The 57671-nt window shown below is 61.2% G+C and carries 50 protein-coding genes, 2 tRNA genes and 3 pseudogenes (2 of these 55 running past the window's edge); 18 read left to right on the forward strand and 37 right to left on the reverse strand.

All coding sequences use genetic code 11. The features are described 5' to 3' along the window. Together sucC and LK440_RS08700 are read right to left on the reverse strand one after the other, a co-directional pair. Window positions 1–29: the beginning of an ADP-forming succinate--CoA ligase subunit beta gene (sucC, locus tag LK440_RS08695; RefSeq protein ID WP_005013570.1), read on the reverse strand. The gene continues 1132 nt to the left of window position 1, outside the view; only the first 29 of its 1161 coding nucleotides appear in the window; the start codon lies at window positions 27–29; its stop codon lies beyond the left edge, outside the window. Window positions 30–39: 10 nt separating this feature from the next. Next, window positions 40–645 carry a DUF2889 domain-containing protein gene (locus tag LK440_RS08700; protein WP_005013569.1) on the reverse strand — a complete coding sequence of 202 codons (606 nt, stop codon included), beginning with the start codon at window positions 643–645 and terminating at the stop codon, window positions 40–42. Window positions 646–903: 258 nt separating this feature from the next. Between LK440_RS08700 and LK440_RS08705 the strand changes: the two genes are divergently transcribed. Beyond that, window positions 904–2124, forward strand: coding sequence for an ISL3 family transposase (locus LK440_RS08705; protein ID WP_005011985.1), 1221 nt, complete (start codon window positions 904–906; stop codon window positions 2122–2124). Window positions 2125–2179: 55 nt separating this feature from the next. On the opposite strand, the gene metE is transcribed toward LK440_RS08705, so the two are convergent. Beyond that, window positions 2180–4477 (reverse strand): 5-methyltetrahydropteroyltriglutamate--homocysteine S-methyltransferase, encoded by a 2298-nt coding sequence (gene metE / locus LK440_RS08710; RefSeq protein WP_005013568.1) that lies wholly within the window; start codon window positions 4475–4477, stop codon window positions 2180–2182. A 139-nt stretch (window positions 4478–4616) separates the two neighbouring features. Between metE and LK440_RS08715 the strand changes: the two genes are divergently transcribed. Then, window positions 4617–5537, forward strand: a complete 921-nt coding sequence (locus LK440_RS08715) for a LysR family transcriptional regulator (protein WP_005013567.1) — start codon at window positions 4617–4619, stop codon at window positions 5535–5537. Window positions 5538–5543: 6 nt separating this feature from the next. On the opposite strand, the gene recX is transcribed toward LK440_RS08715, so the two are convergent. Continuing rightward, window positions 5544–6095: a recombination regulator RecX gene (gene recX / locus LK440_RS08720; protein WP_005013566.1), complete on the reverse strand. Its 552-nt coding sequence runs from the start codon at window positions 6093–6095 to the stop codon at window positions 5544–5546. 45 nt (window positions 6096–6140) lie between these two features. After that, on the reverse strand, window positions 6141–7202 hold the full coding sequence (recA, locus tag LK440_RS08725) for a recombinase RecA (RefSeq protein ID WP_005013565.1): 1062 nt from the start codon (window positions 7200–7202) through the stop codon (window positions 6141–6143). Between the two features lie 340 nt (window positions 7203–7542). Here recA and LK440_RS08730 point away from each other — a divergent pair, with 340 nt between their 5' ends. The 3 genes from LK440_RS08730 (at window position 7543) to LK440_RS08740 (ending at window position 11594) form a co-directional block, all read left to right on the forward strand. Beyond that, complete coding sequence (locus LK440_RS08730; protein ID WP_005013564.1) at window positions 7543–8238, forward strand: response regulator transcription factor; 696 nt, start codon at window positions 7543–7545, stop codon at window positions 8236–8238. Window positions 8239–8353: 115 nt separating this feature from the next. Next, on the forward strand, window positions 8354–9733 hold the full coding sequence (locus tag LK440_RS08735; protein ID WP_100225812.1) for a sensor histidine kinase: 1380 nt from the start codon (window positions 8354–8356) through the stop codon (window positions 9731–9733). Window positions 9734–9917: 184 nt separating this feature from the next. Continuing rightward, window positions 9918–11594: an MFS transporter gene (locus tag LK440_RS08740; protein ID WP_032965851.1), complete on the forward strand. Its 1677-nt coding sequence runs from the start codon at window positions 9918–9920 to the stop codon at window positions 11592–11594. Window positions 11595–12067: 473 nt separating this feature from the next. Here LK440_RS08740 and LK440_RS08745 read toward each other — a convergent pair whose 3' ends face one another. Then, complete coding sequence (locus tag LK440_RS08745) at window positions 12068–12286, reverse strand: hypothetical protein (protein ID WP_005013561.1); 219 nt, start codon at window positions 12284–12286, stop codon at window positions 12068–12070. 151 nt (window positions 12287–12437) lie between these two features. Here LK440_RS08745 and LK440_RS08750 point away from each other — a divergent pair, with 151 nt between their 5' ends. Further along, a complete protein-coding gene (locus LK440_RS08750; RefSeq protein WP_005013559.1) occupies window positions 12438–13337 on the forward strand; it encodes a recombination-associated protein RdgC in 900 nt (299 codons plus the stop codon). Between the two features lie 116 nt (window positions 13338–13453). On the opposite strand, the gene LK440_RS08755 is transcribed toward LK440_RS08750, so the two are convergent. The 6 genes from LK440_RS08755 to LK440_RS08780 all read right to left on the reverse strand — a co-directional run bounded on the left by LK440_RS08755 (window position 13454) and on the right by LK440_RS08780 (window position 16664). After that, window positions 13454–14746, reverse strand: coding sequence for an aspartate carbamoyltransferase (locus LK440_RS08755; protein WP_005013558.1), 1293 nt, complete (start codon window positions 14744–14746; stop codon window positions 13454–13456). Window positions 14747–14836: 90 nt separating this feature from the next. After that, on the reverse strand, window positions 14837–15211 hold the full coding sequence (locus LK440_RS08760) for a hypothetical protein (RefSeq protein WP_005013556.1): 375 nt from the start codon (window positions 15209–15211) through the stop codon (window positions 14837–14839). 9 nt (window positions 15212–15220) lie between these two features. Beyond that, window positions 15221–15649: a BPTD_2524 family lipoprotein gene (locus LK440_RS08765; RefSeq protein WP_025341425.1), complete on the reverse strand. Its 429-nt coding sequence runs from the start codon at window positions 15647–15649 to the stop codon at window positions 15221–15223. A 98-nt stretch (window positions 15650–15747) separates the two neighbouring features. After that, window positions 15748–15879, reverse strand: a complete 132-nt coding sequence (locus LK440_RS08770; RefSeq protein ID WP_005013553.1) for an entericidin A/B family lipoprotein — start codon at window positions 15877–15879, stop codon at window positions 15748–15750. A 258-nt stretch (window positions 15880–16137) separates the two neighbouring features. Continuing rightward, window positions 16138–16473 carry a hypothetical protein gene (locus tag LK440_RS08775; RefSeq protein ID WP_005013552.1) on the reverse strand — a complete coding sequence of 112 codons (336 nt, stop codon included), beginning with the start codon at window positions 16471–16473 and terminating at the stop codon, window positions 16138–16140. A gap of 114 nt (window positions 16474–16587) precedes the next feature. After that, window positions 16588–16664: transfer RNA gene (locus tag LK440_RS08780), tRNA-Met, on the reverse strand. 493 nt (window positions 16665–17157) lie between these two features. Here LK440_RS08780 and LK440_RS08785 point away from each other — a divergent pair. Then, the gene (locus tag LK440_RS08785) at window positions 17158–18594 is read left to right on the forward strand and encodes an aminotransferase-like domain-containing protein (RefSeq protein WP_025341423.1); all 1437 of its coding nucleotides are present in this window, start codon (window positions 17158–17160) and stop codon (window positions 18592–18594) included. Window positions 18595–18700: 106 nt separating this feature from the next. Here the strand turns inward: LK440_RS08785 and LK440_RS08790 are convergent, their stop codons facing one another. Then, window positions 18701–18946: a hypothetical protein gene (locus LK440_RS08790; RefSeq protein WP_005013550.1), complete on the reverse strand. Its 246-nt coding sequence runs from the start codon at window positions 18944–18946 to the stop codon at window positions 18701–18703. A 60-nt stretch (window positions 18947–19006) separates the two neighbouring features. Here LK440_RS08790 and LK440_RS08795 point away from each other — a divergent pair, with 60 nt between their 5' ends. Then, complete coding sequence (locus tag LK440_RS08795) at window positions 19007–19378, forward strand: hypothetical protein (RefSeq protein WP_005013549.1); 372 nt, start codon at window positions 19007–19009, stop codon at window positions 19376–19378. Between the two features lie 4 nt (window positions 19379–19382). On the opposite strand, the gene bla is transcribed toward LK440_RS08795, so the two are convergent. From bla to LK440_RS08810, 3 genes are all read right to left on the reverse strand, one after another. Then, complete coding sequence (gene bla, locus LK440_RS08800; protein WP_230580928.1) at window positions 19383–20051, reverse strand: class A beta-lactamase; 669 nt, start codon at window positions 20049–20051, stop codon at window positions 19383–19385. A 75-nt stretch (window positions 20052–20126) separates the two neighbouring features. After that, window positions 20127–21247, reverse strand: a protein-coding gene (locus tag LK440_RS08805; protein ID WP_370510763.1) for an IS3 family transposase whose coding sequence is annotated in 2 segments (ribosomal slippage) — window positions 20127–20995 and window positions 20995–21247 — 1122 coding nt in all. Because the reading frame shifts where the segments join, the coding sequence is not laid out codon by codon here. 167 nt (window positions 21248–21414) lie between these two features. Further along, window positions 21415–22496 (reverse strand): IS3 family transposase gene (locus tag LK440_RS08810; protein WP_101557920.1). Its coding sequence is split into 2 segments (ribosomal slippage): window positions 21415–22250 and window positions 22250–22496, totalling 1083 coding nucleotides; the frame shifts between segments, so codons are not numbered across the junction. Window positions 22497–22554: 58 nt separating this feature from the next. On the opposite strand from LK440_RS08810, the gene istA reads away from it, so the two are divergent. Together istA and istB are read left to right on the forward strand one after the other, a co-directional pair. Further along, window positions 22555–23565: an IS21 family transposase gene (gene istA / locus LK440_RS08815; protein ID WP_025341421.1), complete on the forward strand. Its 1011-nt coding sequence runs from the start codon at window positions 22555–22557 to the stop codon at window positions 23563–23565. Beyond that, window positions 23562–24332, forward strand: coding sequence for an IS21-like element helper ATPase IstB (gene istB, locus LK440_RS08820; protein ID WP_005013542.1), 771 nt, complete (start codon window positions 23562–23564; stop codon window positions 24330–24332). Before istA ends, istB begins: the two co-directional genes overlap by 4 nt. A gap of 182 nt (window positions 24333–24514) precedes the next feature. Here istB and LK440_RS08825 read toward each other — a convergent pair. The 8 genes and pseudogenes from LK440_RS08825 to ppk1 form a co-directional block, all read right to left on the reverse strand. After that, window positions 24515–25341: pseudogene (locus LK440_RS08825) on the reverse strand (IS3 family transposase); the annotation flags it as partial. Between the two features lie 68 nt (window positions 25342–25409). Further along, on the reverse strand, window positions 25410–25919 hold the full coding sequence (locus LK440_RS08830; RefSeq protein WP_005013539.1) for a DUF1993 domain-containing protein: 510 nt from the start codon (window positions 25917–25919) through the stop codon (window positions 25410–25412). A gap of 634 nt (window positions 25920–26553) precedes the next feature. Next, window positions 26554–26630: transfer RNA gene (locus LK440_RS08835), tRNA-Pro, on the reverse strand. A gap of 116 nt (window positions 26631–26746) precedes the next feature. Continuing rightward, window positions 26747–27523, reverse strand: a complete 777-nt coding sequence (gene pstB, locus LK440_RS08840; RefSeq protein WP_005013538.1) for a phosphate ABC transporter ATP-binding protein PstB — start codon at window positions 27521–27523, stop codon at window positions 26747–26749. Window positions 27524–27550: 27 nt separating this feature from the next. Continuing rightward, a complete protein-coding gene (gene pstA, locus LK440_RS08845; protein WP_005013537.1) occupies window positions 27551–28408 on the reverse strand; it encodes a phosphate ABC transporter permease PstA in 858 nt (285 codons plus the stop codon). A 60-nt stretch (window positions 28409–28468) separates the two neighbouring features. Beyond that, window positions 28469–29473, reverse strand: a pseudogene (gene pstC, locus LK440_RS08850) (phosphate ABC transporter permease subunit PstC); the annotation flags it as partial. A 121-nt stretch (window positions 29474–29594) separates the two neighbouring features. After that, complete coding sequence (gene pstS, locus LK440_RS08855) at window positions 29595–30632, reverse strand: phosphate ABC transporter substrate-binding protein PstS (RefSeq protein WP_005013536.1); 1038 nt, start codon at window positions 30630–30632, stop codon at window positions 29595–29597. A 219-nt stretch (window positions 30633–30851) separates the two neighbouring features. Further along, window positions 30852–32924: a polyphosphate kinase 1 gene (gene ppk1 / locus LK440_RS08860; RefSeq protein ID WP_005013535.1), complete on the reverse strand. Its 2073-nt coding sequence runs from the start codon at window positions 32922–32924 to the stop codon at window positions 30852–30854. 198 nt (window positions 32925–33122) lie between these two features. On the opposite strand from ppk1, the gene ppx reads away from it, so the two are divergent. Continuing rightward, window positions 33123–34604, forward strand: a complete 1482-nt coding sequence (ppx, locus tag LK440_RS08865; protein ID WP_005013534.1) for an exopolyphosphatase — start codon at window positions 33123–33125, stop codon at window positions 34602–34604. 65 nt (window positions 34605–34669) lie between these two features. Here ppx and LK440_RS08870 read toward each other — a convergent pair whose 3' ends face one another. The 5 genes from LK440_RS08870 to LK440_RS08890 all read right to left on the reverse strand — a co-directional run bounded on the left by LK440_RS08870 (window position 34670) and on the right by LK440_RS08890 (window position 40611). After that, a complete protein-coding gene (locus LK440_RS08870; protein WP_005013533.1) occupies window positions 34670–35485 on the reverse strand; it encodes a GNAT family N-acetyltransferase in 816 nt (271 codons plus the stop codon). A gap of 184 nt (window positions 35486–35669) precedes the next feature. Continuing rightward, window positions 35670–37013 (reverse strand): phosphoglucosamine mutase, encoded by a 1344-nt coding sequence (gene glmM / locus LK440_RS08875; RefSeq protein WP_005013532.1) that lies wholly within the window; start codon window positions 37011–37013, stop codon window positions 35670–35672. Continuing rightward, on the reverse strand, window positions 37010–37852 hold the full coding sequence (folP, locus tag LK440_RS08880) for a dihydropteroate synthase (RefSeq protein ID WP_005013531.1): 843 nt from the start codon (window positions 37850–37852) through the stop codon (window positions 37010–37012). The genes glmM and folP overlap by 4 nt, the downstream gene beginning before the upstream one ends. 27 nt (window positions 37853–37879) lie before the next feature. Next, the gene (ftsH, locus tag LK440_RS08885) at window positions 37880–39766 is read right to left on the reverse strand and encodes an ATP-dependent zinc metalloprotease FtsH (protein ID WP_005019299.1); all 1887 of its coding nucleotides are present in this window, start codon (window positions 39764–39766) and stop codon (window positions 37880–37882) included. Between the two features lie 173 nt (window positions 39767–39939). Further along, window positions 39940–40611, reverse strand: coding sequence for an RlmE family RNA methyltransferase (locus tag LK440_RS08890; protein WP_005013529.1), 672 nt, complete (start codon window positions 40609–40611; stop codon window positions 39940–39942). 18 nt (window positions 40612–40629) lie between these two features. On the opposite strand from LK440_RS08890, the gene LK440_RS08895 reads away from it, so the two are divergent. After that, window positions 40630–41238 (forward strand): YhbY family RNA-binding protein, encoded by a 609-nt coding sequence (locus tag LK440_RS08895; protein ID WP_005013528.1) that lies wholly within the window; start codon window positions 40630–40632, stop codon window positions 41236–41238. A 258-nt stretch (window positions 41239–41496) separates the two neighbouring features. On the opposite strand, the gene greA is transcribed toward LK440_RS08895, so the two are convergent. From greA to LK440_RS08915, 4 genes are all read right to left on the reverse strand, one after another. Continuing rightward, a complete protein-coding gene (gene greA, locus LK440_RS08900; protein ID WP_005013527.1) occupies window positions 41497–41973 on the reverse strand; it encodes a transcription elongation factor GreA in 477 nt (158 codons plus the stop codon). A gap of 354 nt (window positions 41974–42327) precedes the next feature. Then, window positions 42328–43548: an ISL3 family transposase gene (locus LK440_RS08905; protein WP_005011985.1), complete on the reverse strand. Its 1221-nt coding sequence runs from the start codon at window positions 43546–43548 to the stop codon at window positions 42328–42330. Between the two features lie 65 nt (window positions 43549–43613). Beyond that, window positions 43614–44042 (reverse strand): helix-turn-helix domain-containing protein, encoded by a 429-nt coding sequence (locus tag LK440_RS08910; protein WP_005013526.1) that lies wholly within the window; start codon window positions 44040–44042, stop codon window positions 43614–43616. Between the two features lie 200 nt (window positions 44043–44242). Continuing rightward, the gene (locus LK440_RS08915) at window positions 44243–45559 is read right to left on the reverse strand and encodes a solute carrier family 23 protein (RefSeq protein WP_005013523.1); all 1317 of its coding nucleotides are present in this window, start codon (window positions 45557–45559) and stop codon (window positions 44243–44245) included. Between the two features lie 135 nt (window positions 45560–45694). On the opposite strand from LK440_RS08915, the gene LK440_RS08920 reads away from it, so the two are divergent. From LK440_RS08920 to LK440_RS08945, 6 genes and pseudogenes are all read left to right on the forward strand, one after another. Further along, window positions 45695–45970 (forward strand): FlxA-like family protein, encoded by a 276-nt coding sequence (locus tag LK440_RS08920; protein ID WP_005013521.1) that lies wholly within the window; start codon window positions 45695–45697, stop codon window positions 45968–45970. Between the two features lie 97 nt (window positions 45971–46067). Continuing rightward, complete coding sequence (locus LK440_RS08925) at window positions 46068–47390, forward strand: ABC transporter substrate-binding protein (RefSeq protein ID WP_005013519.1); 1323 nt, start codon at window positions 46068–46070, stop codon at window positions 47388–47390. 67 nt (window positions 47391–47457) lie between these two features. Then, complete coding sequence (locus LK440_RS08930; RefSeq protein ID WP_005013518.1) at window positions 47458–49149, forward strand: ABC transporter permease; 1692 nt, start codon at window positions 47458–47460, stop codon at window positions 49147–49149. Window positions 49150–49152: 3 nt separating this feature from the next. Beyond that, window positions 49153–50243: pseudogene (locus LK440_RS08935) on the forward strand (ABC transporter ATP-binding protein). A gap of 11 nt (window positions 50244–50254) precedes the next feature. Beyond that, complete coding sequence (locus tag LK440_RS08940) at window positions 50255–51163, forward strand: LysR family transcriptional regulator (protein ID WP_005013517.1); 909 nt, start codon at window positions 50255–50257, stop codon at window positions 51161–51163. Next, window positions 51156–51794, forward strand: a complete 639-nt coding sequence (locus LK440_RS08945; RefSeq protein ID WP_005013516.1) for a histidine phosphatase family protein — start codon at window positions 51156–51158, stop codon at window positions 51792–51794. The genes LK440_RS08940 and LK440_RS08945 overlap by 8 nt, the downstream gene beginning before the upstream one ends. 5 nt (window positions 51795–51799) lie before the next feature. Here LK440_RS08945 and LK440_RS08950 read toward each other — a convergent pair whose 3' ends face one another. The 4 genes from LK440_RS08950 to carA form a co-directional block, all read right to left on the reverse strand. Continuing rightward, a complete protein-coding gene (locus LK440_RS08950) occupies window positions 51800–52561 on the reverse strand; it encodes an SDR family oxidoreductase (protein WP_005013515.1) in 762 nt (253 codons plus the stop codon). Between the two features lie 67 nt (window positions 52562–52628). Then, on the reverse strand, window positions 52629–53525 hold the full coding sequence (gene lpxO, locus LK440_RS08955; RefSeq protein ID WP_005013514.1) for a lipid A hydroxylase LpxO: 897 nt from the start codon (window positions 53523–53525) through the stop codon (window positions 52629–52631). A gap of 64 nt (window positions 53526–53589) precedes the next feature. Then, entirely contained in the window at window positions 53590–56829 is a 3240-nt protein-coding gene (carB, locus tag LK440_RS08960; RefSeq protein ID WP_005013513.1) for a carbamoyl-phosphate synthase large subunit, read from the reverse strand. 10 nt (window positions 56830–56839) lie between these two features. Next, window positions 56840–57671, reverse strand: partial view of a glutamine-hydrolyzing carbamoyl-phosphate synthase small subunit gene (gene carA, locus LK440_RS08965; protein ID WP_005013512.1) — the 3' portion only. Its footprint extends 323 nt past the window's final position; the window shows 832 of its 1155 coding nt (coding positions 324–1155); the start codon falls outside the window, past its right edge; its stop codon occupies window positions 56840–56842.

The following is a 57671-nucleotide window of genomic DNA, read 5'->3' on the forward strand; positions in this document are numbered from 1 at the left end:
TCCTTGCCTTGATACTCGTGGATTTTCATGTGTTACCTGTCAGGACGAATGAGAAAAAGAAGGTGACTCGGATGTCGCGTCGGCCGTGTCTGGCGCACTATCCCCCGTATACCACCGGGGATAGTACTCAAGCACAACGGGTCCGTCTGTGCGCAGTGCATGACAGCCATCCAGTTGGAAGGGACGCTGACCCTCCTCGTTGGCGGTTTCGCGCCGGCGGTTGGCCATCATCTGCACTGCGGCCGTGGGCAGGACCTGAGACAGCTCGGTCATGTGCGTACAGCCAGACACACGTCCAAACCGCTCTTTGACCCGATGCCGGAATGCTTTGAGCAGATTCAGTCCAACCAGACCGCCATATGCCTCGTCGATCGCCATACAGGAGGCCTCGTAGGGAGCCGCATCGTAGACAGCCTGAGCCGCCACGACGTTGAACTCTTCATCGATGGTGAGACGCAGATGCATGCGATGAATGGGGTCGCCAGCTTTGAAGATTTCGCCATTTCGCTTGGGGAAATCGTAGCCCTTTACATCAATGAGCTCGGCTTCGAGATCGAACAGACCGTCCTGACGGCCATAGCATTGCACGCGTATGGAACGCGTATGCAGAGGCTGGCGGGAAACATCGGGCGGTGGCAAGGGCATAGGTAGGCCTGCGGGCGACTTTTTGGCGCAAGGCAGCAAAACCATCAAAGTATAACGCAGGCGCCCTGAATGACTGCGCGGGCGATTGCGCCACCAACACTGACCCCGGAACGCCCCTCTACCTGCGGACTGAAAGAAAACCGGCCGCCAATGAGTGAGGCGACCGCAAAGAAAAAGGTTCATCGCGGAATAGCGTGGAGCCGTGCTTGATTGCCGTTACGCTTGATCCTTGATTTTTCAAGGATCAAGGCCGGGATCATGCTGGACCGCAAGACGATCGAGAGGTTGGGTGGGTGGGAAGGTTATCGGGTGGAGCGGGTCGTGTGGCCTGAAGGTGAGAGCCGGACGGTCACGATTTACCTGAAGCCTTCAGCGCGAACGATGCACTGCGAGCACTGCGGCAACCGATGTCGGCAGGTGCATGAGACGACCACGCGCCGGGTGCGGGATCTGCCGCTAATGGCGCTGCGAGTGACGCTGGTAGTGCCGCGTCGGCGGGTCTGGTGCGAGCAGTGCGGTGGACCGCATCTGGAGAGGCTGAGCTGGCTGGGCCGTTACCAGCGAGTGACCGACCGGCTGGCCGAGGCGGTCAGCCAGTTGCTTGAGTCCAGCAACATTCTGGCCGTGGCGCGCTTCTTCCAACTGGGTTGGCACACGGTCAAGGCGCTGGACAAGGCCCTGCTGCGACGGGCGATCCAAGAGCCGGACTGGAGCCAGATCCACTACCTAGCGATGGACGAGTTCGCTCTACACAAGGGCCATCGTTATGCCACGGTCGTTGTCGATCCGATCCGCCGTCAGGTGCTATGGATCGGTGATGGCCGCTCGCGCGAGACGGCCAGAGCCTTCTTCGAACAACTGCCAACTGGGGTTGCCCAGCAGATCCGGGCCGTAGCGATCGACATGACGACGGCCTATGAGCTGGAGATCCAGGCCAACTGCCCCAACGCCGAGATCGTCTACGACCTGTTCCACGTCGTGGCCAAGTACGGCCGTGAAGTGATAGACCGGGTGCGTGTAGACCAAGCGAACCAGTTGCGGCACGACAAGCCGGCCCGCCGGGTGATCAAGTCCAGTCGCTGGCTACTGCTGCGCAATCGCAAAAACCTCGATCCGTGCCAATCGGTAAAGTTGGACGAGTTGCTCCAGGCCAACCAGCCTTTGCTCACCGCTTATCTGATGCGCGATGAGCTCAAACAGCTGTGGTTCTACCAACACCCCGGCTACGCCCGCCAGGCATGGGATCACTGGCTGCAACAGGCTCAGGGCAGCGGCATCGCCGCCTTGGCTCACTTCGCGCTCAAGCTAAAAGCCTATCTGCACGGGATTCTGTCTCGCTGTCGCCACCGGCTCAACACCAGCATCGTCGAGGGCATCAACAACACCATCAAAGTCATCAAGCGCCGCGCCTACGGCTACCGCGATCAGGAGTACTTCTTCCTCAAGATCCGGTCTGCATTCCCCGGTATTCCTCGATGAACCAAGAAAAAACCCGCACCGCCAACCGGTGCGGGTTTAGCGGGCCCGCCTCCGATCAGGCGACCTGACGCAGGTTGCGGGCGGCCTGAACCATTCCGACCAGGGCCGCTTCGGTTTCGGGCCAGGCCCGCGTCTTCAGACCGCAATCGGGGTTGACCCAGAGACGTTCTTTAGGAAGGCTTTTTGCGGCTTTCTCCATCAGGCCGACCATCCAATCCACGTCGGGGACGTTAGGCGAATGGATATCGTAGACGCCCGGGCCGATATCGTTGGGATAGCGGAAATCCTCGAAGGCCTTGAGCAACTCCATATTGGAACGCGAGGTCTCGATGGTGATGACGTCGGCATCCATTGCCGCAATGGCTTCGATGATGTCGTTGAACTCCGAATAGCACATGTGCGTGTGGATCTGCGTGTCATCCGCTACGCCCGCCGTACTCAGGCGGAAACAATCCACAGCCCAGCCCAGATAGTTCTGCCAGTCGGCCCGCCGCAGCGGCAAACCCTCCCGGATGGCCGGTTCGTCAATCTGGATTACCTTGACGCCGGCCTTCTCCAGATCGACGACCTCGTCGCGCAGCGCCAGCGCCAGTTGGCGGCAGGTTGCCTCGCGGGGCTGGTCGTCGCGGACGAACGACCATTGCAGAATGGTTACCGGACCGGTCAGCATGCCCTTGACCGGCTTGTCAGTCAGGGACTGCGCGTAAGAAGACCAGCCCACCGTCATGGGAGCAGGACGCGCGACATCGCCAAAAATAATGGGCGGTTTGACGCAACGCGAGCCATAACTCTGCACCCAGCCATTCTTGGTAAAGGCGAAACCGGCCAGCAACTCACCGAAATACTCGACCATGTCGTTGCGTTCGGGCTCGCCATGCACCAACACATCCAGGCCGACCTTCTCCTGAAAGCGGATGACCTCCTCGATTTCCTTGCGGATGGAGCTTTCGTAGGCAGAGTCGCTCAGGGCGCCGGCTTTCCAGTCCCGGCGCAACGCACGGATTTCGGCAGTCTGTGGGAAGGAGCCAATGGTGGTGGTCGGAAAAGCGGGAAGCTTGAGCCTGGCCTGCTGCTGGGCGATACGCTGAGTAAAAGGCGCACGATCGCGAGAGACCTGGGCCTCGCCCGCCATGCGTCGGCCGACGGCCGGATTGTGGATGCGCGGTGACGCCCGGCGAGCAGCCAGCGCGGCGCGTTGTGCGGCCAGCCCGGCCTGGACGTGCTGGGAAGCGTCGCCACTGAGGGCACGCCCCAGAAGATCGAGTTCTTCCAACTTTTGCGCGGCAAAGGACAACCAGCTCTTGAGTTCGGCGTCCAGTTCTGTCTCTGCGGCCAGGTCCACCGGCACGTGCAGCAGCGAGCAAGACGGCGCCAACCAGAGGCGGTCGCCCAACTGCCGAGCCACAGGAAGCAGGACCTCAAGTGTTTCGTCCAGATCGGTGCGCCAAATATTACGGCCATTGATAACGCCTGCCGAAAGGACCTGATCCGTCCGTAAAGCCCTGACGACGTCGTCCAGTTGCTCCGGCGCACGCACCAGATCCACATGCAGGCCAGCCACGGGCAACGCGGCAGCCGTCGCCAGATTGTCTTTCAAACCATCAAAATAGGTCGCCAGCAGCAGTTTGACCGGGCTGTCGGCAAGCGTGGCGTAAGTCCGCCGGAAAGCATCCAGCCACGCGGGGGGCAAGTCCAGCACCAGAATAGGTTCGTCCACCTGAACCCACTCCACGCCGAGATCCGCCAGACGTTTCAAGACCTCTTGATAGGCAGGCAACAGATTGGTCAGCAGCGTGAGTTTGCCATCATCGGCTGCGCCCGCCTCGAACGCGTCGCCCTTGCCCAAGTAGAGCCAGGTCAGCGGACCGGGGATGACCGGCTTGACAGCATGACCCAGCGCCTGTGCCTCCTTGACCTGTTCGAACAGGTACTCCCGCGCAATGCGATAGGTCTGGCCAGGAACCAATTCTGGGACGATGTAGTGGTAATTGGTATCGAACCATTTGGTCATTTCGCAGGCAGCCGCCGGCTTGCCACTGGGCGCACGTCCGCGCCCCATGCGAAACAGCGTATCCAGACTGACAGGCTCGGACTCAAGCTGAGCAAAGCGCGCCGGCACCGCGCCGAGCAACGTGGTCCACTCAAGAATGTGGTCGTACCACGCAAAATCACCCACTGGCACCATGCTCACCCCGTTGGCGGCCTGACGCTGCCAATGCGCGGCGCGCAGTTCGCGGCCGGTGGCCAGCAGTTGCTCGGGCGTTTGCTTGCCGGCCCAATAGGCTTCGACGGCGCGCTTGAGTTCGCGCTGGGCACCAATCCGCGGAAAGCCCAGGTTATGAGTAATAGTCATATGAATATCCAGCCAAGACAAATTAAATTCAAGTCAGGCCGCTATTCTCCCGACAAACCAAGCTGAGTCAAAATCAATCTCCACATGCATTACTTGAGAAATTTTCATACAATAGGGTTTTGCCTATCTTCCTGTCTTCATGCTTGAGATCCGCCACCTCGAAACCCTGTCCGCCATAAGAGACGGTGGCAGCCTGCAGGAGGCTGCAGAGCGGCTGCATCTGACGCAATCGGCGCTGTCGCACCAGCTGCGCGACCTGGAAACCCGGCTCGGTACGCCGTTATTGAATCGCCGCACCCGCCCCGCGCGACTGACAACGGCGGGGCTGCGTGTACTGGCGCTGGCCGATGAGGTCCTGCCCCGGCTGCGTGCGACGGAGCGCGACCTGATGCGGCTGGCAGCGGGGCGGACCGGACGACTGCATCTGGCCATTGACTGCCACTCGTGCTTTCAGTGGCTGATGCCAACGCTGGATGTATTTCGTGCTCAATGGCCGGACGTGACATTGGATTTGTCTGCGGCATTTTCATTTGCACCCTTGCCCGCCCTCGTGCGGGGCGACCTGGATCTGGTCATCACGTCAGATCCGCAGGAGCTGGAAGCCGTGCAGTACCTGCCGCTGTTTCGCTACGAGCTGGTGCTGGCCGTTTCCGCAAACAGCCCTCTGGCCGATTTGCGGCATGTCGCGCCCGAACACCTGGCAGACCAGACATTGATCACCTATCCGGTAGACCGCCAGCGGTTGGACATTTTTACGGCGTTTCTTGATCCCGCCGACGTCGAACCTGCCGCCCTGCGGCGCGCCGAGCTCACGCCCATGATTGTGCAGTTGGTCAACAGCCAACGAGGTGTGGCGGCATTGCCCAACTGGGCAGTCAGCGAATATGTCGCACACTCCCCCCTGAAGCTGCTGCATTTGGGCCCGCAGGGTGTCTGGCGCACGTTATATGCGGCGGTGCGCGACGAAGATCGCGACGCCTCTTACATTGATGAGTTCTTGACGATCGCGCGCGACATCAGCTTTAAGACGCTAAGCGGGATCAAGGGCACCAAGCAGTAACGGTGCTCAGGCCGACTCGTCATCGCCCTCGCCGAGCAGACGGCGAATGACGTCGTGGGCAAAGCCGCGCGAGGCCATAAAACGGGCCTGTTTAGTATATGCACTGCGATCCTGCGGTTTGACACCATAGCGGCGTCGCCATACTTCGAGGGCACGGTCGTATTCGGTTGCGCGCAAACCGTCACGTAACTCCGCGACATCGGCGTCCTCGACCCCGCTTTGCCTTAACTCTTGCAAAATGCGCGCCGTGCCTTGTCGTGGAGCCCGTCGATGGACCAGGCTTTGTGCGAAACGCGCATTGGACTGCCACCCCTCTTTTTGCAGGGCGTCGAGCACGGTTTCGATTTCTTCGGCACTTTCGGCATAGGCACGCAGCTTACGCGCCAGTTCGACACGAGAGTGCTCGCGGCGAGAAAGGTACGCCACCGCGCGCGCTTTCAGGCTTGGGCCATCGGGGCGCGCCCGGGGGGCTGACGTATCATCAGACGGAGCCAGCGTCTCGAATTCATTCTCGCGCTGTTGACGCTGACGCTGGCTATCGAAAGAACGCGTGATCATGAAACACCGCAAAGCGTGAGCCAGAGGGAACTCCCCCTGGCGTGCTCAATCTTCGGAGCGTTCTTCGGCGCTGGGGGCAAACTCTGCCGCCCGGCTGACGATGCCTTGATTTTCGCGAACCTTGTTTTCGATCTCGATCGCCATGGCCTTGTGCTCTTTGAGATACTCGCGCACGTTGTCCTTGCCCTGGCCGATGCGATTGCCGCTATAGCTGTACCAAGCACCAGATTTTTCAACCACGTTGGCAGCTACGCCCAGGTCGATGATCTCGCCTTCGCGCGAAATGCCGGCACCATACATGATGTCGAACTCGGCCTGCTTGAACGGTGGCGCCACCTTATTTTTGACGACTTTGACGCGAGTTTCGTTGCCGACGACTTCGTCGCCTTTTTTGATGGAGCCAATGCGACGGATATCCAGGCGCACAGAAGCATAGAACTTCAGTGCATTGCCCCCGGTGGTGGTTTCGGGGTTACCGAACATCACGCCGATCTTCATGCGGATCTGGTTGATGAAGATCACCATACAATTGGTGCGCTTGATAGTGGCGGTCAGTTTGCGCAGAGCCTGGCTCATCAGGCGCGCCTGCAGACCCGGCAAGGAGTCGCCCATCTCGCCCTCGATTTCGGCCTTGGGCACCAGAGCCGCGACCGAATCGATAACGATAAGATCCACCGAACCGGAGCGCACCAGTGCATCGGTGATCTCGAGCGCTTGCTCGCCGGTGTCCGGTTGGGAGATGAGCAGATCCGCCAGGTTGACACCCAGCTTGGAGGCGTATTGGACATCCAGCGCGTGCTCAGCATCGACGAAGGCACAAGTGCCGCCGATCTTCTGCATTTCGGCGATGACCTGCAGTGTCAGCGTGGTCTTGCCCGAGGATTCGGGGCCGTAGATTTCTACGACACGGCCCCGCGGCAGACCACCCACGCCCAATGCGATGTCGAGACCCAGCGAACCGGTGGAAACGACCTGGATGTCGTGCTCGACCTCATTGTCGCCGTAGCGCATGATCGAGCCCTTGCCAAACTGCTTTTCGATCTGGGAGAGCGCTGCGGCCAGGGCCTTGGCTTTTTCCGATGCGGCCTTGCTGGTTTTGTCGTCCATGGAGAGTCCTATATGTGTGGCCGGGCAGGAGCCGGCCAGACGGGTCGAGCGGGTCTATCGTGCCAATCGTTGCGGGCCGGCCCCCGAAGGGCCACCCCGCTGGATCAATTGGGTGCGAACGCGGATTATGGCATCGGAGTATACTGTATAAACAAACAGTATGCGTAAGTTTTCCACGTAATCCCTGAGTGGCAAGGGCTGCGGCCTGTGACAGAATGGCTCGCAACACGGAAGGCACACTACCCGCAAAGCGCTGGCAAGCCCGGCGTCGCAGGGGCCACCGCCCCCCCCCCTTCGAAACAGCCTGCCGGCGCACGCCGGCCAACTACCGCCGTACCGCATGCGCATCCTGATTGCCGAAGACGACAGCATCCTGGCCGATGGCCTGTCGCGTTCCCTGCGCCACAATGGCTACGCAGTGGATGCCGTGCGTGACGGGCTCGCCGCCGACTCGGCGCTGGCGGCCCAACCCTTCGATCTGCTCATCCTCGATCTCGGTCTGCCTCAGCTGACTGGCCTTGAAGTGCTGCGCCGCCTGCGGGCGCGCAATTCGGTGCTACCGGTGTTGATCCTGACGGCGGCCGACAGCGTCGAACAACGCGTCAAAGGCCTGGACCTGGGTGCGGATGACTACATGGCAAAGCCTTTCGCACTCTCGGAACTCGAAGCGCGCGTGCGCGCCCTCACCCGCCGCGGCGCGGGCGGCGGCGCCACCGTCATCCGTCATGGACGACTTGTCTTTGATCAGACCGGTCGGGTGGCGACGGTGGACGAGCACACTCTCGATCTTTCGGCTCGCGAGGTCAGCCTGCTGGAAATTCTGCTGGCCCGCAGCGGCCGTATGGTGAGCAAGACGCAGCTCGTCGACCACCTTTGCGAATGGGGCGAGGAAGTCAGCACCAACGCCATTGAAGTCTACGTCCATCGCCTGCGCAAAAAACTTGAGCCCAGCGGCGTCAAGATCATCACTGTGCGAGGCCTGGGTTATTGCCTGGAACGTGATCAGGGTGCCGCGGCCTACCCGCTCGCCAGCTGAGCCGCCCGCCCACGCGGAGATCAATCAGGAGGCCCTGGAGGCGCTGCGCGGCGGCGCCAAAGGGCCGAGCTTCGCGCCTCCGCAACGATCATTGCTGGGCGAAATCCTCGACTGGATGCTGGCGCCACTGTTTCTGCTTTGGCCCATGAGCGTGGCCATCACCTATGTCGTGGCGCAAAACATCGCCAACGCCCCTTACGACCGTACGCTGGCCAACAATCTGCACGTCCTCACCCGGCAGATTCAGGCCGAAGATGGCCGGGCTGTCCTGCACATGAGTGATGCGGCACGCGAGGTACTACGTGCCGACGAGACGGACAGTGTGTTCTGGCTGGCATTGGGCAGCCGCGGCGAGTATCTGGGGGGAGACCGCGCCCTGCCCCTGCCTCCGCTGGCGGGCCAGCCGCGCCCTGGCCAGGTCTTGTATGCCGACGACAGTTTGCGCGGCTTCGATATCCGCCTGGCCTACACCTGGGTGGATCTGGACCTTCCCGGGACGCAGCCACCGCTGCTTATCGTGGCCGAGACCGGGGAGAAACGGGCTCAACTGGCCAACGACATCATCAAGGGCGTGATCATCCCGCAATTCGTCGTCCTGCCCGTAGCGGTGCTGCTGGTCTGGTTCGGGCTCTCGCGCGGGGTCGCCCCACTCAATGCGCTGCAGCAACGCTTGCGCGCGCGCAGGCCGGATGACCTGTCTCCCATCGACGAGCATGCCGCGCCTTCGGAGATCGCACCGCTGGTGGCGGCCATGAATGACCTGCTCGACCGACTCTCGTCCAATGTCGAGGCTCAGCGCCGCTTCGTTGCCGACGCCGCCCATCAGTTGAAAACACCCCTTGCCGGACTGCGCACCCAGGCCGAACTGGCGCTGCGCGATGCCAGTCCCGACGAGATGCAGTCCAGCCTCAGGCAGTTGGTGACTGGATCAGATCGCGCAACGCGCCTGGTCAATCAATTGTTGCTCATGGCGCGCGCCGAAACACCGGATGCGACCGGAATGTCGCGGGTGGACCTCAACGCCATTGCCTCGGAGCAGACCATGCATTGGGTGCCCCAGGCGCTGTCCATTCAAACTGATCTGGGCTTCGAGGGTTGCGACCAGCCAGTGGAAATCCTGGGAAACCCGATTTTGCTGGGCGAACTCATCAACAATCTGGTGGACAATGCCTTGCGCTACACCCCTCGTGGCGGCCACATCACCTTGCGGGTAAAAAACGAAGGCCGCCAGGCCGTCCTCGAGGTCGAGGACTCCGGACCCGGCATTCCGCCCGAAGAGCGCGAACGGGTCTTCGACCGCTTCTATCGCGTGCTTGGCACGGTCGCCGACGGCAGCGGCCTGGGATTGGCCATCGTTCGCGAGATCGCGCAAAAACACCACGCCAGCGTGCTCGTCGATAGTCATCCCAGCGAACACTCCGAATTGCCGGGCACGCGCATCGCTGTGACGTTCGAGGAGTACGCCACACTTACCTCGCCGGATCCTCTCTCTTGACCTAGGGAATGCCCGCAAGCCCCCCGGAGAGCGTCTTATTTAGTAACACACGAAAGATTGGGGTAAGGGTTACGTCAGAACCTCGTCAGTCTCGCTCCTTACCTTGTCGAGCATGCTCAATGCCGGCAAGGCATCGGGACAAGGAGCACGGTGGACTACCACCGGCCGAAAACGAGGAGACTTCATGAGCACAACGACGTTGCCGGGCCGCGGCCCTCAACCGGATCCACGCCCAATGACCAGGGACGAGCGCAAGGTGATTTTTGCCTCGTCACTCGGTACGGTGTTCGAGTGGTATGACTTCTATCTGTACGGCTCGCTTGCCGCCATCATTGCGCAGCATTTTTTCTCGGGTGTGAACCCGACTGCCGGCTTCATCTTCGCGCTGCTGGCCTTTGCCGCCGGCTTTGCCGTACGCCCCTTCGGCGCACTCGTGTTCGGCCGCCTGGGCGACCTGGTCGGACGCAAATACACCTTCCTGGTCACCATCGTCATCATGGGCCTGTCGACGTTTCTGGTCGGCGTGCTGCCCAGTTACTCTTCCATCGGCATCGCAGCTCCGGCCATCCTGATCATCCTGCGTCTGCTGCAAGGCCTGGCGCTGGGTGGTGAATATGGGGGCGCGGCAACGTACGTGGCCGAACATGCTCCCCATGGCCGGCGCGGCTTTTACACGAGCTGGATTCAGACCACGGCGACCCTTGGCCTGTTTCTGTCGCTGCTGGTCATCCTGGGCGTGCGCAACTACATGGGAGAGGACTCCTTCAAGGAATGGGGCTGGCGCATTCCCTTCCTGATCTCCGTGGTGCTGCTGGGCATATCGGTCTGGATCCGGATGCAACTGAGCGAGTCGCCCACCTTCCAGCGCATGAAGGAAGAAGGCAAGGGCTCCAAGGCGCCGATCGCCGAATCCTTCGGCCAATGGCGCAACCTCAAGGTCGTGATCCTGGCGCTGCTGGGCCTGACCGCCGGCCAAGCCGTCGTGTGGTACACGGGCCAGTTTTATTCGCTGTTCTTCCTGACGCAAACGCTGAAGGTCGACCCGAATACGGCCAACATCATGATCGCGATCGCACTACTGATCGCCACCCCGTTCTTCGTGATCTTCGGGTCGCTGTCTGACAAGATCGGCCGCAAACCGATCATCATGGCCGGCTGCCTGATCGCTGCCCTCACCTATTTCCCGATCTTCAAGGCCATTACCGCCTACGCCAATCCGGCGCTGGCCGCGGCCCAAGCCTCCGCGCCGGTTACGGTGATAGCAGATCCGGCCACGTGCTCCTTCCAGTTCAATCCGGTGGGCACGTCGTCGTTTACCAGCTCCTGCGATGTGGTCAAGTCGTTCATGGCCCGCAACTCGGTCAACTACGAGAATCAGTCCGCTGCGGCTGGCTCTGTGGCCCGCGTGAAGATCGGCAACGATGAGTTCCAGTCGTTTGACGGCAAAGGCCTGCCGCCGGCCGAGTTCAAGGCCAAGGTCGCCGAGCTGGACAAAGCGCTGACCACTTCCATCCGCGCGCATGGTTATCCGGCCAAGGCAGACCCGGCACAGACCAACAATGTAATGGTCGTGCTGCTGCTGACCATCCTGGTGATCTATGTGACCATGGTGTATGGCCCCATCGCTGCCATGTTGGTCGAAATGTTCCCCACCCGCATCCGCTATACCTCGATGAGTCTGCCGTACCACATCGGCAACGGGTGGTTTGGCGGTTTCCTGCCTCCGGTGGCCTTCGCGGTGGTGGCAGCCACGGGCAATATCTACGACGGCCTGTGGTATCCCATCATCATCGCTGCCATGACCCTGGTGATTGGTACGCTGTTTGTGCGCGAAACCAAGGACAACGACATCAACACCTGAAGCACCGTTCCCCGCCCGGCTGGACCGCTGCGCCAGTCGGGCCTTTCAAAAGCTCCCGTGCGGAGCTTTTTTTTCGGCCAGGGGCGAGAGAGCGCCATTTTCAGGATGTTGTCAGACCCCCGACAGTAGACTGAGCGCTCAGATTACGGTCTTGCGCTTTCCTCGCGAACAAACGATCCCCTGGACGTGAGTTGCAGGGCAGTACTCTGACACCGATGCCGTGTCCCCCGCGAGCCTTTTTGACGCGGTATTGTGTGCCCCGTATCGGCCCGGCGTTTGCCGGGCCGTCTTTTTTCCGCCCGGAAAAAACAGGTCGGCACGCCGCCGCACGCCACGATCGAATCGCGCTCACGCTAAAAGGGCTGAGCCCGGTAGTGCACCGGGCTCAGCCCTTTCCAGGTATCGCTTCTGACCTCGCCCAGCTGGAGGGCAGCGCAACGCCAGCCCTGCATGAGGCTTACGGCCAGAGATGCTTAGCGGCGCATGCCAGCCCCGATTACGAGCACGCCGACAACCAACGCCGCCACGCTCGCCCAAGTCGGAATTGCCACGGACTTCTCGGTTTCGGCGGTTGCCTTGACCGAACCGATCTGCAGCACTGTCTCTTCGGAGTTGTAGTTAAAGCCTTTGTAGATCAGGCCAGCCGCACCCAGGACTATCAGAATTGCACCTACGATGGTGGCAGGTTTCATCGCCCATCCCCTTTCTGTTGTTGACGATGGGCGGCAAGTTACAGTAAGCCGGCGCGCCTGTCAGTGACAGAGCGTGTCATATCAAACAATCCTGCCGGCAGGCCCCATGGGGTGCTGCCCTCGTATAGAATCTACGCTTTTGCCCGACGCCATGTGGTTCAAGAATCTCAAGATCTATCGGCTGTCCGCCCCCTGGATGCTGACCGGCGAGCAGCTTGAAGAAAGCCTTGCGCGACACGCCTACCAGAGTGGCAACAATCTGGAAATGCAAAGCCTGGGCTGGATCTCGCCGCGCGAGAATGCCAGCCTGGCGCACAGCCTGAATGGGCAAATCCTGCTGTCGCTGCGCGCCGAAAAAAAGCTGTTGCCGACCACGGTCGTCAATCAGGTCGCGCGCGCACGCGCCCAGGAAATCGAAGAGCAGCAAGGCTACAAGCCTGGCCGCAAACAGATGAAGGAAATCAAGGAGCGCGTCACCGACGAACTGCTGCCGCGCGCCTTCAGCGTCTACCGCGACACGCGAGTCTGGATCGACACGACCAACCATTGGCTTGTGATCGATGCGGCGGCCTCGGCCAAAGCCGATGAAGTCATCGGCATGCTGGTCAAGACCGTCGACCCTCTGCCTCTGGAAAACCTCTATGTGGCGCAATCACCAGCAGCGGCCATGACGGGTTGGCTGGCCGCCGATGAGGCTCCGGCCAATTTCTCCATCGATCAGGACACCGAGCTACGCGCCTCAGGAGAAAGCCGTGCTGCCATCCGATACGTGAAACACAGCATCGACGCCGATGATGTCCGTCGCCACATTCAGTCTGGCAAGCAATGCACGCGCCTGGCCATGACCTGGGCAGATCGTGTGTCGTTCGTGCTGACTGAATCCATGGACATCAAATGGGTCGCTCCCCTGGACGTATTGAAAGAAAACCCCGAGAACGCGGCCTTCAACGAGGATGAGAAGTTCGATTCCGACATGACGCTCATGACCGGCGAACTGGCAAAAATGCTTGCCGAACTGGTCGAAGCGCTCGGCGGCGAGAAGCGCGACTAACGCCTGCTGCGCGGCCACTACGACGTCAGTAGCACCACGCGATTGCGCCCGGTATATACCGGGCCCATGTGTTTTAGGGCGTGGCTGCGGCCGGGTAATACCGGCCGTCGCGGACACTAGTCCAAACCATGAAACGACGAATCATCCGGCCCGACGTGGGAGGGGTGACGCCAGGTGACGTCCCGCATGGAGTGCTGCACCAGACCCTCCACGCCTAGCAGAACCGCAAAAATGGCCATCCGCACGGGAATGCCGTTGTCAGTCTGACGGAAAATCGCCAGCCGAGGGTCATCATTGAGATCCACACTCAGGTCATTGGCACCCGGGCGGCTATCGCGCGGCAAAGGATGCATGACGATGGTGTCCGGCCCGCAGTAGGCATCCACAATGGCCCGGCTAACCTGAAACTCGGCCGTGTAGCCTTCGCTGGACTCTTCATTGGCAAAACGCTCTTTCTGCACCCGAGTGGCGTAGATCACATCCGCACCCGCCAACTCGGCCAGGGAGGACTTCTGCTCGATCACGTTGTCGTTGCGGGCGGCCTGCTCCAGCACGTAATCGGGCATCTCCAGACCCGGCGGAGAAATCAGCGTAAAGCGCAGGCCCTTGTACAGCGACAGCAGCTTGATCAGCGAATGCACGGTACGCCCATACTTGAGGTCACCCACCATCGCGATGTGCGCGCCGTCGAGCAGCTTACCCAGCCGGGAAAACTCGGTGAGAATGGTGTAGAGGTCAAGCAATGCCTGGCTGGGGTGCTCTCCGGGACCATCGCCCCCATTGACGACCGGAATATTGGTTGCCGCAGCAAACTCAGCCACCGACCCCTTATCGGGGTGCCGGATGACCATGGCATCGACATAGCCGCTCATCACTCGGCTGGTGTCGTAGATGGATTCGCCTTTGGCCATGGACGAAAACGTAAAGCCCGTGGTGTCACAAACCGACCCGCCCAGACGGCAAAAAGCCGAACCGAAACTCACTCGGGTACGCGTGCTGGCCTCAAAAAACAGGTTGCCCAGCACCGCCCCCTCGAGGACGCGCGATACTTTCTGGCGTCGGGCAATGGGCTGCATCATGTCTGCCACCCGAAAGAGATCCTCGACCGACTCGCGTGTAAATTGGTCGACGGAAATCAACTGATGTTTGCCGTTCAGGGCGATACGGTCGCACAAAGGGCCACCCTGTACGCTTTGCGTATATTTTTCGAGCAAATCCCGATTTTGCACGATTTCGCTGATAAAGCGCTCAACCACTTCCGGCATGGCGCGAAATTCCTGCGACCCCTCGGGTAGCAACCAGGTGTCCAGCGCACGGCGTTTGACGCCAATGCGTGCGGCAAAGACATCGCGGGTAAGATTGAGACGACGCATGGCGTCGCGCAGAAAGGCTTGCTGGGAGATAGACATGGCGAGCGCCCTGGTTATATACGCATTGCGCATATTATTCCACGGTCGCCATCGCGTAAAGTAGGGGCATCGAAAAAATTGCCCGCGGATTCAGGTTGTTGCGTATTGGTCGTCGGACGAAGCCACAGCACCGCCCAGACTGAGCCAACAGCCGGCGCCAAAACCGGCAATACTCGATCCATAGCAGACCAGCGCCAACAACATGACCGGCCAGAACAGCCAGAGCCGCGCCCCACCGACAAGAATCCGGGCGCAGGCAAACAGCACGAAGGCCAGGCCTGTCGCAGCCATACCCGCCAGAAAACATGCCAACGGCCAGGATAGATCGCCTGGCGCCACTTCGCTGCCGATGATGCCCAGCGAAAAAGACATCAATAGCAGGCAAGCTATGCCGTTTAGCCAACCCGCCCAGCGCACCGCCGAACCCAGGAGCAGAAAGACGCCGCTGACGGCAGGATTGCTCATCGCGACACCCTATTGCTGCGCACGGCAGACAGGCGTGGAAGACTCGATGGACCGACGCGCCGCGGCAATTTCGGCGGTATCCCAGACACCCTCGGCCAGTACCGTGACTGTCACCTGCGCCTGATTGGCGAACTCGGCCGGCTGGGTATTGATACGCTCGAGGATCTTGGCAGGCTCAGTTTCCTTGTGCACCAGGATCTCGTTGGGCAAGCCACGGTCTCCGACAGACCGCTTACCCGCATACACGACTCCGTAAGGATGCGCCCGCACCTCATGGCAGACACGCACATACTCACTGGCGCGGCGCAGGGCCGCCATCGGATCGGCATTGACCACGAAGGTCTCGCTGACTCCGGCGACGTCGCGCTCCTGCAACCCCTTGCTGGCACAACCGCTCAACACGACGGCGATCGCCGCCAAACCCATCCACTGGCGCATGACACTGACCTCAGCCACAAAATTCTCGAAGGCCCGATTATGCAACAGCCCGCGGCAAAGGCACTGCATTGCCGCGGGCTGACCCTGACTGACCGACCTTATTTGTTGGCCGCGCCCTGAATGGCTTCGCCACCGCGCTCGATGTCCTTGCCGGCACCTGCAACGGTATTGCAGCCGGCGGACACTGCGGCCATGGCCAAGACGATGATCATGAGGGCTTTGTGTTTCATGGGATCTCCTAGTCTTTGAATAAGAACAGCAGGTCGTGAACTGGATGCTGACGCTCCAGGCGCAGCCAGAATACCGCAGCGCCTCAGACTTGTCGCGCCAGCAAAAGAAGCGGCCAGGAGCTTGGGCTATTCAACCTCGAGCAGCACTCCCTGCCCAGATAATGAGCAGGGGGCGCAAGCCATTGAGCAAAAAGTCTTTTTTGATGTTTGCCCGAACCTTTCCCAAGGCTTATCCACCGTCGCGGTGCAAAACCGCCTCTAGGCCGACAGAGCCGTCAAAGGCCCCGACCAGGGCAGCGCATCGATGCGAAAACGCGTCTCCTGGTAGCCTCCGTCGGCATCGACCAACAGGCGATCCTCGATGGCCTGGCCAAGCGCACGGCGGCACAGCCTTTCCATATCGTCGGAGATGGACTGAAAAACGCCGTCGGGAATACGCAGCCGTAAATTGGGCTCGGCCACCTCGCCCTGATTGAAGCGCCCGATATGGATATGCGCCGGATAACCGTGCGGGCACCATACGCCAATGACGAATTTGCCTTGCACGCCGGTATCCGCGACAAAACCGGGATGATCGTATTTCGCCGTTCCCATCCTGCAAGCCTCCCATGAACACAGACAGTGTGTTGCATGGTAGCGCAAGCCACGCGCGGATGGTTATCCAAACGCAAAAGCCCTGATTTCGGTCGGAAATCAGGGCTTTTAATTTGGTTGCGGGGGCAGGATTTGAACCTACGACCTTCGGGTTATGAGCCCGACGAGCTGCCAGACTGCTCCACCCCGCGTCTGATGAAACGAATCATACACCATTTCTGAATATGCTGCAGCGCACGCAGCACATAGGGCCACAGAACTGGTTGTGCACGCAAATAAATGATCCGGCAGTCTTGCTCTGCACGCAGACTCACCACGCCCCCCTCATGGAAATAATGGGTTTCTCCTGCCCGCAGGGCGGCGGCTACATCGCCGCACCGCGCTCCCGCGCCGGCACGCGGTTCGCCGACGGTCACCCAACCCTCCAGGCAGATGATGCGGTCGCCGGAACGGGCGTAAACGTTGTGGGTGCCGCCACCGGAAAGCGATTGTAAAGAGGTCGATGACATGGACTGGACTCCGGTGAATCAATGGCATCCAGACTACGCGGGTGCTTCCTGCCGCAACAGACACACATATGACTAATCTGTTCCGCAACAGCGAGCACTCAGCCCTTCTGTTATGGTGGTTTTCCCGCTGCACTGTGCCTGTGCACGCTGCTACTTGCGCGACATCATCGAAACCATGCATGCCCAGCCGCTTTACCAACGCCTTGCCGAGTACTATCGTGCCGCCATCCAGTCGGGCGCGTTACCGCCTGCCGCGCGCATTCCGTCCGTGCGCACCATGGTCCGCACGCATCAAGTCAGCTTGAGCACGGCGCTGCAGGTGTGTCGCCGACTGGAGGACGATGGACTTGTCGAGGCGCGTCCGCGCTCCGGGTATTTTGTGCGCCGCAATGCTGCCCCGCGCCTGGCGCCTGCCACGGAGCCAGACATGCGGGCCGCGGCAGATCCGGCCCAATATGTGGGCATCCACGACCGCGTCTCCAACTTCGTGGCGCTATGTGAACAGCACACGTTATCCATCAATTTTGCATTGGCCGCCGCCGAGCCCGCAGCCTATCCGCATCATGCGCTCAGGCAGGCGATGAGCCGCGCTTTACGCCTGAATCCGGAATTGCTCACCAGCCGTGCTCCCCCACGCGGTGCGGAGCCTCTGCGCCGTGTGCTGGCGCGCCGGGCCATGGATTGCGGAATCCGCGCCACATCTGACGATATTGTCGTCACGCACGGCTGTATTGAAGCGCTCAATCTGGCGTTACGCGCGATCGCCCAACCCGGCGATACGATTGCCGTAGAGTCTCCGACCTACTTTGGGCTGCTGCAGATTTTGGAGAGCCTGGGTCTACGAGCCCTGGAAATCCCAACCAGTCCGCAACGTGGGCTGTCGGTCGAAGCGCTGGAGCTGGCCTTGCGCACACAACCTGGCATACGCGCGGTCGTCGTCGTGCCCAATTTGCAGAATCCTCTCGGCTGCGTCATGCCTGACGCCGACAAACAGAGGCTTCTGCACGTCTGCGTGGAAAGTGGGATCGCCCTCATCGAGGATGACACGTACGGTGCGCTGGCCGACGGCGGTCCGCAGCGAGCGATCAAGCATTGGGACGCGGCGGGCAATGTCATTTACTGCTCTTCCTTGCACAAGACCCTGGCACCCGGCATGCGTCTGGGCTGGATCATGGGCGGGCGCTGGCACGCCCGTATCGACATGATCAAGTTTGCGCAAAGCAGACCCAACGAGGCAGCCGGCCAGTTGGCTGCCGCAGCCTATATGGCCACCAAAGCGTTTGACCGCCACCTTGTGCGCCTGCGTGGCCAGCTCACGCGCCAACGCCAACATGCCGCGGACACGATAGCGCGCGAGTTCCCGCCAGGCACTCGTTTGAATCTGCCGCCAGGCGGCATGCTGCTTTGGGTTGAGTTGCCGCAAGGCGTATGCGGCACCGCGGTGTTTGAAGCCGCATTGCAGGCCGGGATACGCGTGGCGCCCGGCACCATGTTCTCGAACTCCGGTCGCTACGATCACTATCTGCGGCTCTCATGCGCCGAAGCGGACCCTCGCAAGGCCGAACAGGCCATCGCCAAGCTCGCGATGATTGTCATCTCGCTTCAGAAATGACCCTGCCTTGCAAGCCATTGATGAATAACGCAAATGCCGAATTTTCGGCCACCTATCCCAAGGCTTATCCACAAAACCAGTGGATAACTTTTGCTGCGGCAGATGCTTATTTCAACGCCGCCTGCACCATGTCTCGCACACTCTCGAAACCAGCCATATATTGCGGGTTCTCGGATCGCGCCAACAGCGTGGAGTAGTTTTTTTCGAGTTGAGCCTCTATCGCCTCTTTCAAGCCGGGCGACTCTTTGACCAGGTGCAGGGTTGCCGCCAAGGTAGCGTTCAGTGCGTCGATGCGTCCGCCCTGGTGCGAGACGGTGTGCACGATGACCGCGATCTGTTCCTGAATATCCATGCCATACCTCTGACGAAGACACCGCATGCGCGGTTAATGGCCGGATGCTAGCACGACCGAATGGCGCTGGCGTGGACCTGCGGTGGCATAAAATACCGGCATTGCAGCCCTGTTTCGGAAATCGACATGCTTCCTCGCTCTGCCTTGCCGCTATGCCTGCTGACGCTGCTCACCGCCTGCGGAGTCAGTAGCGAAATCAAAGCTGTCGACAAAGACCGCTATCAAATTCGCTACAACGCCGGCGCCAAAGCCATGACCTGGGTTGAAATCAAAAACCAGGCTCGGCAACAAGCCGAAGACTATTGCGGCCAGAAGAACCAACGCTATGCGCGCCCAGAGGTCAGTTCCAACCACGCCACAGGCCTTATGCCCAAGGAAGCGGTGGTCACCTTCAGTTGCGAGGACAAGCCCGCTGCCGCCGCCGGAAAGTAAGGGTTCAGCCTGCTTGCAGCCGCGCCGACGTCAGACCGTGCACCACGATGCGGCCGGCCTCGGCCAAGACGCGCTCACGCTCAGGCAGCGGCAGGGGTGACTCCGTCAGATAGGCGCTGATAACGACCGGCCCGGCAGACGGCGGCCACGCGATACCAATGTCATTGCAGGTACCGTGTCCACCTGCCCCCGTTCGATGCCCGAAAGTCCATGCGGCGGGCAAACCTGCCCTCAGACGCCCCTTCCCGGTCTGGCAATGCAACAATCCGTCGCGGACACGTTCGCGCTCGGGCCCGGGTAGAGCATCACCCAGAACCAGTTGGCGCAGATTTTCGGCCATGGCCACCGGTGAGGTGGTGTCTCGATCATCTCCCGGCGTGGCGTCATTGAGCGCGGTTTCCAGGCGATCCAAACGCGTGACGGCATCGCCCAGGGACCGGGCGTAGGCCGTGACCCCGGGTGGCCCACCTATGGTCGACAGCAGCAGGTTGGCGGCGGTGTTGTCGCCGACCACCAAAGCGGCATCACAGAGTTGACCAAGCGTCATTCCCTCGTTCAGGCGCTGTTGAGTAACCGGCGAGTGCGCCACGATATCGGCCGCACTCAGGCGCATCGGGCGAGACAGATCATCCTCACCGCGCGCCACGCGTGCCAGGACGGCGCCTACGGCCAAGACCTTGAACGTGCTGCACAATGCAAAGCGTTCGTCGGCGCGAAACCCCGTCGTATAACTGACCTGCCCCCAGATTTAGTACGGCACCGACATAGAGCCCAGGGGTAAAAGACCTTCTTTCTGATGAGCCTGCACGAATTGCGCCGGCGTTAAATATCCGAGCGCGCTGTGAGGCCGATCGGTGTTGTACTCGACTCGCCAGTTTTCGATCAAGCTTTTAGCCTGTCGCAGGGACAAGAACCAGTGCTCGTTAAGGCATTCGTCGCGGAACTTGCCGTTGAAACTTTCGATATAAGCGTTCTCCACCGGCTTACCCGGCCGAATAAACGACAGCTTTACGCCTGCTTGGTAGGCCCAGGCGTCCAAGGCTCTTCCGGCGAACTCTGGCCCGTTGTCCACGGTAATAGATCGCGGCAGGCCACGCATCTCCGCCAGCCGTTGCAGCACCATGGCAACACGCAGTCCCGGCAACGACGTATCGACCTCGATGGCCAGGCATTCGCGAGTGTAGTCATCGACGATAGTCAAACAGCGGAATCGGCGGCCATAGGCTAGGCCGTCGGCCACAAAGTCCATTGACCAACTCTGATTCGGCGCGATTGCCGCTGGGCGAACCACGCGCTCGGTCGCCGCGATTCGCTTACGCTTTCGTTTTCGCACGCTTAACCCTGCCAGACTGTACAGCCGCCAGATTCGCTTGTGATTTGCTTGCCAGCCTTCGCGACGTAAGAGCACATGGATCCTCCGATAGCCGTAGCGTCGTTTCTCCACTGCCATCTCTTTCATGCGCTCGGTCAGCGCAGCATCGCCTGAGCGTGTGCTCTCGTAGGCAAACAGCGACCGCGAAATTCCTACCAGCCCACAGGCCCGGGTAACACCCATGCTGCGCTCGGTCATTAATGTCCTGACCGCCTCGCGTTTGGCCTGCGGGCTGACTACTTTCGGCTTAGCAGATCCTGAAGCGCCGCCTTGTCCAGCATCGACTCGGCCAACAGCTTCTTGAGCTTGTTGTTCTCCTGCTCCAGCTCCTTGAGCCTCTGAGCGTCCGACACCGTCATGCCACCGAACTTCGCCTTCCAGTTGTAGTACGTTGCCTCGGAGATTCCGTGCTTGCGGCACAACTCTGCGGGCTTGGCACCTGCATCGGCTTCCTTGAGCACGCCGATGATTTGCTCTTCCGTAAATCGTTTCTTCATTGCCATTCCTTTGGGAACGGACTCTACATCGATTTCGTACTAATCACGGGGAGCAGGTCAAAGCCTATGGCGAGGCGATGCTGGAGCTACGTGCAAGAAAAAAATTGCAGCCCCTGCTGGGCGAGGGTAATCCCCCCCCTTCTTAGTGATTGCCAGAAGTAGGAACGCTATGCGGCCATGGCTAGCCGCTGTTTAGGGGTGTAGCCGCCCAGTGCCATATTCGGGCGTTCGTGATTGTAAGACCACATCCATTCGGTCGCGGCGCGCTGCACGTGATCCAGGTCTTCCCAGTGGTACTGAGACAGCCACTCGTAGCGCACGGTCCTGTTGAATCGTTCGACATAGGCATTTTGCTGTGGCTTGCCTGGCTGGATGTATTCGAGCTTGATACCCCATTGCCCAGCCCACTTGGTAATAGCGTCGCTTAGATATTCCGGTCCGTTGTCGCAGCGGATCGCCAGAGGTTTTCCCCGCCAACCGATAATCTGCTTCAAAGATCGGATCACGCGCTCGGACGGCAGCGAGAAGTCGATTTCGATGCCCAGGGCTTCTCGATTGAAGTCGTCGATCACGTTGAACAATCGGATGCTTCGGCCATCGGTCAGCTGATCGTGCATGAAGTCCATCGACCATACATGGTTGAGTTGGTTTGGCACGGTCAGCGGCTCGGGCGCTTGGCGCACCAGACGCTTGCGCGGCTTGATACGAAGATTCAGCTCCAGATCCCGATGGATGCGGTAGATCCGCTTATGATTCCACGAGTAGCCTTTGACGTTGCGCAGATACAGGTAGCACAGCCCGAACCCCCAACTGCGGTGGCTGTCTGTAAGCCTCATCAGCCAGTCTGCAATCTCATCGTTCTCGGTGCTGCGCTTGCAGACGTACCGGTAGCAGGTCTGGCTGATGCCAACCACCTCGCAGGCCAGGCGTACTGAAATGCCTCGCTCGCGCACCATGTGTTGGGCCATCTCGCGTCGGCGAGATGGCCTCACCACTTTTTTTCGAGTGCCTCCGCTCGAAGTTCAGCTTTGAGCCTCTCCTCGACATACATCTTGCGAAGCCGCGCGTTCTCGGCCTCCAGCTCCTTCATCCGCGACATCATTGACACATCCATGCCGCCGAACTTGGACCGCCATTTGTAGAACGTTGCTGAACTGATTCCCAGCTCGCGGCACAACTCGGGCACTGCCAAGCCTGCCTCGGCCCGCTTAATCGCTTCGATGTCAGCGCCGATGTAATACTGACCCACCGCGTCGGAGTAAATCTGACCCACCTGGGCGATGATGGCGGCCTTTTGGCCGCCGACAATGTTGACTCAGGAGCAAGCAGTGGAGATCAAGGTAATGGCGCGTCGTGGCGTCAGCATTCGGGAGATGGCCAAGCAGCTGGGCTGCTCACGCAACACGATCAGGCGGTATCTGCGTGAGGCTGGTGCCCAGCAGTACAAGCCCCGCGAGGCACGGACCACCAAGCTGGATCCGTACAAGGACTATCTGCACGGGCGCATCGAGGCGGCCCGGCCGCACTGGATTCCAGCAGCCGTGCTGCTGCGGGAGATTCAAGAACTGGGCTACCCCGGTGGTGTAACGCAGCTCAAGGAGTTTCTTGGCGGCTACAAGCACCAGGAGCCTGAACCGGTCGTTCGTTTTGAGACGCCGCCTGGCAAGCAGATGCAGGCCGACTTCACCCACATCCGGCGCGGCCGTGATCCCTTGATGGCCTTTGTCGCCACGCTGGGATACAGCCGTTCGAGCTGGGTGCGGTTCACCACCGATGAGCGCGCCGACACTTGGTTCGGATGTCTGCGTCAGGCCTTCATCTACTTCGGCGGCGTACCCCAGCACGTGTTGTTCGACAACGCGGGCGCCATCATCACCGAGCGCGATGCCTACGGCCCCGGCCAGCATCGCTGGCACAACGGGCTGTTGGCCGTCGCCCAGGAGTTCGGCTTCACCCCGCGTGTGTGCCAGCCTTATCGCGCCAAGACCAAGGGCAAGGTCGAACGCTTCAACGGATACCTGAAGGGCAGTTTCTGTGTCCCGTTGGCCGCGACCCTCAAGCAGGCTGGCCTGCGCTTCGATGTGACGGCAGCCAACGCGCACGTCGGTCGCTGGCTCACGGAGGTGGCCGATCAGCGGCTGCATGGCACCACTCGGGAGAGACCCGCTAAGCGGTTGCAGGAAGAGCGCCTGGCGCTACTGCAGTTGCCTGCGCAACACGGCATGCTGGTGCCGGCCACGTCTCACCGGCCTGTGCCGCGAGAGAGCTTCCAGCACCCGCTGTCGGTCTATAACGAGTTGCTGGAGGTGCGAGCATGAACCTTCAACACAACCGCATCGAACAGATCTGCGATGTCCTGAAGCTGGAGCGTATCGGCAGCGAGTGGCCCGCCATGGCCCAGCAGTGCGCCCGCGAAGACGCCAGCCATGGCGACTTCCTGGAGCGCCTTCTGGGTATTGAGAACGACGCCCGGATCGAACGCCAGCGCGCCGCCCTGATGAAGATCGCCACGCTGCCCTCGGTCAAGACCATCGAAGACTATGACTTCGCCTTTGCCAGTGGTGCGCCGCGTGCCCAGATCCAGGAACTGGCGGCCCTGAGCTTTATCGAACGGGCTGAGAACGTGGTGTTCCTGGGACCCAGCGGCGTGGGCAAGAGCCACCTGGCGCAGGCATTGGCGTACCGCGCCGTCATGGCGGGCATCAAGACCCGGTTTCTGACTGCCGCCGACCTGATGATGCAGTTGGCCACGGCCCATAAGCAGGACCGGCTGCAGCAGTACTTCAACCGCGCCATCATCGGGCCGCGCCTGCTGGTGATCGATGAGATTGGCTATCTGCCCTTCGGGCGCGAGGAAGCAAACCTGTTCTTCAACGTGGTGGCCCAGCGCTACGAGCGTACCAGCATCATCGTCACCAGCAATCTGCCCTTCAGCCAGTGGGCCTCGTGCTTCTCTGAGGATCAGACGCTGACCGCTGCCTTGCTCGACCGCCTGCTGCACCACGCCCATATCGTGCAGATTGCCGGGGAAAGCTACCGGCTCAAGGACAAGCGCAAAGCAGGAAACATCAAGATCAGGAACTAGGTTTTTGAACGCCGGGGTGGGTCAGTTTTACTCCGACGATTCCGACGAAAGTGGGTCAATTTTCAACCGGCGTTGACACTTCGATGATCTAGCTGTCCGTAAATCTCGACTTCTTCATGCGGTAGAACTCCTCAACGAGAAAATTCTACTTCTGACCTCACCGCTTTTGCGGGGGGATTACCCTCCTGGCGGAAGCGGCCATTGAAGGATTCGCACTGCGCATTGTCCGTCGGCTTGCCGGGCCGGCTGAAGTCGATTTCCACGCCGTTTTCGTATGCCCATTTGTCCATGGCTTTGGAGATGAACTCGCTGCCATTATCGGTTTTGATGACGCGCGGCAAGCCACGCAGTGCGCATACGCGTCCAAGCGTCGCCACCACATCGCCACCCCGAAGGTTTTGCCCAATGTCGATGGCCAGGCACTCCCTGGAGTAATTGTCGACCAGGGTCAGGGCACGCAAGCGACGGCCATCGAATAATTGATCCATGACGAAGTCCATGCTCCAGATGTCATTGATGGCTTGCGCAACCGCTTCGGGTTGGCGACGCTGTGCCGACTTATTGCGCTTGGGGCGCTTGTGCCGCAAGGACAAGCCTTGTTCTCGGTACAAACGGTAGACCCGTTTGTGATTGTCTCGATAGCCTTCTCGGCGCAGCATCACATGTACACGCCGGTATCCGTAGTGAACCCGCGTGTGCGCTATCTCGCGGATTCGCATGACCAGCACGCCACTGTCGCGTCGACACGATTCGTAGCGATACAACGACCGGGAAATCATGACTGCGGCGCATGCCTTGGTCACCCCGACGCCGTAGCGTTTCATCAGATCGTCCACGAGTACGCGGCGCCGCGAAGGCTTCAGAGCTTTTTTGCCAGAACGTCCTGCAGTATAGCCTTGTCCAGCGACAGGTCCGCAACCAGGCGCTTGAGTCGATTGCATTCCTCTTCAAGCTGGCGAAGTCGTCGCAGCTCCGAGGGACCGAGCCCCCCGCCCCGCTGAGTCAGCCAAGCGATCTGGCTAAGCGGGGGCCGAGAGAGGCTGCAGCCCCGATTAGGGCCTTGCCCCTCCCCGTCAATCAATACTGGCCCATGTAATCCCGCTTGCCGATCTCAACGCCGTTATGGCGCAGGATGGCGTAAGTCGTGGTCACGTGAAAGAAGAATTGCGGCAGGCCGTAATGCAGCAGATAGGTGCTGCCCGTCAGTATCCTTTCCTTGGGCGTGCCGGGGCGCAGCACGATCTCACGTGTGTCGCTTTGCGCAAACTGCTCGGGCGTGAACGATTCCACATGAGCGAGCGTCTTGGCGATGAGAGCTTGCAGGTCGGCAAAGCTCGTCTCGGTGTTCTCCCAGACCGGGACGTCGGCGCCGGCCAGGCGCGACGAGATGCCCTTGGCGAAGTCGGCGGCGATTTGCACCTGGCGGATCAGGGGAAACATGTCGGGAAACAGGCGGGCGCCCAGATAGGCGTCGGGGTCAATGTTCTTGAGCGTTGCCTGGTCTTCGGCTTTCTTGAGCACATCGGACAAGGCCGACAGCAATTGCTTGAGAACGGGAACGGAGCTGTTAAAGAGGGCAGAAGTCATGGACGTCTTTGCGCGGGAGGGCAGGCACGGGATGCGCCTGCGTGTGGAGGAAGACTAACAGCAAAGCATGACGCGTCGGCGCGGCCGGGCCGGCCGCGATGGAGAATTTGTCTGTGGCTCGCGAGTGGAGACGCCTGACTGGTGCACGAGGCCTGTCTGGTTCGGTATTAGTCATACTGCTCAGGCGGGGCTGACAGCCGATGGTCGCTGCCGCCCTAAGCGCCGTTGGAGACTAGGCGTTTCCGACCCTAAGCGGGAGTTCTCAATGACGAACTCCGAGGAGGCTGGGAGTGGCAAGTCGGTACGGCGTATTCGGGAGCGAGGCAGGATCCTGCCGTGGTACAGAAGATAGGAAAAAACCGTCGCAGACGGTTTGGCAATATCGCGTGCAATGGAGCTCATCGGTGTCCCTTTGCGTCACTGCCCTGCCCGACATCCGGCCCGAACAGATCGTTCAGTACGGCTCCAAACTGCAACCGTCATCCACCGCCCAACCTCGGAATTTCGAGGCAACACCCACCCATGCGTGCGCTGGAATCCACACCAATACACGGCCATCCGCCCGCAGGTTGCCCCATTGAGCCCAGAAGCAAAAAAGGCTAGCCGAAGAATACGGCTAACCCTTTGATATATATGGTCGGGGCGGTGGGATTCGAACTCACGACCCTCTGCTCCCAAAGCAGATGCGCTACCAGGCTGCGCTACGCCCCGAAGGATGCAGACTATACCAGAAGCTGGCGCCCTGCCGTAGCCCGCAAGGCGGGTTTTTCATACTTGGCGTAAAAAAATCCCGCAGAGAGGGGGTTTGGAAGGCATAGGATCCCGGATCAGCCGAAACGCCCAGTGATGTAGTCCTCAGTTTCTTTGCGAGTGGGCTTGACGAAGATCTGGTCGGTGGCGCCGAACTCCATCAGTTCGCCCAGATACATGTAGGCCGTGTAGTCGGAGCAACGGGCGGCCTGTTGCATGTTGTGGGTGACGATGACGACGGTGTACTCGTGCTTGAGCTCCGCAATCAGTTCTTCGATTTTCGCCGTGGAGATCGGGTCCAGGGCAGAGCACGGTTCGTCGAGCAGTAGCACTTCGGGTTTGATGGCCACGCCGCGCGCGATGCACAGGCGCTGTTGCTGGCCGCCCGATAGACTGTTGCCGCTCTGATGCAATTTGTCTTTGACTTCGTTCCAGAGCGCAGCCTTGGACAGGGCCCATTCGACCCGCTCGTCCATTTCTCCCTTGGACAACCGCTCGAACAGACGCACGCCGAAGGCGATGTTGTCGTAGATGCTCATGGGAAAGGGCGTGGGCTTCTGAAAGACCATGCCGACCTTGGCGCGGATGAGGGAAATGTCGGTCTTGGAGGTCAGCAGGTTTTCGCCGTCCAGGATGATTTCGCCTTCGGCGCGTTGACCTGGATAGAGTTCGAACATGCGGTTGAAGGTTCGCAGCAGCGTGGACTTGCCGCAGCCGGACGGTCCGATGAAGGCTGTGACCTTGTTCTCGCGGATCGACATGTTGACGTTACGGATCGCGTGGAATTTGCCGTAGTAGAAGTTGAGGTTCTTGACCTCGATCTTGGACTTCGCGGCTTGTGCAGTGTTTTCCATGTTTTTTCCTAGTGCCGATGCGCTGACTTACGACTTGCGGAACATATTGCGGGCGAGGATGTTGATCCCCAGCACCAGCAGGGTTATCAGCGTAGCGCCGGCCCAGGCAAGGTTGTTCCAATCCTGGAAGGGGCTGGCCGCATATTGATAGATGACCACTGGCAGGTTGGCCATGGGTGCGTTCATGTTCCAGGACATGAACTGGTTCGACAGCGCAGTAAACAGCAGCGGCGCGGTCTCGCCGGAGATGCGGGCGACGGCCAGCAGCACGCCGGTGATAATGCCCGTGCGGGCGGCGCGATAGCAGACCATGGTGATCATGCGCCATTTTGGGCAACCCAGCGCCGCGGTGGCTTCGCGCAAGCTGTTGGGCACGAGCAGCAACATATTGTCCGTGGTGCGCACGACAACCGGAATGACGAGAATGGACAGTGCCAGCGCACCGGCCCAACCGGAGTAATGGCCAACCTGGGCCACGTAAACGGCGTAGATGAAAAGGCCGATGATGATCGATGGTGCCGACAGCAGTACATCGTTCAGAAAGCGGGTCGCGGGAGCCAGCCAGCCGCGCTGGCCGTACTCGGCCAGATAGGTGCCAGCAAGGATGCCTACGGGCGTGCCGATAAGGGTTCCCATGCCGGCCATCAGCAGGCTGCCTACGATGGCGTTGATCAGCCCACCGCCCTGCCCCGGAGGCGGGGTGATTTCCGTGAACAGGGTGTACGACAGCGCCGGCGCACCCTTGGCCAGCAGGGTGAAGATGATCCAGAACAGCCAGAACAGGCCGAACAGCAACGCACCCAACGACACTGTGAGCATGCAGCGGTTGACCACGCGGCGGCGCCGGTAGACGCCGTTATTCATGTTGAGCAAGGATTGAGCCATGTGTATTCCCGCGATCAGGTTTTGGTGCCTTCGGCGGCCGACAGACGAACCAGCAACATCTTGGCCTTCGGCGGCCGACAGACGAACCAGCAACATCTTGGCCAGCGCCAGCACGACAGTGGTGATGAGGAACAGGATCAGCCCCAGTTCCAGCAACGCGGATTTCTGGATGCCGCCGGCCTCGTTGAATTCGTTGGCCAGCGCCGAGGCGATGGAGTTGCCTGGCGAAAACAGCGAGCCCGACCAGTTGAACGCGTTGCCGATGACGAAGGTCACGGCCATGGTTTCGCCCAGCGCGCGACCCAGACCCAGCATGATGCCGCCGATGACGCCCGATTTGGTAAAGGGCAGCACCACTCTCCACATCACTTCCCACGTCGTGCTGCCCAGACCGTAGGCGGACTCTTTGAGCATGGCAGGCACGAGTTCGAAGACGTCGCGCATCACCGCGGCGATGAAGGGGATGATCATGATCGACAGGATCAGGCCTGCCGTGAAGATGCCGATACCGAATGGTGGGCCGGCAAACAGACCGCCTATCAGGGGAATATTGCCCAGCGTGGCGATCAGCAGCGGTTGCACGTATTGCTGGAAGACCGGCACGAAAACGAACAGGCCCCACATCCCGTAGATGATGGACGGAATGGCCGCCAGCATTTCGATGGCCGTGCCCAGCGGGCGGCGCAGCCAGGTGGGAGACAGTTCGGTCAGGAAGATGGCGATGCCAAAAGACACCGGGATGGCAATGGCCAATGCGATGCAGGACGTCAACAGCGTGCCGATGATCGGCACGACGGCGCCGTAGTTCTGCTGAACCGGATCCCAGTCATTGAGCCAGAGAAAAGACAGGCCGTACTTGGCCAGCGATTCGCGGCTGCCGTAGATAAGAGACACCATGATCGCCGCCAGCAGAATGAACACCAGGAAGGCGAACAGGCGGGTCAGGTTCTTGAAAAGCGCATCCATCAGCGCGTTGTTATTTTGCTTCATAGGAGAAGGCGTGCCGGAGGTGGGTTCCGCCTTGCCGGTCGGCAGCGGCACACTATTATCCATTACCGCGCTCATGGAGAGGCTTTCCTTTAGACGCCACAACGGGGAGAGAGAAAGTCAGGGACAAGCCCGGGCGCGGTTGCACACACGCAGCCCCCGCCGTGTCGGCGGGTACCGCGCCCGGGTACTTGTTGGATCAGTAGACCGACTTGCCGTCAGCGCCCTTGACGTTTTTCCAGGCGCCGCGGATTTCGTTGGTCACGGCGTCAGGCAGAGGCACGTAGTCCAGAGCGGCGGCCGACTTGGCGCCATTCTTGAAGGCCCAGTCGAAGAACTCGAGCACCGACTTGCCCTGGGCAGGCTTGTCCTGCGTCTTGTGGACCAGGATGAAGGTCACGGCGGTCACGGGCCAGGAGTCAGCACCCGGCTCATCGGTCAGCACCACGCCCATGCCAGGCGCGCTCTTCCAGTCGGCGTTGGCGGCAGCCGCGGCAAAGGCCTTCTGCTCGGGCTGGACGAACTTGCCGTCCTTGTTCTGCAGTTGGGTCCAGGCCAGCTTGTTCTGCTTGGCGTAGGCGTACTCGACGTAGCCGATGGAGTTCTTCAACTGGCCCACGTAGGCGGCGACGCCTTCGTTGCCCTTGCCGCCCTGGCCGGTGGGCCACTTGACGGCCTTGCCTTCGCCCACGGTGCTCTTCCAGTCAGGCGACACCTTCGACAGGTAGTTGGTCCAGCCAAAGGTGGTGCCCGAACCGTCCGAACGGTGCACGACGACGATGTCGGCCGAAGGCAGCTTCACGTCGGGGTTCAGTGCCTTGATGGCGGCATCATCCCACTTCTTGACCTTGCCCAGGTAGATGTCGGCCAGGACCTTGCCGGACAGCTTGAGCTGGCCCGGGGTCACGCCGTCGATATTCACCACGGCAACCGTGCCGCCGATGACAGCGGGGAACTGCAGCAGACCGTTTTGCTCGAGATCTTCTGCCTTCAGGGGATCATCCGAGGCGCCGAAATCGACGGTCTTGGCCTTGATCTGTTGCTGACCACCGCCCGAACCGATCGATTGGTAGTTGACGCTGTTGCCGGTAGCGGCCTTGTAGTCGGAAGCCCACTTGGCGTAGATGGGGTACGGGAAAGAAGCGCCGGCGCCGGTGATATCGGCAGCGTGCACGGCAAAAACGGAGGCGCTCAGCGCCACACCGATGGAAACTTGCTTGAAGACACGTTTGAACATTGCTGGTTCCTTCTGTGCTCTTGGGAAAAGGCTTGCGGGCTGATTGCCCGTTCTCGACTGACAGACGGAATCTTAAGCACTCAAAATGACAAGATAGTGACAGTCATATTCGCCATTCTGTAACTCGCAAGAGGGGTCGCTCCCCATATCGCCCGGCTACGCTGCCCAATGCAGCAGGGGCGCTTGCGCGCCCCTGCTCCTCATCCTTGCGACCTGGGTCTAGCCCAGCTTTTCCATGAGGTATTTATGCACATTAAAGGGTTCCCGCCGGCTTTGTACACGGGTGTAATCGCCGTTGGCACGCTGCTGCCAGGACAGCTGGTTGTCACGCAAGGCGTAGGTAAAGGCCTCCGCGATGACGCGTTTCTTCAAAACCTTGTCATAGATCGGAAACGCCACCTCGACGCGGCGGAAAAAGTTGCGATCCATCCAATCGGCCGATGACAGATAGGTCGTTTCTTGGCCGTCGGCGTAAAAGTAAAACACCCGCGAATGCTCAAGAAAGCGCCCCACCACCGAACGCACACGGATATTCTGCGACAGCCCTGGTACGCCGGCTCGCAAGGCGCACACGCCGCGCACGATGAGGTCGATTTTGACGCCGGCCTGGCTGGCTTTGTAGAGTTCCTCGATCACCTGCTCTTCAAGCAGCGAGTTCATCTTGGCCATGATCCGGGCACGGCGCCCGGCCTTGGCCGCGCGCGCTTCGGCACGGATCAGCTCCACCATGCCCTGATGCAGCGTAAAGGGCGATTGCAGCAACGCCTTGAGTTCGCGCCGCGCTCCCAGGCCGGTCAACTGGCCAAACACCTTGTCCATGTCTTCGCACAACCGGGGGTCGGCCGTCAGCAGGCCAAAATCGGTATACAGCCTCGCCGTGCGGGGGTGATAATTACCGGTGCCCAGGTGGGCATAGCGGCGCAAGCGCCCTTTTTCACGGCGCAGCACCAGGGCCATCTTCGCATGCGTTTTATGCGCCACCACGCCGTAGACCACGTGAGCACCCACCTCTTCGAGCCGGGCGGCCCAGTTGATGTTGGTCTGCTCATCGAAGCGGGCCATCAGCTCCACCACCACCGTGACCTCCTTGCCGGCGCGTGCGGCGGCCAGAAGGATCTGCATCAACTCCGAATCCTCTCCGGTACGGTAGATCGTCTGCTTGATGGCCATGACATCCGGGTCCAGCGCGGCGGCGGTCAGGAAGTCGATGACGGGCTGAAAGGACTGATAGGGGTGGTGCAGGAGGCGGTCGCGCTCGGCGACGGCGGCGAAGATATCGGCCGGCTTGTCTCCGATACGCGCAAAAGGCGCCGGCACTGCCGCCTGATAGGCAGGAAACAACAATTCCGGGCGCGTGGCCACATTGCACAACTGCATCAGGCGCGACAGATTGACCGGGCCATTGACGCGATAGGTATCGACCGGCCCGAGTGAAAACTCACGCTGCAGAAACGTCTCGAGCTCGGGCGGGGTGAGCTTGTCGATTTCCAGGCGTACCGCGGCGCCGAAATTGCGCTGCGACAACTCGCCCTGCAAGGCGTGGCGCAAATTGGTGACCTCCTCTTCGTCCACGAAGAGGTCACTGTTGCGCGTGACGCGCCATTGATAACAGCCCAGCATCTGCAGGCCGGGAAAGAGCTCTCCGACGAACGCGCGCAACAAGGAGGTCAGAAGGATGTAGCCCTCCGGTTGGCCAGACAGCTCTGCGGGCATTTTGATCAGGCGCGGCAAGGCGCGCGGCGCCTGAACCACGGCGATCGAAGCCTGGCGTCCAAAGGCATCCGCGCCTGACAGCGCCACGATGAAATTCAGGCTCTTGTTGTAGACACGCGGAAAGGGGTGGGCCGGATCCAGTCCAATAGGCGTGAGCAACGGCATGACGTCGCGGATGAACACGTCATACGCCCAGGCCTGTTGAGCTTCGTTCCATTCCGATGCATGGTGCAGCGTGATGCCCTCACGATGCAGCCGGGGCAGGATCTGGTCGTTGAGCAGGTCGTACTGACGCGCCACCAACCGGTGCACGGCTTCCTGCACCTCATCGAAAGCCTGATCGGGCGTGCGTCCATCCGGCCCCAGGACACCGGGGCTTTGGCGCTGCTGCTCTTTGAGGCTGGAGATGCGGATCTCGAAGAACTCGTCCAGATTGGAGCTGACGATACACACGTAACGCAGGCGCTCCAACAGGGGCGTGGCAGGGCTCTCGGCCATCGCCAGCACGCGTTCGTTGAACTTGAGCAACGACAGTTCGCGATTGAGCAGCAAGGGTTCGTCAACCGAACGGATGGGCATACCGGGTTCCATACAAATTAACAGCCTCTGGTTTTACTGCAAAATCGTGACGGTTCCATGACGACGGCCTTTGGCATAGCGTACGCCAAAATCGGGACGCATAACAGCCGCCCTTGCGGGAAGTAAAATCTGCCCCTGGCCGCCATTGTCATATGGGATCTCTATAATTGGGCCGATTACCGTCTTACCTGCGAGCACATGGACCATCTTCTGGCCGCCGTGGACCTGGGGTCCAATAGTTTCCGCCTTTCCATAGGCCGCGTTGTCCAGCAGGACGGCGTGGCCCAGATTTACCAGATCGACCGTCTGAAAGAGACGGTGCGCCTGGCCGCCGGCCTGGGACAGGACAAGATTCTCGGTCCCGATGCCATCGACCGGGCCGTCGGCGTACTGGAGCGTTTTGGCGAGCGTCTACGCAGCTTTCATCCCAACCGGGTGCGCGCCGTGGCGACCAACACCTTCCGGGTGGCGCGCAATACGCCAGATTTCCTGCCTCGTGCCGAAGCGGCGCTGGGTTTTCCGATTGAAGTCATCGCCGGGCGCGAAGAGGCGCGGCTGATTTTCACGGGCGTCGCGCACAGTTTGCCCCCCTCGCCCAACAAGCGCCTGGTCATCGATATCGGCGGCGGCTCCACCGAAGTCATCATCGGCAAGGGGCTAGACCCCAACCTGATGTCTTCGCTTTATATGGGCTGCGTCAGTTACAGCCGCCAGTTCTTCCCCGACGGCCGGGTCGACGGCAGCGGCATGAAACAGGCAGAGATCGCCGCACGCCGCGAAATCGAAGTCATCGCCAAGCAATACCGGCGCATGGGCTGGAAGGAAGTCTATGGGTCTTCCGGCACGGCCAAGGCCTTGTTTGCCATTCTGACCGAATGCGGCTTTGCCAAAGCCATCACCGCGGCGGGCATGGCCAAGCTCAAGGACAGAATCATCCGCTCGGGCAAAGTCGTGCCTTCGGAACTCCCCGGCATCAAGCTCGAGCGCGCAGACGTCCTGCCCGGTGGGCTGGCCATCATGAGCGCCTTGTTCGACGAGCTGGGCATTGACACGATGTACACCGGCGACGGCGCTCTGCGCCTGGGGGTGCTCTACGATCTAATCGGCCGTGACGACCAGCATGACAAGCGCGACGAATCGGTGCGCCAGTTCATGAAGCGCTATCACATCGACGTCAACCAGGCCCGCCGGGTGCGGCAGACGGCGCTGTCGCTATTCGATGAGCTCATGCCCGACGGAGCCGAACGCGCCGAACTACGCAACGCCATCGGCTGGACGGCCGACCTGCATGAAGTGGGCTTGTCCATCGCGCACAATGCGTATCACAAGCATAGCGCCTATGTCCTCGAGAACGCCGATATGCCCGGGTTTTCGCGGGCGGATCAGCAGTTGCTGGCTTTGCTGGCACTGGCCAGCCAGGGCAAGCTGACCAAGGCCGAACCCCTGGTGCGTAGCCGCGGGCAATGGATCGCCATCCTCTGTCTGCGCATGGCGGTATTACTGCTGCGCCGCCGCGAAGACACTCCCCTGCCCTTCAAGCTGCGGATCCAGGGCACGCATATACAGGTCGAAATCGCTCGCGACTGGCTCGATAGCCACCCGCTCACGGACTTCACCTTGCAAGGCGAAGTCTCAGAATGGCGCAAAGTCGGTTTCGCGTTCGAGTTGCTTGAGCGCTAGCCTGACTGGCCGGGTAGCGCGCCGCACGAAACGGATTTTCCAGCGGCGCAATACCCGGCGCATGATCAGCGCGTCCCCGTGGGGCGCAGTTCAGCCGGCGGCTCGACCAGGCCGAAGTGACGTTTGTAGCGCTCGTCCATCATTTCCATGTCCATGAACACCGGAAAGTCGGCGGCGTTGAAATCCGGATCCCAGGCAGGCTCGCCACACACCCGGGCACCCAGCTTCAGATAGCCCTTGATGAGCGGCGGCACGCGCGCCGGCAAGGGGCTGTCCAGACGTTCGACCGGGTAGCGATGCAAAGGCGCCACACGAGGCTCACCTTCGCCCGGGAGACTTTTGCAGACCGTGCGCCAGACTTCCGCGGCGGTCACACCGTCGTCGCGCAGGCTGACGCTGGCGCAGCCCAGCGCATAGCGGTAGCCGCCACGGCGCAGATACTCGGCCAGCCCCGACCAGAGCAACATGATGACGGCACCGCCCCGGTACTCCGCATCCGTGCACGAGCGCCCCAATTCCACCACTTCGTGGCGAAGCGGGCCCAGTCCGCTGAGATCGAACTCCGACTCGGAGTAATAACCGCCGGCTTCGCGAGCTTTCTCGGGCGTGAGGATGCGGTAGGTGCCGACGACCCGTCCGGTGTCCAGTTCGGTGACCATGAGATGCTCACACCACTGGTCAAACCTGTCCTGCTCTATGCCGTCATGGGCATCGGGAAACACCGCCCCCATGTCCTGCGTGAAGACTTGATAGCGCAGACGCTGGATCTGCTCGACTTCCTCGGGAGTGCGGGCCAGGCCCACGGCCAGCGTGCGCTGGCCCGTACCGGCCCAGTTTCCGCTGCCGTCGGTCGTTTTATCCAAGCGGGCTAGTTCAAGCATTGCGCGGGGCTCCTAAATTTGCTGCAAGTGTGGACGCGCGTCATGTCAGTTTTCTGACCAAAATGTTACTTGACTATGAAGTTTACGCCGCCCGCGTAAAGTGCGCAGGAAACGGATTGTTTTCATATAGTTACAACAACGGCCCGCTCGGAGGCGGGCCGTTGTTCAGGGCCTTCGCTGGGATTCAGGCCAGGCTTGCGGCCAATTTCTCGGCACTGGCCTGAGCCAGCGCCTCGTCTTGCGCTTCGACCATCAGACGCAGCTTCGGTTCAGTCCCCGATGCGCGGATCAAGACCCGTCCGCGCCCGGCCAACTCAGCCTCCACCGCCTCGCGGGCAGCGGCCAGCCCCGCATGGGTTTTCCAGTCCATACCGGGCTTGAGGGGCACGTTGATCATCACCTGCGGATACATCCGCAAATCCGTCACCCAGTCGGCCAAGGCGGTTTTGTTGGCTTGCAAGGCGCCCAGCACCTGCAGGGCTGCAATAGTCCCGTCGCCCGTGGTGTGGCAATCCAGGCACAGCAAGTGGCCCGAACTCTCGCCGCCGTACTTCCAACCCCGAGCCAGCAGTTGTTCGAGCACATAACGGTCGCCCACGTTGGCCCGCTCAAAGGCCACGCCCAAGCGGCCCATGGCCAGCTCGAAACCGTAATTGGTCATCAGCGTTCCGACCACGCCCTCGACCTTGCCACGTTGCATGCGATCGCGCACGATGGCGTAGAGCAGCTCGTCGCCGTTATAAATCCGACCGCTGGCGTCGACCATCTGCAGGCGATCGGCGTCGCCGTCGAGCGCGATGCCGTAGTGCGCACCGCGCGCCTTGACCTCGGCGGCCAGGGACTCCGGATGCAGCGCACCCACACCCTTGTTGATGTTAAAGCCATCCGGCGAGACACCAATGGCATGAACCTCGGCCCCCACTTCGCGAAACACATGCGGCGCGATGTTGTAGGCCGCGCCATTGGCAGCGTCGATCACCAGTTTCATGCCGCGCAAATCCAGCGTGGATGGCACGGTGCTCTTGCAGAACTCGATATAGCGCCCTTGCGAATCCGACATGCGGCGAGCGCGCCCCAGCTCTTCCGAGCGGACGCATCCCAACTCTTCATCCAAGGCCGCCTCGATCTCCGCTTCCACATCGTCGGGCAGCTTGGTGCCCTCAGCCGAGAAGAATTTGATGCCGTTGTCCTGGTACGGGTTGTGCGAGGCACTGATGACAATGCCCGCCACCAGACGCAGCGTGCGCGTCAGGTAGGCTACGCCCGGCGTAGGGATAGGGCCGGCGAGCAACACGTCGATACCTGCCGCCGACAACCCGGCTTCGAGGGCGGACTCGAGCATGTAGCCGGAAATGCGCGTGTCCTTGCCGATAAGCACTTGCGGGCGTCCGCCGACCCGATTGGCATTGCGGCGCACCAGCACGCGACCGGCGGCATAGCCCAGGCGCAAGGCGAAAGCGGCATTGATCACCGGGCCGCCGACTTCACCACGCACCCCATCGGTGCCGAAATACTTACGTTGACTCATGAGAGGAGGGCTCCTTGTTCGGCCGCCTGCCAGACCTTGAGCGCGTCGACGGTGGCAGCCACATCGTGCACGCGCACGATCGAGGCCCCACGCGCCACACAGGCCAGCGCGGCGGCAATGCTGCCGGGAAGGCGCTCGTTGATCGGGCGTCCGGTGGCCGCCCCGATCATCGATTTACGAGACAGCCCGATGAGCAGCGGATAGCTGGAGACACGCAGGCTGGCCAGCCTGCGCAGCAGTTGATAGTTCTGGTCCATGGTTTTGCCAAAACCGAATCCAGGATCGAGCACGATGCGGCGTGGATCGACCCAGGCCGCTCGCAAACGCTGGGCGCGTGCACCCAGAAACACGCCAATCTCGCCCATGAGATCGGTGTACTCAGGAGCATCCTGCATCGTGCCGGGCTCGCCCTTCATGTGCATCACGCACAGGCCGCAACGTGACTGAGCCACCGCCTCGATAGCGCCAGGCTGACGAAAACCATAGATATCGTTGATCATGTCGGCGCCCGCGTCGAGCACGGCACGCATGACCTGGGGCTTGAAGGTATCGATGGACAAAGGCAGGCCGCAATCGCGCAAGGCTTCGATCACAGGCAGCAGGCGCCGCAGCTCTTCGTCGGCCGGCACAGCCGGCGCGCCTGGCCGCGTGGACTCGCCACCCAGATCCAGGATGTGAGCACCCTCTGCAATCAGCCTGCGGGCATGTGCGATAGCCGCATCGGCATCGTCGTGCTTGCCCCCATCCGAAAACGAATCGGGAGTGACATTGACGATACCCATAACAAGCGGGCGCTCGAGATCCAGCTCAAAGCGCCCGCACAGAAAAGAATTTGCCATGTAAAAACGTGCAGGGACGACCGCGGATTACACCGCCGCGGCCGTATTGCCCCCGGTCGCCACACCACTGGGCGGCGTATCCTGCGAATCCGACGGACCCTGGGGGGGCTTGGGCGGGCGCGGCGGACGGCCTTCAATGATGTCGTTGATCTGGTCGGCGTCGATGGTTTCCCAATCGAGCAGCGCGCGGGTCATGACTTCGACCTTGTCGCGGTTGTCTTCCAGAATCTTACGGGCAATACCGTACTGCTCATCGATAATGCGGCGGATCTCGTTGTCGACCTTTTGCATGGTCGCCTCAGAGACGTGGGTGGTCTTGGTGACACTGCGTCCCAGGAAGACCTCGCCTTCGTTGTCGGCATAGACCATGGGGCCCAGCTCGTCGGTCATGCCATAACGCGTGACGATGTCGCGGGCGATGGCCGTGGCGCGCTCGAAGTCATTGGACGCGCCAGTCGTCATCTGATCCATGAAGAGCTCTTCGGCGATACGGCCGCCGAACAGCACTGCGATGGTATTGAGCAGGCGGCCCTTGTCCATGCTGTAGCGATCGGTTTCCGGCAACTGCATGGTCACGCCCAGCGCACGCCCGCGCGGGATGATGGTGACTTTGTGCACGGGATCCGTCTTGGGCAGCATGCGCGCAACGATGGCGTGGCCAGACTCATGGTAAGCAGTATTGCGGCGCTCTTCCTCGGGCATGACGATGGAGCGGCGCTCTGCGCCCATGATGATCTTGTCCTTGGCCTTTTCGAAGTCGGACATGTCGACTGTGCGGCCATTGCGGCGGGCGGCAAACAGCGCGGCTTCGTTGACCAGGTTGGCCAGATCTGCACCCGAAAAACCAGGCGTGCCGCGTGCCAGGATGGTGGCATCCACATTGGGCGACAGAGGCACTTTGCGCATGTGCACCTTCAGGATCTGCTCGCGGCCACGGATATCGGGCAACGGCACGACCACTTGACGGTCAAAGCGGCCCGGACGCAACAGCGCCGGATCGAGCACGTCGGGACGGTTGGTCGCGGCGATCACAATCACGCCTTGGCCCGACTCGAAGCCGTCCATTTCGACCAGCATCTGGTTGAGGGTCTGTTCGCGCTCGTCGTTTCCACCGCCCAGGCCGGCGCCACGCTGGCGACCCACGGCATCGATTTCATCGATGAAGATGATGCAAGGAGCATGCTTCTTGGCGTTCTCGAACATGTCGCGTACGCGGGCCGCGCCCACACCGACGAACATTTCGACGAAGTCGGAACCGGAGATGCTGAAAAACGGCACCTTGGCCTCACCGGCAATGGCCTTGGCCAGCAAGGTCTTGCCGGTACCGGGCGAGCCGACCATCAGCACGCCACGCGGGATACGCCCGCCCAGCTTCTGGAACTTGCTCGGGTCGCGCAGGAAGTCGACCAGCTCCTGGACGTCTTCTTTGGCTTCGTCGCAACCGGCGACATCGGCAAAAGTGACCTGATTGGTGTTTTCGTCGAGCATGCGGGCGCGCGATTTGCCGAAGCTGAAAGCGCCCCCGCGTCCGCCGCCCTGCATCTGCCTCATGAAGAACACCCAGACACCGATGAGCAACAGCATCGGGAACCAGGAAACGAAAATGCTCATCAGCAATGACGGCTCTTCGCGGGCCTTGCCGGAAACCTGTACACCGTACTTCAGCAGATCAGACACCATCCACAGGTCGCCAGGCGACGTCAGCGTATAGGCACGCCCGGTATCCGGCGTAACGTAGAGCACATCGCCCTGAACGTCGACCTTGCGGATGCGGCCGGCTTTGGCGTCATCCATAAACTGGGTGTAGCTCACGCCGTCCTGGCTCTGTGCACGTCCGTCGAACTGCTTGAATACCGTGAACAGCACCAGTGCGATCACCATCCAGACCGCAACTTTAGAAAACGAATTGTTCAAGGTCGATCTCCTGCTCTCGATTCCGACCGGCAGACCCGGCGCTCCCGCGCGCAACAACGCCCGGCCTGCAATGTAAAGTCAATAGCCCATTCTACCCTGTCAAGGCAGATTGCGCCGGTTGGCGCCCCGCGGCCTGTTACGCCCGGGCCGTTCAGGGGTGTTACCCCCTTGTTTTATTCGGCTGTATTCGTTTTCAAATCCCTCACCACGGGGTCCTTGAGATCACGCGCCACCAGAAAAGTTTCAGAGGATTTATCGCGCGAAGCCTTGGGCTTGCGCTCGACGACCCGCTTAAAACGCTGTTTGAAGGACTGGACGATCTGCGAAAACCCGCTGCCGTGAAACGCCTTGACGATCAGGGCGCCGTTGGGCTTGAGGTGCGCGCAGGAAAATTCCAGTGCCAGATCACAGACATGCTGGATCCGGGCGGAATCGGCCGATCCTACCCCCGACAAGTTGGGGGCCATATCGGAGATTACAAGATCCACGGCGTGATTTCCCACGCGTTGCTCAAGTTCGGCCAATACATCGTCATCGCGGAAGTCTCCTTGGAAGAACTCCACCCCTGCAATCGGCTCCATGGGCAGCAGATCCAGGGCGATGATGCGTCCGGCAACCACACCTCCCGCGCCAGCGAGCCGCTCGCGCACGACCTGCGACCAACTGCCCGGCGCCGAGCCCAGGTCGACGACGACATCGCCCTTTTTGAGCAATTTTTCGGTTTCCAGGATCTCGATCAGCTTGAAGGCGGCACGCGCCCGATAACCCTTTTGTTGCGCCAGTTTCACATATGGGTCATTGATGTGCTGATGAATCCAATCTTTGGAGAATTTCTTTTTAGCCATTACCGTACAATTCCAAGCATGCCTATATTAGAACTCACCTCACGCGAGCGTGGCGATCTTCGCTCCGCCGCCCACCCCTTAAAGCCTGTCGTCCTCATCGGCGACGCGGGCCTGACCGACGCCGTCCTCAAAGAAATCGACCGCGCCCTCAACTCGCACGAGCTGATCAAGGTGCGGGCCGGCGGTGAAGACCGTGATACGCGCGAGGCCATGCTCGCCAGCATCTGCGACACGCTTTCCTGCGCCCCGGTGCACCATCTGGGCAAGTTGTTCATTCTGTTCCGTCCTTCGGCCGACACGCCTGCCGAGGCGGCCGAAGCCTCCGGCAAGCGCCGCGCCAGCGAGCCACACACGCCCAAAAAGCTTGCCGCCGAAGGCAAGACGCTGGGCAAGACCCGGTCGCGCAAGCCTGCAGAAGGTGAAACACCCAAGACGGCTGCACCGCGCTCGGTCCCGTTAAACGAGAAGGGCCGTCCGATGCGCCCTTCCACGCGCAAACCTCAGGAAGCCGCCGGTCATGGCATCCCGCGCCGTTCCGGCAGCGCGCTGTCGCTACGCGACGGCGCCCGCACGGGCACCAGCGCTCGAGGCGGCCTGCAACGCGCCCGCGTCATCAAGAGCAAGTAACCGCTTTACCGCAAGCCTTCACGCTTGCCGTACTCAAAGGAGCCGCCAGGCTCCTTTTTTTATTCCCGCCTGCCGCAGCCTGTCACAAGCACCGCCCGGCAGGGCAGTCGGAACCTTCCGCGCCCCGCAGACCGACGTCGCGTGGCACACAATCCTGGTAAAACCGCGCCCCCCTGGACTCGGGACGATGAACCGGCACCTCGGAAGGGGTCATGCTTGGGCCGGTACGATCCACGAAGGGGGGCGGTTTGTTGCGCCTCAGAGGTAGCGCACGCCGATGACTTCGTACTCGCGCACGCCCGAGGGGGCTTTCACTTCCACAACCTCGCCCTCAGAGCGCCCGATCAACGCGCGCGCCACAGGGCTGGATACCGAAATCAGATTGGATTTGATATCGGCTTCCACGTCGCCGACGATCTGGTAGGTCAGGCGATCGCCGGAGTCCAGGTCTTCGATTTCGACGGTTGCGCCAAATACGGCGCGGCCTTCCGCATCGAGTGCAGTCGGGTCAATCAAGTGCGCGTTAGACAGCGTCCCTTCGAGTTCTGCAATGCGTCCCTCAATGAAACCCTGGCGCTCGCGGGCGGCGTCGTATTCGGCGTTTTCCGACAGATCACCTTGAGCCCGGGCTTCGGCGATCGCATTGATCACCGATGGACGCTCGATGGTTTTCAGCCGGTGCAGCTCTTGTTGCAAGCGCTCGGCCCCGCGCACTGTCAAAGGAATGGCAGACATGTCGTTATCCCAGCAAAAGTAGAAAACGCCCCCCAAAGAGGCGTTTCGGTGAAGGCCCAAGCCATGCTGCCGAAAGACAGTACGCGGTCGCTGCCCTGGCGGGGTCGCCCCGGGGCAGTTTGGCATATGGTCTTCCAGAGTATTGGCGGCTGGCCGCATACGGCCTGGCCGCGACACGCCCCGGACGGAAAGCGTGGCTTAAACCCAAAACAAAACCCCGGCTCGGGTCGGAACCGGGGCAGTCAATGTGTCATTGTGGTCAAACTCCAGGGGAAAAGCAAGCCCCCAGGCACAGGCAAATATTTATCGGGTATTTGGCACCAGTTGAGCACCATTTTCCGCAAAAAAAAAGGTTCATCGAGGAATACCGGGGAATGCAGACCGGATCTTGAGGAAGAAGTACTCCTGATCGCGGTAGCCGTAGGCGCGGCGCTTGATGACTTTGATGGTGTTGTTGATGCCCTCGACGATGCTGGTGTTGAGCCGGTGGCGACAGCGAGACAGAATCCCGTGCAGATAGGCTTTTAGCTTGAGCGCGAAGTGAGCCAAGGCGGCGATGCCGCTGCCCTGAGCCTGTTGCAGCCAGTGATCCCATGCCTGGCGGGCGTAGCCGGGGTGTTGGTAGAACCACAGCTGTTTGAGCTCATCGCGCATCAGATAAGCGGTGAGCAAGGGCTGGTTGGCCTGGAGCAACTCGTCCAACTTTACCGATTGGCACGGATCGAGGTTTTTGCGATTGCGCAGCAGTAGCCAGCGACTGGACTTGATCACCCGGCGGGCCGGCTTGTCGTGCCGCAACTGGTTCGCTTGGTCTACACGCACCCGGTCTATCACTTCACGGCCGTACTTGGCCACGACGTGGAACAGGTCGTAGACGATCTCGGCGTTGGGGCAGTTGGCCTGGATCTCCAGCTCATAGGCCGTCGTCATGTCGATCGCTACGGCCCGGATCTGCTGGGCAACCCCAGTTGGCAGTTGTTCGAAGAAGGCTCTGGCCGTCTCGCGCGAGCGGCCATCACCGATCCATAGCACCTGACGGCGGATCGGATCGACAACGACCGTGGCATAACGATGGCCCTTGTGTAGAGCGAACTCGTCCATCGCTAGGTAGTGGATCTGGCTCCAGTCCGGCTCTTGGATCGCCCGTCGCAGCAGGGCCTTGTCCAGCGCCTTGACCGTGTGCCAACCCAGTTGGAAGAAGCGCGCCACGGCCAGAATGTTGCTGGACTCAAGCAACTGGCTGACCGCCTCGGCCAGCCGGTCGGTCACTCGCTGGTAACGGCCCAGCCAGCTCAGCCTCTCCAGATGCGGTCCACCGCACTGCTCGCACCAGACCCGCCGACGCGGCACTACCAGCGTCACTCGCAGCGCCATTAGCGGCAGATCCCGCACCCGGCGCGTGGTCGTCTCATGCACCTGCCGACATCGGTTGCCGCAGTGCTCGCAGTGCATCGTTCGCGCTGAAGGCTTCAGGTAAATCGTGACCGTCCGGCTCTCACCTTCAGGCCACACGACCCGCTCCACCCGATAACCTTCCCACCCACCCAACCTCTCGATCGTCTTGCGGTCCAGCATGATTCCGGCCTTGATCCTTGAAAAATCAAGGATCAAGCGTAACGGCAATCAAGCACGGCTCCACGCTATTCCGCGATGAACCAAAAAAAAGCGATGTTATCGACATCGGCGCGCTGCTCGGAAAATGGCGTCAGCGCGGCGGAGGTTGGCGTGCCATGCCGGGCCAGGCGTTGGCACAACTCGACCACCCAGCGCCGCACCCACTCGCGATCATCCTCGGCCAACAACGCCAGGCGTGCGGCGATGTCGCTGACCTGGTCACTGTGCCTGGCCGGTCCGCCGGCCAAAACCGCATCCAAAGGCACGCCTAAAACGTCGGTCAGATCCAGCAAGCGGTTCAGGGGCGGCAACGTGGCGCCGCGCTCGAAGCGGGAGATGGTCTCCTGCTCCACGCCCAGGCGTTCTGCAACTTGCTCCTGAGTCAGACCGCGAATCCGCCGATGATCGGCGAGCGCGCGTCCCAATCGTTTGCCAAACTCTTCATGGCTGTTCATGGCGACAGTACACCTCGTTGGGTGATCCCCCGATAGGGGCGGCGCGGAAGCGCCAGTTGCCTCAAGGCTGAGGCCTTTCGTTCAAGCAACCAAAAGCCAAGTGCAACTGCGGTCTCGCGTGGCCGCATTCGCACGCCCGGCAGCGCGGATCACTCCCGCCGCGCCGCTCGCTATCGCCTGCCGCCTGGGCGCCGTCATCGTCAGCGGCGCCGCGCCCGGCCCAAAATGGCATAGAGAATGATGGCACCGAAAGTCGCGGTCCCGATGCCGCCAAGGGTGAAGTTACCCAACTTGACGGTGAAGTCGCCCGCGCCCAGCACCAAGGTGACCGCCGCCACGATCAGGTTGCGGTTGTCGCTGAAATCGACCTGGTTGACGACCCATATCCGTGCCCCGGCAATGGCGATCAGGCCAAACACCACCACCGACATGCCCCCAAGGACTGGGCCCGGAATGGTTTGAATCAAGGCGCCGAACTTGGGCGAAAAGCCCAGCACGATGGCAATGACCGCGGCCAGCACGAAAACCAGCGTGGAATAGATCCGCGTGACGGCCATGACGCCGATATTCTCGGCATATGTGGTCACGCCCGTGCCGCCCACCGCAGCAGAGACCATGGTGGCCACGCCATCACCCACAAAGGCACGGCCCAGGTAGCGGTCCATGTCGCGGCCAGTCATGGCACTGACGGCCTTGAGGTGGCCGAGGTTTTCCGCCACCAGAATAATGGCCACCGGCACGATCAGGCCCATGGCCTCAGCCGTGAAGACCGGTGCGGCGAAATGCGGCAGACCGAGCCAGGCCGCCGCTGCCACGCCCGAGAAGTCGATGGCTTTGCCCAGGCCCATGCCATTGGCCAGCACGGCATAAATGACGCAGGACAGAATAAGGCCAACGAGAATCAGAAGGCGCTGCACCATGCCCCGCGTGAACACGGCTATGCCGCCCACGCAGACGATGGTGACGATGGCCATGGCGGTGTCAAAACCCGAACTGCCCATCGCACCTTTGGCGGCGATGGGCGCCAGGTTCAGGCCGATGACGGCGACCACAGCCCCGGTGACCACCGGCGGCATCAACGCCTCGACCCAGTTTGCGCCGGCACCACCCCGCGCATTGGCCACCCAGACAACCAGGCCGATCAGCGTATACGCCAACCCGCAGGCAATAATGGCCCCCAGGGCCACACCAATATTCGGATTGGGGCCCGAACCGGCATAGCCTGTCACCGCGATCACGCCACCGATGAAGGCAAAACTGGACCCCAGATAACTCGGCACGCGGCCGCCGACGAACAGAAAGAATATCAGCGTCCCGATACCCGACATCAGAATGGCGACGTTGGGGTCAAAGCCCATAAGCAACGGCGCAAGCACGGTCGAACCGAACATGGCCACCACGTGCTGGGCGCCCATGGCGATGTTCTTGGGCCAGGACAGCCTTTCATCGGGCGCAATCAGCACGCCGGGCACGGTGTCATCGGCCAGCCGCCAGCGCGGGAAATAGGAGTCGGACATGAAAAATTGGAGGCTTATGTAGGGATTCGGGGCGAAGTGTAAGGGCTGCCCAAGGCATGGGCAACAAGGTTTAAGTTTCCGTGCCCCCCTGCCGTACTAGGAGTAACCCTCACACCCTGCCCGAGGACCCGAAGTATGGCCATTTCCTCCGTCGGCTCCAGCGCCTATACCGGCCTGTCCCGCAGTACCAATTCGAGCTCCGGCACCAGCGACAGTTCGCTGCAAAAGACCTTGCGAGAACTACAGCAGCAACTGCGGCAGTTGCAGCAGCAGATGGACCGGGTGCGCAATAGCAATGCGACGGCCGAGCAGAAGGCTCAGCAATTGCAGGCACTCAACACCCAGGCAGCCACCTTGCAGACCCAGATTCAGAAAGTCCTGCAACAGCAGTTGCAGCAATTGCAGACCTGAGGGCCGCGCTGATCGGGCACATCAAAATTTCTGATTGGACGCGCCCGCAAGCCAGGGCTATGGTCTGTTACGCATAAAAACACCGAGGAGACAAACCATGAACGCCGTGCGCACTGCACTGGCGGCCGCCCTGCTGGCCGCCACCACCCCCGCCCTTGCCGGCACCGTCACCGTGATCACGTCCTTTCCTAAGGATCTCACCCAGGTTTACAAGGCGGCCTTTGAGAAGGCCAACCCCGGGATCACGGTCGAGATTCTTAACAAGGACACCGTCTCGGGTATTGCCTTCGTGCGCGAAACGCCGGCCGGCCAACGCCCGGAAGTATTCTGGGCCAGCGCGCCTGACGCCTTTGAAGTGCTCGGCCGCGACAAGCTGCTAGCCAAGGCCCCGGATGTGCTGAACAAAGCCGTGCCGGACAAGATCGGCAACTATCCGATCAATGACCCCTCCGGCCTTTACATGGGCCAGGCCCTGACCGGCTACGGCATCATGTACAACACGCGCTATATCAAAGCCAACAAGCTGCCAGCACCGGTAGAGTGGAAGGATCTGCTTGCTGCGCAATGGTTTGGCCATGTGGGCATCACCGCCCCCTCGCGTTCCGGCACCATGCATCTGACCGTCGAGACGATTCTGCAAGGGGAAGGCTGGGACAAGGGCTGGCAGACCATTCTGCGCATGTCCGGCAACAGCAGCGCCGTCACCGAACGATCATTCGGAGTTCCCGACGGGGTGAATAACGGCCAATTCGGCGCGGGTCCGGTCATCGATTTCTTTGGTCTGTCGAGCAAGTACTCCAAGTTCCCGGTGGAGTTCGTCTACCCGAGCGAGACTTCCATCGTGCCGGCCAATATCGCGCTGATCGATGGGGCCAAGAATGCCGAGGAAGGCAAGAAGTTCATCGCTTTCACGCTTAGCCAGGCCGGGCAGGAACTGCTGCTCGAACCCAAGATTTCGCGCCTGCCGGTGCTGCCTTATGCGGACATGAAGGGCAAGATTCCGCCGGGCTATCCAGACCCGGCCGAGATCGCACGCCGCAGCAAAGTGCACTTTGACGCCGACCTGTCCCAGACACGCTACTACGTGGTGCAAAGCCTGTATGACCAGACGATCACGTTCCGCCTGAAGGAACTCCAGGCTGCCACCAAAGCCATCTACGAGGCAGAGGCCAAGCTCGGCGAGCGCGCGGGTCAAGGCAAGGCTGCCGAGCTGCTTGCCCAGGCACGCAAGCTGACCTGGTCGCAGGTCGTCGATGGCAAAACGGTCGCCGACCCTGAGTTTCTGAAACTGTTCGCGGGCAACAAGAAAGACGCCGCGGTCAATCAGAAGCTCACGCAACTCGAAGGCGAATGGAACAGCAAGGCCCGCGCCAACTATGAACAAGCGGTAAAGGTGGCTCGCGAAGCCGCCGCCCTGTAACCCCCCGGCAGGGGCATGCGCTGGCTCGTGCGAGCCAGCGCCCTCTTCTCTTTGCGCAGGAACCCTCATGATGCTCACGGGTCGATCCCGCCTGCCCGCCGGGCCGCTGCTGGCCGCCTTGCTGGTGCTGACCTTCTTGGTGCTTTTCCTGGTCTTTCCAGTCGGCACGGTCTTCTATACCGCCTTCGTCAACGCGGACGGCAGTTTTACGCTTGGCCATTTCGGCGCTTTTTTTGGCCAGCCATTGATGCAGGAAGCGTTCTTCAACAGCCTCTACGTCGCGGGCTGGTCCGCTTTGCTGGCATCGGTGATCGCCATACCACTGGCGTATTTCACCGTGCGGTTTGACTTCCGCGGTGCGCTGCTCATCCAGACGCTCGGAGTGCTGCCGCTGATCATGCCGCCGTTTGTGGGCGCGGTCGCCATGCAATTGCTCTTTGGGCGTTCAGGTTCGGTGAATCTGTTGCTGGACGACTGGTTCGGCATCACCCTTCCATTCATGGAGGGGCTCAATGGCGTCATTTTCGTCGAATCTATCCATTACTTCCCCTTCATCCTGATGAACCTGGTGGTGGCGTTGCGCAACATCGACGGGTCGATGGAGGAAGCAGCCTTCAATCTGGGGTCTCGCGGTTTCAGATTGTTCCGCCGCGTGATTTTACCGCTGGCGCTGCCTGGTTACGTGGCCGGCACCTCGCTGGTGTTTGTCAAGGTTTTCGACGACCTCGGTACTCCGCTGGTGCTGGGCATCACCAATATGCTGGCTCCGCAGGCCTATCTGCGCATCACACAGGTCGGCCTGGAGGATCCGCTGGGCTATGTGATCAGCGTGATCATGATCGGCTTTTCCATTCTGGCCCTGTGGCTTTCGGCCCGCATGCTCAGCGGCAAGGACTACTCCACCCTGCAAAAGGGCGGCAGCGCGATCCAGAAGCGCAAGCTGCGCCCTGCCGAGTCGATCCTGGCCTATGGCTGGATCATTCTGGTGCTCGCCCTGGTGCTCTCACCCCACTTGGGTGTGCTGCTGCTGTCGCTGGCCAGCGTCTGGAGCTACGCGCCCCTGCCCGACGGCTACACCCTGTCGCACTATGCCGCGGTGTTCTCCGAGTCGCAGGGCATGATCGCCAATACGCTTTTGTATTGCGGTCTGGTTGCAGGTGTCGACGTCCTGCTGGGCACGGCCATCGCCTATCTGATACTGCGCACCCGTCTGCCGGCGCGGCAATGGCTGGACTTTCTGGCCTCGGCAGCCCTGGCCATTCCGGGCATTGTGCTGGCCATCGGCTACCTGCGCACCTTCCGCGGCGTGGAAATCGGCGGGGTTCTGCTCACGTCCTCATGGGTGCTCATCATGATCGCCTATTCGGTACGGCGGCTGCCCTACGCTCTGCGCGCCTGCGTGGCGTCATTGCAGCAGATCAATATCTCACTGGAAGAAGCGGCGGAGTCCCTGGGCGCGAGCCGGCTGCGCACACTGCGTCGCGTGGTCGTGCCCCTGATGGCAGGTGGCATGCTGGCGGGATTTGTCACCAGCTTCGTGACCGCTGCCGTGGAGCTGTCGGCCACGATCATGCTGGTCACGCGCGACAGTCAGGCTCCCATGAGCTACGGGATTTACCTGTATATGCAAAGCGCAGCCGGGCGGGGTCCAGGCGCCGCGCTCGGCGTGCTGGCCGTCGTGGCAGTAGGCATAGGCACTTATGTTTCTCATCTGCTGGTCGAGCGGGCATCATCCCGCCAACGCCCGGCGCAGGACTGAACCATGAAGAAAATCAGCGTTGAGTGCCGCAACATCCGGCTCTCCTATGGCAAGAACGAGGTCCTCAAGGACATCAACATCAACATCAACATCGAGCCAGGGTAATTCTTCGCCCTGCTGGGGCCCTCGGGCTCCGGCAAGTCCACGCTGCTGCGGCTGATCGCCGGTTTCAACCAGCACAGCCATGGCCAGTTGCTCATCGACGGCAAGGACATCAGCGGCACGCCGCCCTGGAAGCGCAACATCGGGATGGTGTTCCAGAACTACGCGCTCTGGCCACATATGACGGTATGGGACAACGTAGCGTTCGGTCTGGTCGAACGCAAGTTGCCGCGGGCGCAGATCCAGGAGCGTGTGCAGGATGCCCTCGAACTGGTCGGGCTGGCGCAATTTGCCAAGCGCCGTCCCAATCAACTCTCGGGAGGCCAGCAGCAACGCGTGGCACTGGCCCGCACAATCGTGATCGAGCCGCAGGTGTTGCTGCTAGACGAGCCGCTGTCCAACCTGGACAAGAAACTGCGCGTGCAGATGCGTCAGGACCTGTTGGCGCTGCAGCGCCGACTGGGCATCACCACGATTTTCGTCTCCCACGGCCGGAGGAAGCCATGACCACGGCCGACCGCATGGCCGTGCTTGACCGCGGCGTGGTTCAGCAGATCGGCACGCCCACCACCCTGTTCGACTACCCGGTAAACCGGTTCGTCGCCGACTTTGTGGGCACCATGAATGTGCTGGAGGGCCAGGTTCGCGAACGCCGCAGCGACAGCGTATTGCTGGCCGTCGAGGGGGTGGGTGAGCTTCATTTGCCCGTAACGGGCGATATTCCGGATTCGGCGCGCCTGGCCGCGAGCTTCAGGCCCCATACGGTCCAGATCGAAATGGCCGATGGCACCGGCGATGCACGCTATGTCTGGCTGCCTGCAGTAGTCGAGGCCAGTGAATTCCTGGGAGAATTCACCCGTTATCAACTTTCAGTGGGCGAACAGCGCCTGACTGCGGATCAAACCCATATGGCCGGCCTTTCTCCCTTCCCTATCGGCGCGCCCGTATCGGTCGGCCTCGAACCCACGCAGATTCGACTGCTGGCCACCTGATCCGGGCGGTCGTGGAAATCTATCAGCTCCGCGCGTTCGTCACGGTGGCCCGCCTGGGCCACCTGACTCGTGCCGCCGACGCCCTGTCTCTGACCCAACCCGCTGTCAGTGCCCAGATCAAGGCCCTGGAACAAAGCCTGGGCGTGGCGCTGTTCGAGCGCAGCGCCGGACGCATGGTGCTGGCTCGTTCGGGCGAAGTGCTGCTGCCCACGGCCGAAGCGCTACTGGTGCTCGGGGCCCAGCTCAAATCCGAAGCTCAGCAGTTGCAGGGTGCTCTGCAAGGCGCACTGGACCTGGGATTGCCCAGCGAGCGGCCGGAATTCCTGCGCTTGGGCGATCTGGCCTCGACCTTGATGCAAAGCCTGCCCATGGTCGAACTCAAGACGCACATCCTGACGGCCGACGCGCTGCTGGAGCAGGTCCAGGGCGGACGGCTGGCCGCGGCACTGCTCATCGTCGCCCATCCGCCGCGTGCCGTGCAATGGCGACCACTGCGCAGTGTGCGCTACCGCCTGGCCGTGCCCAAAACCATGCGCGATGCGCTGACCCGCGCCGGGTGGCGCGACATCGCCCAATTGCCCTGGCTGGATGGACCTGCCGGCAGTCACACTCATTTGCTATTGCGTGACATGTTCGAGCGCCACGGTCTGGCGCCGCGCGTGGTCATGCAAAACGATGACCAGGCCAATCTGGACGCGATGGTGCGCGCTGGCGCGGGCTGCGCACTGCTGCGCGAAGAAACCGCGCTGGCAGGCGCGGCGGCCGGCGACTTCATTGTGTGGGGGCAAGCGCGCGCCGATGCCATGCTGGGCTTTATTCAATCCCCGGAGCATGCTGGCGAAGCCTTGCTGGTCGCGCTAAGCTCGCTAGTGCAGAAAATCTGGAAACCTGGCGCTACCGCCACCGCAACTCATGACTGAAATCTGGTTTATCCGACATAGCGAAACCGACTGGAATCGCCAACGCCGCCTGCAAGGGTGGCAAGACACACCGCTAAATGATGCTGGACAGGCGCAGGCACGTGCCCTGGCCGAGCGGCTGGGCAGCGAGCCGCTGCCTTTCGATGCCCTCTACAGCAGTGACTTGCAGCGCACCCTGGCCACCGCCACGCCGGTCAGCCAGGCGCTGGGGCTGCGCGTGCGCCCCGAGCCCGGTATCCGCGAGCGCGGCTTCGGCGTACTCGAAGGGCTGGATCTGGACCGTATAGACGAACTGGCACCCGCCGCAGCCGCGGCCTGGAAAAGCCGCGACCCCGAACGCGTCGTCGACGGCGGAGAGACGCTGGGGCAGTTCAATGCCCGCATCGTGGCGGCCGTGGAAGACTTGGCGCAACGCCACGACGGCCAACGGCTGCTGGCCTTCACCCATGGTGCCGTACTGGACATCATATGGCGCCAGGCCAGCGGGGTGTCCCTGAACGCTCCTCGCCAGGCCACCCTGTTCAATGTGAGCATCAATCGGGTCAGCGTGCAGGGCCGGCAGTGGCGCATCCTGGACTGGGGTGACGTCAAACACATTGCCGATGAGGTCGGCAATGATGTGCAGCCCTGAACGCGTCAACGCCGCGCGCGCGGCTTGCGCGGGGCGTTGCGTGCCAACACGTCATAGAGGACATTGGGAATGAGCCGCATCAGGCGGCTGACCACCCCCATCTGCCAAGGGATGACCCGATAGGACGCGCCTGCCTCTATCGTGCGTATTGCACGGCGGGCAAACTTTTCCGCAGACATGAGAAAAGGCATGCGGTAGGGGTTGTGCTGCGTCATTGGCGTGTCGACATAACCCGGTGCGATCGTCACCACGCCGATGCCATCGGCGGCCAGCTCCAGGCGCAGGCTCTCGCAATACGTGATGACGGCCGACTTGGAGGCGCTGTAAGCCCCTGCCCCCGGTAACCCCCGAATACCGGCCACGCTGGCTATGCCTACCAGGCGCCCTCCGCCCTGCGCCTTCATCGCGTCGATGAAGGGCTCGAACGTGGCCACGGTGGCCATGACATTGGTCTGGAAAATCGCCTCGAAGACCTCGAAATCCTCCGTGGCTTCGGTCAGGGTCCCGGCGCTGATGCCCGCGCTGGCGATCACCACATCCACGCCTGCGCCGCATCGGGCAAGAAAGTCACGCGCGGCCGCATGCAAGGCGCTTCGATCGCGCACATCGAGCGCATAGACATAGTGTTCGCCGGGCAGCCGGGCAGCCAGGCTGTCCAGCGCCGCTTTGCGCCGCCCCACCAACCCGAGCCGCGCCCCTCGCCGTGCATATTCTTCGGCCAGCGCCAGGCCCAGCCCCGAGCTTGCGCCGGTTATAAATACATGCATCCCAGACTCCGCACATGACAACGCCCGCGGCAAAGCGGGCGTTGGAAACTGTCGCCGGTTCGGCCTATCAAAGAAATATCAACGCGAAGATACCCAGAACCAGCATCCATTTCAAGATGTAGTAAACCGTTTTGTTTTTTTTCTTGATGCTTTTCCCAAAACGGCGCACCGCATAAACCGCACCGAAAATGCGGTTGATCCCGCCGGTGCGATCCCCTTCCTGGTTGGGAGACGTAGCCGCGCGCAGCAGGATGGTACCGAAGAAATTGTTGACGGCCTGAGCCCAGCGATACTTCATGGGACGCTCGATATCGCAGAACAGAATGATGCGATTCTGATCGGTTTTGTTTTCGGCGTAATGAATGAATGTTTCGTCGAATACGACCGCCTCACCATCGCGCCAGTAATAATCCTGGCCATCGACATTGATATAACAGTCGGGACTGTTGGGCGTGATCAGCCCCATATGAAAGCGCAATGAGCCTGCATACGGGTCACGGTGACGCGGCAGGCGGCTACCCGGGGGCAGTGCCGTAAACATCGCGGCCTTCATGCCAGGAATAGTGCTGACCAGCTCCGTCGTCAGCGGGCACAATGCCCGGGCCGACGGATGGTCGGTGTCATACCACTTGAGATAAAAGCGCTTCCAGCCGCTTTTGAAGAACGAGTTAAAGCCAGCGTCGTTGTACTTGTCGGAGGCCTTGATGTGACCGTCCCCGAACAACTGTTCCGCTTCGGCCCGAATGTCTTCCCAGCGGTCTATCAGCACCTTGATCTGAGGAAAATACTTCAGATCGAGATAGGGCTGATTAGGCACGCCAGAAAAGGCGTACATGAACACATTGATGGGTGCGGTAAACGTCGAGTGATCAAGCGCCTGACGTGAAAACCGGTGCCTGACGCGGCCGCGGTAATGCACCACGACGGCTGTAACGACGAATAAGGCGAGGATGAACCACTTCATGCCTGATTCTCCCTGGGCCCGGAATCATGGTCCGGGCCCGTCTGGATACTACCCCACGAGGGGCTTACTGGTGCAGCGACGCGTGCAGATCCTGCAACGGATAGACCTGGAAGCCCAGGCCTTCGCGCAGAAATTGCATGCCTTCGACTGCCGCCCGAGCCCCTGCGATGGTGGTATAGAAGGTGATGCGATTGGCCAGCGCCTGCGTGCGAATGGTGCGCGAATCAGCGATGGCGTTGCGGCGCTCTTCCACCGTATTGATCACCAACGAGACCTCACCGTTTTTGACCATGTCCACGATGTGCGGACGGCCCTCGGTGACTTTGTTGACGACCTGAACAGGGATGCCCGCCGCTTCGATCTCGGCGGCCGTGCCACGCGTGGCAACCAGCTTGATGCCCAAGTTGTGCAGCCCACGAGCGACTTCGACGGCGCGCGGCTTGTCCTGGTTCTTCACGCTGATGAACACCGTACCCGATTCAGGCAAGCGAACCCCAGCGGCAAGTTGCGACTTCACGAAGGCCTCACCAAAGCTGCGGCCCACCCCCATGACTTCGCCCGTCGACTTCATCTCGGGCCCGAGAATCGTATCGACACCCGGGAACTTCACGAAGGGGAAGACGGCCTCCTTGACGCAGAAGTAGGCCGGCACGACCTCTTCGGTCACGCCTTGCTGCGCCAGCGTGCGACCCGCCATGGCGCGCGCGGCGATCTTGGCCAACTGCAGGCCGGTCGCCTTGGAGACATAGGGCACCGTGCGCGAAGCACGCGGATTGACTTCCAGCACATAGACGTCGCCGTCCTGCACTGCGAACTGGACGTTCATCAAGCCGCTGACATTCAAGGCACGGGCCATCGTGGTGGTCTGGCGCTTGATTTCGGCCACGATATCGGCCGACAAGGAGTAAGGCGGCAGACTGCAAGCGGAGTCCCCCGAATGCACGCCGGCCTGCTCGATGTGTTCCATCACGCCGCCGATAAATACCGTCTCGCCGTCGGCCAGGCAATCGACGTCAACCTCGGTCGCGTTGTTCAGGAAGTGGTCCAGCAGCACGGGCGAGTCATTGCTCACCTTGACGGCCGCGCGCATGTAGCGCTCGAGATCCTGTTGCTCATGGACGATTTCCATGGCGCGCCCGCCCAACACGTAACTGGGGCGAACGACCAGCGGATAGCCGATTTCGGCGGCATGAGCCAGCGCTTCGGCTTCGGTGCGCGCCGTGCGGTTTGGCGGCTGGCGCAGACCCAGTTTGTTGAGCAGCTTCTGGAAGCGCTCGCGGTCTTCGGCCACGTCGATGGATTCGGGGCTGGTACCGATGATGGGCACGCCGTTGGCTTCCAGCGCGCGCGCCAGCTTCAACGGAGTCTGCCCGCCGTATTGCACGATCATGCCAACGGGGTTTTCCTTGTGCACGATCTCCAGCACGTCTTCCAGGGTGAGGGGCTCGAAGTACAGACGATCGGAGGTGTCGTAATCGGTCGAGACAGTTTCCGGATTGCAGTTGACCATGATGGTCTCGAACCCGTCCTCACGCAGCGCCAGCGACGCATGCACGCAGCAGTAATCGAACTCGATTCCCTGGCCGATGCGGTTCGGGCCACCGCCCAGCACGATGATCTTCTTGCGGTCGGTGGGTTGCGCCTCGCACTCTTCTTCGTACGTGGAGTACATGTAAGCGGTGCGGGTGGCGAATTCGGCCGCGCAGGTGTCCACACGCTTGTAGACCGGACGCACGTTGAGCTGATGGCGCAGTTTGCGCACCTCGGACTCGGAGGAGTCCAGCAGGAAGGCCAAGCGCCGGTCGGAGAAACCGCGGCGCTTGAGTTCGAACAGCGTGGCGTAGTCAAGGTCGGAAAGCGTCTTTTGCTCGAGCGCCAGCTCGATATCGACGATCTCCTTGATCTGGGCCAGGAACCACGGATCGATGTGGGTGATGTTGTGCACCTCATCGAGCGTGAAACCCTGGGCGAAGGCGTCGCCCACATACCAGATGCGCTCCGGGCCTGGCTCGCCAAGCTCGACCTGCAGCTTCTCGCGGTCGGTGGTCTTCTGGTTCAGGCCGTCCACCCCGACTTCCAGGCCGCGCAAGGCCTTCTGGAAGGACTCCTGGAAGGTTCGACCCATGGCCATGACTTCGCCGACGGACTTCATCTGCGTGGTCAGGCGGGCATCAGCCTGCGGGAACTTCTCGAAGGCAAAACGCGGCACCTTGGTGACGACGTAATCGATCGACGGTTCGAACGAGGCCGGGGTGGCGCCGCCGGTGATCTCGTTTTGCAGTTCATCGAGCGTATAGCCAATGGCCAGACGCGCGGCCACCTTGGCAATGGGGAACCCCGTTGCCTTGGACGCCAGCGCCGAGGAACGCGAGACGCGCGGGTTCATTTCGATGACGATCATGCGGCCGTTTTTCGGGTTGACGGCGAACTGCACGTTCGAGCCCCCCGTATCCACGCCGATTTCGCGCAGCACCGCAATGGATGCGTCGCGCATGATCTGGTATTCCTTGTCGGTCAGCGTCTGCGCCGGCGCGACCGTGATCGAGTCACCGGTGTGCACGCCCATGGGATCGAGGTTTTCGATCGAGCAGACGATGATGCAGTTGTCCGCCTTGTCGCGGACCACTTCCATTTCGAATTCTTTCCAGCCCAGCAGCGACTCTTCGATGAGCAGCTCATTGGTGGGCGAAGCCTCCAGACCGCGGCGGCAAATGGTTTCGAACTCTTCGGCGTTGTAGGCGATGCCGCCGCCGGTGCCGCCCAGCGTGAAGCTGGGGCGGATGACGACCGGAAAGCCCGCTGTGCCGATTTCTGCGGCGATGCGGCGCTGGACCTCCCAGGCCTCATCCAAGGTGTGAGCCACGCCCGACTTGGCCGAAGCCAGGTCGATATCCGTCATGGCCTGCTTGAACTTCTGGCGGTCTTCGGCCTTTTCGATGGCATGCTCGTTGGCGCCGATCAGCTCGACGCCATACTTGGTCAGCACGCCGTTATGCGCCAGATCCAGCGCACAATTCAGCGCAGTCTGGCCACCCATGGTGGGCAACAACGCATCGGGACGCTCGCGCTCGATGATCTTCTCGACCGCTTGCCAGGTAATGGGCTCGATGTAGGTCACATCGGCCGTTTCCGGGTCGGTCATGATGGTCGCGGGGTTGCTGTTGACCAGGATGGTGCGATAACCCTCGGCCTTGAGCGCCTTGCAGGCCTGCGCGCCCGAATAATCGAACTCGCAAGCCTGGCCGATGATGATCGGGCCGGCGCCAATGATGAGAATACTTTTTAGGTCTGTACGCTTAGGCATGGTGGAATCTTTATTTCTGGCCGGCCATCAGGCTGATGAACTTGTCGAACAGCACGATGATGTCGTGCGGGCCTGGACTGGCTTCGGGGTGGCCCTGGAAGCAGAACGCCGGACGATCGGTCAGCTCGAAGCCCTGCAAGGTGCCGTCGAACAGCGAGATGTGGGTGGCGCGCGCATTGGCTGGCAGGCTGGCCGCGTCAACCGCGAAACCGTGGTTCTGGCTGGTGATGAACACCCGTTTGGATTGCAGGTCCTGCACTGGATGGTTGGCGCCATGGTGCCCCGTCTTCATTTTGACGGTCTTGCCACCAACGGCCAGGCCCATGATCTGGTGGCCCAGACAGATGCCGAACACCGGCAGCTTGCGCTCCAGGAAGACGCGCGTGGCGGCGATGGCGTAATCGCAGGGCTCGGGATCGCCCGGGCCGTTGGCCAGGAACACACCGTCCGGGTTGAGCTTGAGGACTTCCTCGGCAGGCGTTTGCGCCGGCACCAGCGTGATGCGGCAGCCCCGATCTGCGATCAGACGCAGAATGTTGTACTTGACGCCGAAGTCATAGGCCACGACGTGGAAGCGGTCTTGCGCGGGCTGGGTGTAGCCCTCGCCCAGTTGCCAGGTGCCCTGCGTCCAGGAAGTGGTGTCTTTCTGAGAAACCACCTTGGCCAGATCTTGGCCGGACATGCCCGGAAAGGAGCGAGCCAACTCGACGGCGCGCTCGGCATCTTCACCCACGAGAATGCAGCCGCCCTGGGCGCCTTTTTCACGCAGAATGCGGGTCAGCTTGCGGGTATCGATACCCGCGATGGCAACCACGCCTTGCGCCGTCAGGTAGTCGGGCAGA

The organism is Bordetella holmesii, from assembly GCF_020735985.1.
Lineage (GTDB): Bacteria > Pseudomonadota > Gammaproteobacteria > Burkholderiales > Burkholderiaceae_B > Bordetella > Bordetella holmesii.

Bases quoted from the DNA above. Each gene is read 5' to 3' on its own strand.
- LK440_RS08830 (WP_005013539.1), bottom strand. From the start codon at position 25,919: ATGACTTCTGCCCTCTTTAACAGCTCCGTTCCCGTTCTCAAGCAATTG.
- LK440_RS08760 (WP_005013556.1), bottom strand. From the start codon at position 15,211: ATGAGCAATCCTGCCGTCAGCGGCGTCTTTCTGCTCCTGGGTTCGGCG.
- LK440_RS08765 (WP_025341425.1), bottom strand. From the start codon at position 15,649: ATGCGCCAGTGGATGGGTTTGGCGGCGATCGCCGTCGTGTTGAGCGGT.
- LK440_RS08905 (WP_005011985.1), bottom strand. From the start codon at position 43,548: ATGCTGGACCGCAAGACGATCGAGAGGTTGGGTGGGTGGGAAGGTTAT.
- istB (WP_005013542.1), top strand. From the start codon at position 23,562: ATGAACCTTCAACACAACCGCATCGAACAGATCTGCGATGTCCTGAAG.
- recA (WP_005013565.1), bottom strand. From the start codon at position 7,202: ATGGACGACAAAACCAGCAAGGCCGCATCGGAAAAAGCCAAGGCCCTG.
- pstS (WP_005013536.1), bottom strand. From the start codon at position 30,632: ATGTTCAAACGTGTCTTCAAGCAAGTTTCCATCGGTGTGGCGCTGAGC.
- LK440_RS08740 (WP_032965851.1), top strand. From the start codon at position 9,918: ATGAGCACAACGACGTTGCCGGGCCGCGGCCCTCAACCGGATCCACGC.
- LK440_RS08700 (WP_005013569.1), bottom strand. From the start codon at position 645: ATGCCCTTGCCACCGCCCGATGTTTCCCGCCAGCCTCTGCATACGCGT.
- LK440_RS08715 (WP_005013567.1), top strand. From the start codon at position 4,617: ATGCTTGAGATCCGCCACCTCGAAACCCTGTCCGCCATAAGAGACGGT.
- recX (WP_005013566.1), bottom strand. From the start codon at position 6,095: ATGATCACGCGTTCTTTCGATAGCCAGCGTCAGCGTCAACAGCGCGAG.
- LK440_RS08795 (WP_005013549.1), top strand. From the start codon at position 19,007: ATGGCGCTGGCGTGGACCTGCGGTGGCATAAAATACCGGCATTGCAGC.
- LK440_RS08785 (WP_025341423.1), top strand. From the start codon at position 17,158: ATGCATGCCCAGCCGCTTTACCAACGCCTTGCCGAGTACTATCGTGCC.
- ppx (WP_005013534.1), top strand. From the start codon at position 33,123: ATGGACCATCTTCTGGCCGCCGTGGACCTGGGGTCCAATAGTTTCCGC.
- pstB (WP_005013538.1), bottom strand. From the start codon at position 27,523: ATGGAAAACACTGCACAAGCCGCGAAGTCCAAGATCGAGGTCAAGAAC.
- LK440_RS08705 (WP_005011985.1), top strand. From the start codon at position 904: ATGCTGGACCGCAAGACGATCGAGAGGTTGGGTGGGTGGGAAGGTTAT.
- LK440_RS08915 (WP_005013523.1), bottom strand. From the start codon at position 45,559: ATGTCCGACTCCTATTTCCCGCGCTGGCGGCTGGCCGATGACACCGTG.
- LK440_RS08925 (WP_005013519.1), top strand. From the start codon at position 46,068: ATGAACGCCGTGCGCACTGCACTGGCGGCCGCCCTGCTGGCCGCCACC.
- LK440_RS08890 (WP_005013529.1), bottom strand. From the start codon at position 40,611: ATGGCTAAAAAGAAATTCTCCAAAGATTGGATTCATCAGCACATCAAT.
- LK440_RS08930 (WP_005013518.1), top strand. From the start codon at position 47,458: ATGATGCTCACGGGTCGATCCCGCCTGCCCGCCGGGCCGCTGCTGGCC.
- LK440_RS08895 (WP_005013528.1), top strand. From the start codon at position 40,630: ATGCCTATATTAGAACTCACCTCACGCGAGCGTGGCGATCTTCGCTCC.
- LK440_RS08910 (WP_005013526.1), bottom strand. From the start codon at position 44,042: ATGAACAGCCATGAAGAGTTTGGCAAACGATTGGGACGCGCGCTCGCC.
- LK440_RS08735 (WP_100225812.1), top strand. From the start codon at position 8,354: ATGCTGGCGCCACTGTTTCTGCTTTGGCCCATGAGCGTGGCCATCACC.
- lpxO (WP_005013514.1), bottom strand. From the start codon at position 53,525: ATGAAGTGGTTCATCCTCGCCTTATTCGTCGTTACAGCCGTCGTGGTG.
- carB (WP_005013513.1), bottom strand. From the start codon at position 56,829: ATGCCTAAGCGTACAGACCTAAAAAGTATTCTCATCATTGGCGCCGGC.
- LK440_RS08870 (WP_005013533.1), bottom strand. From the start codon at position 35,485: ATGCTTGAACTAGCCCGCTTGGATAAAACGACCGACGGCAGCGGAAAC.
- LK440_RS08950 (WP_005013515.1), bottom strand. From the start codon at position 52,561: ATGCATGTATTTATAACCGGCGCAAGCTCGGGGCTGGGCCTGGCGCTG.
- ppk1 (WP_005013535.1), bottom strand. From the start codon at position 32,924: ATGCCCATCCGTTCGGTTGACGAACCCTTGCTGCTCAATCGCGAACTG.
- LK440_RS08750 (WP_005013559.1), top strand. From the start codon at position 12,438: ATGTGGTTCAAGAATCTCAAGATCTATCGGCTGTCCGCCCCCTGGATG.
- LK440_RS08770 (WP_005013553.1), bottom strand. From the start codon at position 15,879: ATGAAACACAAAGCCCTCATGATCATCGTCTTGGCCATGGCCGCAGTG.
- LK440_RS08745 (WP_005013561.1), bottom strand. From the start codon at position 12,286: ATGAAACCTGCCACCATCGTAGGTGCAATTCTGATAGTCCTGGGTGCG.
- folP (WP_005013531.1), bottom strand. From the start codon at position 37,852: ATGGCAAATTCTTTTCTGTGCGGGCGCTTTGAGCTGGATCTCGAGCGC.
- istA (WP_025341421.1), top strand. From the start codon at position 22,555: ATGTTGACTCAGGAGCAAGCAGTGGAGATCAAGGTAATGGCGCGTCGT.
- LK440_RS08775 (WP_005013552.1), bottom strand. From the start codon at position 16,473: ATGGGAACGGCGAAATACGATCATCCCGGTTTTGTCGCGGATACCGGC.
- LK440_RS08920 (WP_005013521.1), top strand. From the start codon at position 45,695: ATGGCCATTTCCTCCGTCGGCTCCAGCGCCTATACCGGCCTGTCCCGC.
- LK440_RS08730 (WP_005013564.1), top strand. From the start codon at position 7,543: ATGCGCATCCTGATTGCCGAAGACGACAGCATCCTGGCCGATGGCCTG.
- greA (WP_005013527.1), bottom strand. From the start codon at position 41,973: ATGTCTGCCATTCCTTTGACAGTGCGCGGGGCCGAGCGCTTGCAACAA.
- LK440_RS08790 (WP_005013550.1), bottom strand. From the start codon at position 18,946: ATGGATATTCAGGAACAGATCGCGGTCATCGTGCACACCGTCTCGCAC.
- metE (WP_005013568.1), bottom strand. From the start codon at position 4,477: ATGACTATTACTCATAACCTGGGCTTTCCGCGGATTGGTGCCCAGCGC.
- glmM (WP_005013532.1), bottom strand. From the start codon at position 37,013: ATGAGTCAACGTAAGTATTTCGGCACCGATGGGGTGCGTGGTGAAGTC.
- LK440_RS08755 (WP_005013558.1), bottom strand. From the start codon at position 14,746: ATGTCTATCTCCCAGCAAGCCTTTCTGCGCGACGCCATGCGTCGTCTC.
- LK440_RS08945 (WP_005013516.1), top strand. From the start codon at position 51,156: ATGACTGAAATCTGGTTTATCCGACATAGCGAAACCGACTGGAATCGC.
- pstA (WP_005013537.1), bottom strand. From the start codon at position 28,408: ATGGCTCAATCCTTGCTCAACATGAATAACGGCGTCTACCGGCGCCGC.